The organism is Streptomyces sp. MBT53 (assembly GCF_016654115.1).
Taxonomy (GTDB): domain Bacteria; phylum Actinomycetota; class Actinomycetes; order Streptomycetales; family Streptomycetaceae; genus Streptomyces.
Genome location: NZ_JAEQAZ010000018.1, coordinates 1 through 55807 on the forward strand (window position 1 = coordinate 1; position 55807 = coordinate 55807).

At 70.0% G+C, this 55807-nt stretch carries 54 protein-coding genes and 3 pseudogenes (1 of these 57 cut by a window edge); 21 read left to right on the top strand and 36 right to left on the bottom strand.

The annotated features are described in order from the left end of the window. Window positions 1-91: 91 nt before the first annotated feature. On the bottom strand, window positions 92-2431 hold the full coding sequence (locus JHN45_RS09580; protein ID WP_201048695.1) for an FHA domain-containing protein: 2340 nt from the start codon (window positions 2429-2431) through the stop codon (window positions 92-94). A gap of 72 nt (window positions 2432-2503) precedes the next feature. After that, window positions 2504-2914 carry a hypothetical protein gene (locus JHN45_RS09585; protein ID WP_200709653.1) on the bottom strand — a complete coding sequence of 137 codons (411 nt, stop codon included), beginning with the start codon at window positions 2912-2914 and terminating at the stop codon, window positions 2504-2506. A 370-nt stretch (window positions 2915-3284) separates the two neighbouring features. Here JHN45_RS09585 and JHN45_RS09590 point away from each other — a divergent pair, with 370 nt between their 5' ends. Continuing rightward, window positions 3285-3662 carry a nuclear transport factor 2 family protein gene (locus JHN45_RS09590; RefSeq protein WP_200709652.1) on the top strand — a complete coding sequence of 126 codons (378 nt, stop codon included), beginning with the start codon at window positions 3285-3287 and terminating at the stop codon, window positions 3660-3662. A gap of 21 nt (window positions 3663-3683) precedes the next feature. Here the strand turns inward: JHN45_RS09590 and JHN45_RS09595 are convergent, their stop codons facing one another. Continuing rightward, window positions 3684-4613: an AraC family transcriptional regulator gene (locus tag JHN45_RS09595; RefSeq protein ID WP_201048696.1), complete on the bottom strand. Its 930-nt coding sequence runs from the start codon at window positions 4611-4613 to the stop codon at window positions 3684-3686. A 104-nt stretch (window positions 4614-4717) separates the two neighbouring features. On the opposite strand from JHN45_RS09595, the gene JHN45_RS09600 reads away from it, so the two are divergent. Beyond that, window positions 4718-5704, top strand: coding sequence for an oxidoreductase (locus JHN45_RS09600; RefSeq protein ID WP_201048697.1), 987 nt, complete (start codon window positions 4718-4720; stop codon window positions 5702-5704). 3 nt (window positions 5705-5707) lie between these two features. Here JHN45_RS09600 and JHN45_RS09605 read toward each other — a convergent pair whose 3' ends face one another. Together JHN45_RS09605 and JHN45_RS09610 are read right to left on the bottom strand one after the other, a co-directional pair. Then, complete coding sequence (locus tag JHN45_RS09605) at window positions 5708-6700, bottom strand: aldo/keto reductase (protein ID WP_201048698.1); 993 nt, start codon at window positions 6698-6700, stop codon at window positions 5708-5710. A gap of 123 nt (window positions 6701-6823) precedes the next feature. Next, entirely contained in the window at window positions 6824-7252 is a 429-nt protein-coding gene (locus JHN45_RS09610; protein ID WP_201048699.1) for a hypothetical protein, read from the bottom strand. A 110-nt stretch (window positions 7253-7362) separates the two neighbouring features. Here JHN45_RS09610 and JHN45_RS09615 point away from each other — a divergent pair, with 110 nt between their 5' ends. The 3 genes from JHN45_RS09615 to JHN45_RS09625 all read left to right on the top strand — a co-directional run bounded on the left by JHN45_RS09615 (window position 7363) and on the right by JHN45_RS09625 (window position 9099). After that, entirely contained in the window at window positions 7363-7572 is a 210-nt protein-coding gene (locus JHN45_RS09615) for a hypothetical protein (protein WP_307783065.1), read from the top strand. Between the two features lie 93 nt (window positions 7573-7665). Next, entirely contained in the window at window positions 7666-8556 is an 891-nt protein-coding gene (locus JHN45_RS09620; RefSeq protein ID WP_200709647.1) for a LysR substrate-binding domain-containing protein, read from the top strand. 27 nt (window positions 8557-8583) lie between these two features. After that, a complete protein-coding gene (locus JHN45_RS09625; protein ID WP_200709646.1) occupies window positions 8584-9099 on the top strand; it encodes a DUF664 domain-containing protein in 516 nt (171 codons plus the stop codon). Here JHN45_RS09625 and JHN45_RS09630 read toward each other — a convergent pair. From JHN45_RS09630 to JHN45_RS09655, 6 genes are all read right to left on the bottom strand, one after another. Continuing rightward, a complete protein-coding gene (locus JHN45_RS09630) occupies window positions 9081-10151 on the bottom strand; it encodes an adenosine deaminase (protein WP_201048700.1) in 1071 nt (356 codons plus the stop codon). The two genes, JHN45_RS09625 and JHN45_RS09630, sit on opposite strands and share 19 nt — an antisense overlap. A gap of 51 nt (window positions 10152-10202) precedes the next feature. Beyond that, on the bottom strand, window positions 10203-10598 hold the full coding sequence (locus JHN45_RS09635; RefSeq protein ID WP_201048701.1) for a VOC family protein: 396 nt from the start codon (window positions 10596-10598) through the stop codon (window positions 10203-10205). 322 nt (window positions 10599-10920) lie between these two features. After that, window positions 10921-11442, bottom strand: coding sequence for a hypothetical protein (locus JHN45_RS09640; protein ID WP_201048702.1), 522 nt, complete (start codon window positions 11440-11442; stop codon window positions 10921-10923). An 851-nt stretch (window positions 11443-12293) separates the two neighbouring features. Continuing rightward, window positions 12294-13289: a pentapeptide repeat-containing protein gene (locus tag JHN45_RS09645; protein ID WP_201048703.1), complete on the bottom strand. Its 996-nt coding sequence runs from the start codon at window positions 13287-13289 to the stop codon at window positions 12294-12296. A gap of 711 nt (window positions 13290-14000) precedes the next feature. After that, on the bottom strand, window positions 14001-14933 hold the full coding sequence (locus JHN45_RS09650; RefSeq protein WP_201048704.1) for a M48 family metalloprotease: 933 nt from the start codon (window positions 14931-14933) through the stop codon (window positions 14001-14003). A 50-nt stretch (window positions 14934-14983) separates the two neighbouring features. After that, on the bottom strand, window positions 14984-15355 hold the full coding sequence (locus JHN45_RS09655; RefSeq protein WP_019069137.1) for a BlaI/MecI/CopY family transcriptional regulator: 372 nt from the start codon (window positions 15353-15355) through the stop codon (window positions 14984-14986). 226 nt (window positions 15356-15581) lie between these two features. On the opposite strand from JHN45_RS09655, the pseudogene JHN45_RS09660 reads away from it, so the two are divergent. Then, a pseudogene (locus JHN45_RS09660) lies at window positions 15582-16292 on the top strand (dienelactone hydrolase family protein). Between the two features lie 113 nt (window positions 16293-16405). Beyond that, a complete protein-coding gene (locus tag JHN45_RS09665) occupies window positions 16406-16864 on the top strand; it encodes a pyridoxamine 5'-phosphate oxidase family protein (RefSeq protein WP_201048705.1) in 459 nt (152 codons plus the stop codon). A 28-nt stretch (window positions 16865-16892) separates the two neighbouring features. Here the strand turns inward: JHN45_RS09665 and JHN45_RS09670 are convergent, their stop codons facing one another. The 10 genes and pseudogenes from JHN45_RS09670 to JHN45_RS09715 form a co-directional block, all read right to left on the bottom strand. After that, a complete protein-coding gene (locus JHN45_RS09670) occupies window positions 16893-17798 on the bottom strand; it encodes an aldo/keto reductase (protein WP_201048706.1) in 906 nt (301 codons plus the stop codon). A gap of 42 nt (window positions 17799-17840) precedes the next feature. Continuing rightward, on the bottom strand, window positions 17841-19205 hold the full coding sequence (locus JHN45_RS09675; RefSeq protein ID WP_201048707.1) for an RICIN domain-containing protein: 1365 nt from the start codon (window positions 19203-19205) through the stop codon (window positions 17841-17843). 134 nt (window positions 19206-19339) lie between these two features. Next, window positions 19340-20395, bottom strand: coding sequence for an NAD-dependent epimerase/dehydratase family protein (locus JHN45_RS09680; protein WP_201048708.1), 1056 nt, complete (start codon window positions 20393-20395; stop codon window positions 19340-19342). A gap of 84 nt (window positions 20396-20479) precedes the next feature. Continuing rightward, complete coding sequence (locus JHN45_RS09685) at window positions 20480-21112, bottom strand: SRPBCC family protein (protein WP_201048709.1); 633 nt, start codon at window positions 21110-21112, stop codon at window positions 20480-20482. Further along, on the bottom strand, window positions 21109-21483 hold the full coding sequence (locus tag JHN45_RS09690; protein WP_201048710.1) for a helix-turn-helix transcriptional regulator: 375 nt from the start codon (window positions 21481-21483) through the stop codon (window positions 21109-21111). The genes JHN45_RS09685 and JHN45_RS09690 overlap by 4 nt, the downstream gene beginning before the upstream one ends. Before the next feature lie 66 nt (window positions 21484-21549). After that, window positions 21550-22881, bottom strand: a pseudogene (locus tag JHN45_RS09695) (aldehyde dehydrogenase family protein); the annotation flags it as partial. A gap of 104 nt (window positions 22882-22985) precedes the next feature. Next, window positions 22986-24182 (bottom strand): RNA polymerase sigma factor, encoded by a 1197-nt coding sequence (locus tag JHN45_RS09700; RefSeq protein WP_201048712.1) that lies wholly within the window; start codon window positions 24180-24182, stop codon window positions 22986-22988. Then, window positions 24182-24538: a YciI family protein gene (locus tag JHN45_RS09705; protein WP_200709633.1), complete on the bottom strand. Its 357-nt coding sequence runs from the start codon at window positions 24536-24538 to the stop codon at window positions 24182-24184. The genes JHN45_RS09700 and JHN45_RS09705 overlap by 1 nt, the downstream gene beginning before the upstream one ends. Before the next feature lie 93 nt (window positions 24539-24631). Continuing rightward, window positions 24632-25045, bottom strand: coding sequence for a DUF6193 family natural product biosynthesis protein (locus JHN45_RS09710; RefSeq protein ID WP_201048713.1), 414 nt, complete (start codon window positions 25043-25045; stop codon window positions 24632-24634). A gap of 23 nt (window positions 25046-25068) precedes the next feature. Next, window positions 25069-25545 carry a MarR family winged helix-turn-helix transcriptional regulator gene (locus JHN45_RS09715; RefSeq protein ID WP_200709632.1) on the bottom strand — a complete coding sequence of 159 codons (477 nt, stop codon included), beginning with the start codon at window positions 25543-25545 and terminating at the stop codon, window positions 25069-25071. 111 nt (window positions 25546-25656) lie between these two features. Between JHN45_RS09715 and JHN45_RS09720 the strand changes: the two genes are divergently transcribed. The 4 genes from JHN45_RS09720 (at window position 25657) to JHN45_RS09735 (ending at window position 31093) form a co-directional block, all read left to right on the top strand. Then, window positions 25657-26739 carry a substrate-binding domain-containing protein gene (locus JHN45_RS09720; protein WP_201048714.1) on the top strand — a complete coding sequence of 361 codons (1083 nt, stop codon included), beginning with the start codon at window positions 25657-25659 and terminating at the stop codon, window positions 26737-26739. A 213-nt stretch (window positions 26740-26952) separates the two neighbouring features. Then, on the top strand, window positions 26953-28650 hold the full coding sequence (locus tag JHN45_RS09725) for a cytosine permease (protein ID WP_201048715.1): 1698 nt from the start codon (window positions 26953-26955) through the stop codon (window positions 28648-28650). Window positions 28651-28742: 92 nt separating this feature from the next. Next, on the top strand, window positions 28743-29771 hold the full coding sequence (locus JHN45_RS09730; protein ID WP_201048716.1) for an acyl-CoA dehydrogenase family protein: 1029 nt from the start codon (window positions 28743-28745) through the stop codon (window positions 29769-29771). An 89-nt stretch (window positions 29772-29860) separates the two neighbouring features. Next, window positions 29861-31093 carry a GNAT family N-acetyltransferase gene (locus JHN45_RS09735; protein WP_201048730.1) on the top strand — a complete coding sequence of 411 codons (1233 nt, stop codon included), beginning with the start codon at window positions 29861-29863 and terminating at the stop codon, window positions 31091-31093. Between the two features lie 7 nt (window positions 31094-31100). On the opposite strand, the gene JHN45_RS09740 is transcribed toward JHN45_RS09735, so the two are convergent. The 5 genes from JHN45_RS09740 to JHN45_RS54655 form a co-directional block, all read right to left on the bottom strand. Beyond that, window positions 31101-32243, bottom strand: coding sequence for an LLM class flavin-dependent oxidoreductase (locus tag JHN45_RS09740; RefSeq protein ID WP_201048717.1), 1143 nt, complete (start codon window positions 32241-32243; stop codon window positions 31101-31103). A 35-nt stretch (window positions 32244-32278) separates the two neighbouring features. After that, window positions 32279-33475 carry an SfnB family sulfur acquisition oxidoreductase gene (locus tag JHN45_RS09745; protein WP_201048718.1) on the bottom strand — a complete coding sequence of 399 codons (1197 nt, stop codon included), beginning with the start codon at window positions 33473-33475 and terminating at the stop codon, window positions 32279-32281. A gap of 5 nt (window positions 33476-33480) precedes the next feature. Further along, window positions 33481-34035, bottom strand: coding sequence for an NADPH-dependent FMN reductase (gene ssuE, locus JHN45_RS09750; protein WP_201048719.1), 555 nt, complete (start codon window positions 34033-34035; stop codon window positions 33481-33483). 30 nt (window positions 34036-34065) lie between these two features. Then, on the bottom strand, window positions 34066-35187 hold the full coding sequence (sfnG, locus tag JHN45_RS09755) for a dimethylsulfone monooxygenase SfnG (protein WP_201048720.1): 1122 nt from the start codon (window positions 35185-35187) through the stop codon (window positions 34066-34068). 118 nt (window positions 35188-35305) lie between these two features. Next, entirely contained in the window at window positions 35306-35389 is an 84-nt protein-coding gene (locus JHN45_RS54655; RefSeq protein ID WP_350966533.1) for a putative leader peptide, read from the bottom strand. 137 nt (window positions 35390-35526) lie between these two features. Here JHN45_RS54655 and JHN45_RS09760 point away from each other — a divergent pair, with 137 nt between their 5' ends. After that, entirely contained in the window at window positions 35527-36438 is a 912-nt protein-coding gene (locus tag JHN45_RS09760; protein WP_200709623.1) for a LysR family transcriptional regulator, read from the top strand. A gap of 18 nt (window positions 36439-36456) precedes the next feature. Here JHN45_RS09760 and JHN45_RS09765 read toward each other — a convergent pair whose 3' ends face one another. After that, window positions 36457-36645: a hypothetical protein gene (locus JHN45_RS09765; RefSeq protein WP_026178612.1), complete on the bottom strand. Its 189-nt coding sequence runs from the start codon at window positions 36643-36645 to the stop codon at window positions 36457-36459. A 180-nt stretch (window positions 36646-36825) separates the two neighbouring features. On the opposite strand from JHN45_RS09765, the gene JHN45_RS09770 reads away from it, so the two are divergent. Then, window positions 36826-38199: a deoxyribodipyrimidine photo-lyase gene (locus tag JHN45_RS09770; RefSeq protein ID WP_201048721.1), complete on the top strand. Its 1374-nt coding sequence runs from the start codon at window positions 36826-36828 to the stop codon at window positions 38197-38199. Here the strand turns inward: JHN45_RS09770 and JHN45_RS09775 are convergent. Next, a complete protein-coding gene (locus JHN45_RS09775; RefSeq protein WP_201048722.1) occupies window positions 38188-39171 on the bottom strand; it encodes a MerR family transcriptional regulator in 984 nt (327 codons plus the stop codon). The genes JHN45_RS09770 and JHN45_RS09775 overlap by 12 nt on opposite strands. A gap of 158 nt (window positions 39172-39329) precedes the next feature. On the opposite strand from JHN45_RS09775, the gene JHN45_RS09780 reads away from it, so the two are divergent. After that, entirely contained in the window at window positions 39330-39932 is a 603-nt protein-coding gene (locus JHN45_RS09780) for a sigma-70 family RNA polymerase sigma factor (protein ID WP_201048723.1), read from the top strand. Between the two features lie 91 nt (window positions 39933-40023). Further along, window positions 40024-40464, top strand: coding sequence for an SPW repeat protein (locus JHN45_RS09785; protein ID WP_200709619.1), 441 nt, complete (start codon window positions 40024-40026; stop codon window positions 40462-40464). 34 nt (window positions 40465-40498) lie between these two features. On the opposite strand, the gene JHN45_RS09790 is transcribed toward JHN45_RS09785, so the two are convergent. Further along, a complete protein-coding gene (locus tag JHN45_RS09790; RefSeq protein WP_200709618.1) occupies window positions 40499-41269 on the bottom strand; it encodes a metalloregulator ArsR/SmtB family transcription factor in 771 nt (256 codons plus the stop codon). 93 nt (window positions 41270-41362) lie between these two features. Continuing rightward, the gene (locus JHN45_RS54340) at window positions 41363-42091 is read right to left on the bottom strand and encodes a phosphotransferase (protein ID WP_201048724.1); all 729 of its coding nucleotides are present in this window, start codon (window positions 42089-42091) and stop codon (window positions 41363-41365) included. A 38-nt stretch (window positions 42092-42129) separates the two neighbouring features. On the opposite strand from JHN45_RS54340, the pseudogene JHN45_RS09800 reads away from it, so the two are divergent. After that, a pseudogene (locus tag JHN45_RS09800) lies at window positions 42130-42581 on the top strand (hypothetical protein). On the opposite strand, the gene JHN45_RS09805 reads toward JHN45_RS09800, so the two are convergent. Continuing rightward, on the bottom strand, window positions 42578-44026 hold the full coding sequence (locus tag JHN45_RS09805; protein ID WP_200709616.1) for an APC family permease: 1449 nt from the start codon (window positions 44024-44026) through the stop codon (window positions 42578-42580). The pseudogene JHN45_RS09800 and the gene JHN45_RS09805 sit on opposite strands and share 4 nt — an antisense overlap. Window positions 44027-44167: 141 nt before the next feature. Between JHN45_RS09805 and JHN45_RS09810 the strand changes: the two genes are divergently transcribed. Together JHN45_RS09810 and JHN45_RS09815 are read left to right on the top strand one after the other, a co-directional pair. Further along, window positions 44168-45352, top strand: a complete 1185-nt coding sequence (locus JHN45_RS09810) for an ROK family protein (RefSeq protein ID WP_201048731.1) — start codon at window positions 44168-44170, stop codon at window positions 45350-45352. A 137-nt stretch (window positions 45353-45489) separates the two neighbouring features. Next, window positions 45490-48201, top strand: a complete 2712-nt coding sequence (locus JHN45_RS09815; protein ID WP_201048732.1) for an exo-beta-D-glucosaminidase — start codon at window positions 45490-45492, stop codon at window positions 48199-48201. A 43-nt stretch (window positions 48202-48244) separates the two neighbouring features. On the opposite strand, the gene JHN45_RS09820 is transcribed toward JHN45_RS09815, so the two are convergent. Next, window positions 48245-49669 carry a hydrolase gene (locus JHN45_RS09820; RefSeq protein WP_200709614.1) on the bottom strand — a complete coding sequence of 475 codons (1425 nt, stop codon included), beginning with the start codon at window positions 49667-49669 and terminating at the stop codon, window positions 48245-48247. 229 nt (window positions 49670-49898) lie between these two features. Here JHN45_RS09820 and JHN45_RS09825 point away from each other — a divergent pair, with 229 nt between their 5' ends. Together JHN45_RS09825 and JHN45_RS09830 are read left to right on the top strand one after the other, a co-directional pair. Next, window positions 49899-50162: a GlsB/YeaQ/YmgE family stress response membrane protein gene (locus JHN45_RS09825; protein ID WP_200709613.1), complete on the top strand. Its 264-nt coding sequence runs from the start codon at window positions 49899-49901 to the stop codon at window positions 50160-50162. Between the two features lie 101 nt (window positions 50163-50263). Continuing rightward, window positions 50264-51145 (top strand): GNAT family N-acetyltransferase, encoded by an 882-nt coding sequence (locus JHN45_RS09830; RefSeq protein WP_200709612.1) that lies wholly within the window; start codon window positions 50264-50266, stop codon window positions 51143-51145. A gap of 16 nt (window positions 51146-51161) precedes the next feature. On the opposite strand, the gene JHN45_RS09835 is transcribed toward JHN45_RS09830, so the two are convergent. From JHN45_RS09835 to JHN45_RS09845, 3 genes are all read right to left on the bottom strand, one after another. After that, the gene (locus JHN45_RS09835; protein WP_200709611.1) at window positions 51162-52091 is read right to left on the bottom strand and encodes an NAD(P)-dependent oxidoreductase; all 930 of its coding nucleotides are present in this window, start codon (window positions 52089-52091) and stop codon (window positions 51162-51164) included. A 57-nt stretch (window positions 52092-52148) separates the two neighbouring features. Further along, complete coding sequence (locus tag JHN45_RS09840; protein WP_200709610.1) at window positions 52149-52925, bottom strand: GNAT family N-acetyltransferase; 777 nt, start codon at window positions 52923-52925, stop codon at window positions 52149-52151. A gap of 130 nt (window positions 52926-53055) precedes the next feature. Further along, the gene (locus JHN45_RS09845) at window positions 53056-53958 is read right to left on the bottom strand and encodes an SDR family oxidoreductase (RefSeq protein WP_200709609.1); all 903 of its coding nucleotides are present in this window, start codon (window positions 53956-53958) and stop codon (window positions 53056-53058) included. Window positions 53959-54136: 178 nt separating this feature from the next. Here JHN45_RS09845 and JHN45_RS09850 point away from each other — a divergent pair, with 178 nt between their 5' ends. Further along, on the top strand, window positions 54137-55069 hold the full coding sequence (locus JHN45_RS09850; protein WP_200709608.1) for a LysR family transcriptional regulator: 933 nt from the start codon (window positions 54137-54139) through the stop codon (window positions 55067-55069). 154 nt (window positions 55070-55223) lie between these two features. Here JHN45_RS09850 and JHN45_RS54345 read toward each other — a convergent pair whose 3' ends face one another. After that, window positions 55224-55807, bottom strand: partial view of a chaplin gene (locus JHN45_RS54345; RefSeq protein WP_200709607.1) — the 3' portion only. Its footprint extends 67 nt past the window's final position; the window shows 584 of its 651 coding nt (coding positions 68-651); its start codon lies off the right edge, out of view; it ends in the stop codon at window positions 55224-55226.

Genomic DNA, 55807 nt, shown 5'->3' on the forward strand with positions numbered 1-55807 from the left:
CTGCGGGGTCCGGGGCCTCCCAGGCGGGCATCCCGTGTTCGGGGACGACATGCGTGGGCCGGAAGCCGGGGGTGGTCGTCATCGGGGCGCCCTATTTCCGCATCACGGCGGGTTCGTGCCGGCGCAGCAGCCGGGACACCAGGAAGCCGAAGAGCAGCGACAGCACGACCAGCATGCCCATGTTGAGCAGCCAGGCCCCGGCCGAGTGCCGGAACAGCGGATCGCCGGTCAGTTCGCCCGGGACGATGCGGGACAGTCCGATGGTGCCGGCCATGCCGCCGAGCGCCCACCGCGAGGGCACGAGCCAGGAGAGCTGTTCCAGGCCGGGTACGCCGTGCAGTTTCAACAGGGCGCCGCAGAACACCACTTGGACGATGGCGAGCAGCACGAGCAGCGGCATCGTCACCTCCTCCTTGCGCACCGTCGCGGAGACCAGCAGGCCCAGCATCATCGCCGTGAAAGCCAACAGGGCGACGGCCACGGTGATCTCGATCAGGGGTGGCATCAACACCCCTTTTCCGCGCGGTGCGTTGAGGTCGACGCCGAACAGACCGACCAGGGTGAGAACGACGGCCTGGGCCACGGTGATCGCGCCCAGTACGACGACCTTGGAGAGCAGGTACGCCGATCTGGACAGGCCGACGGCTCTCTCGCGCCGGTAGATCGCGCGTTCCTTCACGAGTTCGCGCACGGCGTTGGCCGCGCCGGTCAGCACCCCGCCGACGCAGAGGATGAGCAGCGCGTTCATCGCCGTCTCCTGCGTCAGCTTGCTCCCGGCCAGCGCGCGGGCCATCGCGCCCATCACGAACGGCAGCGCGATCATGATGGCCAGGAAGGTCCGGTCGGCGGCAAGGGCGGCGGCGTAACGCCTTACCAGCGTGCCGAGTTGGGCGCTACGGCTGCGGGGCCGGGGCGGCGGGGCCACGGCGACCGGGCCGGAGCCGAGCAGGTGGGGCTGCGCGGTGGAGTTGCGGATGTACTGGCGTTGGAAGGGGGATTCCCTGAACTCCCCTGCCCAGTCCCGGTCCTGATCGCGTTCGAAGGACTCGAAGGCCTCCGGCCAGTGCTCGAAGCCGAAGAACGCGAGGGCGTCTCCGGGCGGCCCGTAGTAGGCGACCTTGCCGCCGGGCGCGAGCACCAGGAGGCGGTCGCAGACGTCGAGACTGAGGACGCTGTGCGTGACGACGATGACGGTGCGGCCGTCGTCCGCGAGGCCGCGCAGCATGTGCATCACCGAGCGGTCCATACCGGGGTCGAGGCCGGAGGTCGGTTCGTCGAGGAAGAGCAGCGACGGCTTGGTCAGCAGTTCAAGCGCCACGCTGACCCGCTTGCGCTGGCCGCCGGAGAGGCTGTGCACGGGCTGCTCGGCCCGCTGCTGGAGGCCCAGTTCACCGACGACCTCCTCGACCCGGGCCTGCCGCTCGGCCTTCGCCGTGTCCTGGGGGAAGCGCAGTTCGGCCGCGTAGGACAGGGCGCTGTGGACGGTCAGCTGGGCGTGCAGGATGTCGTCCTGCGGGACGAGGCCGATGCGCTGGCGCAGTTCGGCGTAGTCGCGGTAGAGGTCGCGGCCGTCGTAGAGGACGGTGCCGCGGTCGGCGGGGCGCTGGCCGGTGAGGGCGTTGAGCAGGGTGGACTTGCCGGCGCCGCTGGGGCCGACGACGGCGAGCAGGCACTTCTCGCCGACCGGGAACGACACCTGGTCGAGCAGGACCTTGCGGCCGTGGTCGACGGCGACCGTGAGGTCCTGGACGTCGAGGCAGACCTCGCCGGTGTCGACGTACTCCTGCAGTTGGTCGCCGACGAGGCAGAACGCGGAGTGTCCGATGCCGACGATGTCGCCCGGGCCCATGGGGGCGCGGGTGACGGGCTGGCCGTTGAGGTAGGTGCCGTTGTGGCTGCCGAGGTCGACGATCTCGTACGTCCCGTCCGGCATGGCCCGCAGTTCGGCGTGGCGGCGGGAGACGATCAGGTCGTCGACGACGAGGTCGTTCTCGGCGGCCCGGCCGATGCGGACCGTCCGGGCGGGCAGCGGCCGTACGGTGGTCGGCTGCCGGAAGGTGCCGGTGAAGGCGGGCATGGACACGGCCGAGGGGCGTTCCGGAGCCGGGGCCGGGCGGTCGGCCAGGGTCACGCACGGGCCGTCGGCCGCGCTGCCGAAGCGGATCACGCTGCCGGGGCCGACGCCCCACTGCTGGACGCGGCGGCCGTCGGCGTAGGTGCCGTTCGTGCTGTGTTCGTCCTCCAGCGTCCAGTGGTCGGCGTCGGGCCGCAGTACCGCGTGGTGCCAGGAGACCCGGGCGTCGTCGATGACGATGTCGCTCAGCGGGTCGCGGCCCACGTGGTAGTCGCGGCTGGGGGTCATGACCGTGGAGCCCGACTCCGTCTCCAGGAGGAGTTCGGGCGCGGTCGGCGCCATCGGCCGCTCTGACATGCCCCGAATTCTACCGATTGGTTCACCCATGCGCCCGGCCAGCGGTCAGGGCTGCGCGACGGGCGACACGTGTCAGGCGACAGGGACGACGAGTGCGGGAACGGTCCGCTGCATACGGAGGGCGTCCACCGATTCGGCGAGCAGCTCGTACTCGGTGGTCTCGTCGCTGATGGCGATCTGCACCAGCCGGCCGGCCGCCAACTCGTAGGCGACCTGCTCCTGATGGCCGACGTCACGGGCCCAGGTGCGTAACGCCTTGGGCACATCCGGCGCCGTGTCGGCGACCGGCACCAGTGCCCCCCGGGGGAAGCGCGGGTTCTCCGGCTGCGGGTCGAGCCGGTCGGCCATCCACACCGCGCGGTCCCGTAACCACCACAGAGCGAGCGCCAGCGTGGGGGCGCGGTAGGTGCCCAGGGGCACACCGACGCGCTGTCCGTCGCAGGTACCGTACGCGGTGACATGGCACAGGAATTCGTCGTGCACGTTCACTCCCCCGTCGCGTGTCTCGATTGCCGGTCGGGCCTCGCTTTCGATGCGGCTCTGGCTGGCGGCTCGGGTGGCTCAGGTGGTGCGCACGATGGCGGATTCGCATCGTGAAGTTGTGCTCTAGCAGACGAGTATGTTCACTCCTGAAACACTGTCACCACGACTTTTTAGCCAGTCTCTTGGCATATTCACAGCCTCTTATGGCCGAAAAGCTTCGGGATCCCTTTTGTGGCGATCTCCGACGGCCATTACCCGAGGGGTAATCGACCTTCCGCGCGGCCCCCGGCATGGTGGAACCACCGGGTCGACACGCACCGAGATCCGGTCCCTGACCAGTACGAACGACCTCGACGGAGGCTGATTCACCATGTCCGAGAACACCGCCCGATACGAGAATGCCGTCGCCCGCTACTTCGAGGCCTGGAACGCGGGCTCCCCGGAGGCACTGGCGAAGGCGGTTGCCGCCGCCTGGTCCGTCGAGGGTACTTATACCGACCCATTGGCGACAGTCACCGGCCACACGGAGATCGCCGGACTGATCGCCGGGGCGCACGCTCAGTTCCCGGGGTTCGCCTTCCGTCCCCTCGGGGCAGTCGACGGACACCACGACACCGCCCGCTTCTCCTGGGAGTTGGTGAGCGAGGCCGACGGCTCGGCACCCGTCGCCGGCTTCGACGTGATCACCCTGGACGCGGACGGCCGCATCCGCTCCGTGCTCGGTTTCCTCGACCGGGTGCCCGCCTGACCGTACGGCTCGGAGAGCGGCTCAGTTCCTCGCCAGGGCTTCTTCCCGGTACCGCCTCGGTGCCACCCCGACCGCGCGCTTGAAGGCGTTGCTGAAGGCGCTCTCGGAGGTGTAACCGACGGACCGGGCCAGGGCGCCGACCGGGGCGGCGTCCTGGCGGAGGGCCCGGGCGGCCAGGTTCATGCGCCAGTTCAGCAGATACGTCAGGGGCGGCACTCCGGCCGCTTCCTTGAACCGTACGGCGAACGTGGTGCGGGACATCGCCGCCGCCCGGGCCAACTCCTCCAGCTGCCAGGGGTGGGCCGGGTCGCCGTGCATCAACCGCAGGGCGGGGGCCAGCCGTTCGTCGGCGAGGGCGCGCAGCCAGCCGGGCGGCAGCCCGTCCGACTCGGCCAGACACACCCGCAGCACCTGCACGAACATCAGCTGGGCGAGCTGCGCGGACACGAACTCGACGCCCGCCCTACGCGTCCGCATCTCGGCCGCCAACTGCCCGATGAGCCACCGCAGTACACCCGCCTCGGGCGAGTCGGCCCGCACGTGGACCAGCTCCGGAAGCGCCCGGCGCAGCAGGTCGCCGCGGTCGCGGCTCAGGTCGATGTGCCCGGAGACGCAGGCGACGTCCACCGCCTCACCCTGCCCGAGGCGGCCCATCCGCGTCTCCGGGTCCATGACGACGTCGTCGGAGTCGGTCGGCTCGACACCGGGCCGGCTGCACAGCGTGTACGGCTGCCCGCCGTCGGAGATCACGACGTCCCCCTCGGCGAGCCGCAACGGCTCACCGCCGTCGTCCCGGACCAGCAAGCAGCTGCCCTGAAGCACGGCGTTGACCTTCAGCCGGTCGCGTCCGCGCAGCTGGATGGCCCAGTCGCCGCCGGCCGTGAACCCGCCGGAGAACACACTGCGGGCATCGGCGACGGCGAGGGCGTCGGACAGGGGATCCAGGGTCATTCTCGAACTATCACGCAAGTAATGCGGATTCTCAAGTATTCATCGTACGGAACGGTCGACCTACGGTGGTCTCACCAGCTCAAGCTGACAAGGAGAGCGCAGACATGACCACCACCGCACAGCAGCCCCTGAACTCCGGCTTCGGCGCCGCGTCCACCGCCGAGGAGGTGATCAAGGGCATCGACCTCACCGGCAAGGTCGCGATCGTCACGGGCGGCTACTCCGGCATCGGCCTGGAGACCGCCCGCGTGCTGCGCGCCGCCGGCGCCGAGATCGTCGTACCGGCGAGGGACGTGGAGCGGGCCCGGACGGCGCTCAAGGCCGTGCCCGGAGCCGAGGTCGAGTATCTGGACCTGCTGGACCCGGCGTCCATCGACACCTTCGCGGAGAAGTTCCTCGCCTCCGGGCGTCCGCTGCACCTCCTGGTGAACAACGCCGGGATCATGGCGACCCCGCTGGCCCGGGACACGCGCGGCTACGAGGCGCAGTTCGCCATCAACCACCTGGGCCACTTCCAGCTGACCACCCGGCTGTGGCCGGCGCTGGTCGCGGCGAAGGGCGCGCGGGTCGTCGTCCTGTCCTCGCGGGGCATCCGCTTCGCCGGTGTCGACTTCGACGACCTGAACTTCGAGCACCGGACCTACGAGCCGTTCCTCGCCTACGGCCAGTCGAAGACGGCAAACGCCCTCTTCGCCGTCGAGGTGGACCGGCGCGGCAAGGAGCACGGTATTCGTGCCTTCGCCGTGCACCCGGGCCTGATCATCGACACCGGCCTGGTCAAGCACATCGACCCGGCGATGCTGCAGGCCGCGGGCGCGCTCGACAGCGCGGGCGAGCCGATCCGCGACCCGGAGCGGCAGATGAAGACCGTGCAGCAGGGCGCGGCCACCACCGTCTGGGCCGCGACCAGCCCGCGGCTCGACGGCCTCGGCGGGGTCTACTGCGAGAACGTCGACATCACCCCGCTGATGACCCCCGAGAACGAGGCCGCCTGGGCCACCGGGGACACGATCCCGGGGGTGCTCCTCCGTGCCGTGGACCCGGAGGCGGCGGCCCGTCTCTGGGAGGTCAGCGAGCGGCTCATCGCCTAGCCGTTACGGCCTGACGATCGCGTCGATGCGGGCCAGTTCCTCGGCGTCGAAGTCCAGGTTGCGGGTGGCCGCGACGCTGTCCTCGATCTGCTGCGGGCTGCTCGCACCGACCAGGGCCGAGGTGACCCGCCCGCCGCGCAGCACCCAGGCCAGGGCCAGCTGCGCGAGGGTCTGACCGCGGCCCTTGGCGACGTCGTCGAGGGCGCGCAACTGCCCCACCAGATCCTCGGTGACCGCGTCCGAGTTCAGGAACGGGCTGTCGCTCGCCGCCCGGGAACCCTCCGGGATGCCGTCGAGGTAGCGGGAGCTGAGCAGCCCCTGCTCCAGCGGGGAGAAGACGATGGAGCCGACCTGGAGTTCGTCGAGGGCATCGAGCAGGCCCTCGTCCTCGGGGCGCCGGTCGAGCATCGAGTAGCGCGGCTGGTGGATGAGCAGCGGGGTGCCCAGCTCGCCGAGGATGCGGGCGGCCTCCCGGGTCTGCTCGGCCGAGTAGTTGGAGATGCCGACGTAGAGCGCCTTGCCCTGCTGGACCGCCGAGTGCAGGGCGCCCATCGTCTCATCGAGGGGAGTCTCGGGGTCGGGGCGGTGCGAGTAGAAGACGTCGACGTAGTCCAGGCCCATGCGCGTGAGGCTCTGGTCGAGCGAGGACAGCAGGTACTTGCGCGAACCCCACTCGCCGTAGGGGCCGGGCCACATCAGATAGCCGGCCTTGGTGGAGATCACCAGCTCGTCGCGGTACGACCCGAAGTCCGCCTTCAGCGCCTCGCCGAGGGCGGACTCGGCGGCGCCGGGCGGCGGGCCGTAGTTGTTCGCCAGGTCGAAGTGGGTGACGCCGAGGTCGAAGGCACGGCGCAGGATGGCGCGCTGGGTGTCGACCGGGCGGTCGGGCCCGAAGTTGTGCCACAGGCCGAGCGAGATCGCGGGGAGCTTCAGACCGCTGCGGCCGGTGCGCCGGTAGGGCAGGTCCGCGTAGCGGTCGGGGTGTGCGGTGTACAACGCGACTCCAGAGGGGTTGGCACGGTTTCCTGAGAACCGTGTCCACTCTTTCGTGACCTGGGGGCATTGGTCCAACAGAGGAATCCGATGGAACTCAGCGATGAGGTCGCTCAATCGCTGGATTCACGGGCCGTGGAGCGCCCCCACCTGCCAGAGCCGAGCGGTGCCGTCGTCGCTGGACGTGGCGAGCAGGTGTCCTCGGGGGCTGAAGGCCGTATGGGTGATCGCGTCCGTGTGACCGGAGAGCCGCTCACCGTCCGGTCGGCCCGTGACCGGGTCCCACAACCTCACGGTCCGGTCCAGGCCGGCCGTGGCCAGCCCACCGAACGGCGAGAAGACGATGCCCCAGATCGGCGCGGTGTGCCCGGTGAGCGGCTCGCCGAGCGGCTGCCCCCGAGCGGAGTCCCAGACACGTGCCGTGCCGTCGTCGGCCCCCGTGGCCAGTAGTCGTCCGTCGTGACTGAAGGCCACGCAGGCCACCGCGGCCAAGTGCCCGGTCAGTGCCTCCCCGACGGGTTCTCCGGTGAAGGGCTTCCACCGTCGTACGGTCATGTCCGCGCTGGCCGTGGCGCCCCGGGTTTCCCCACGTCTGTCCGGCACCGTGTTCGATGCGGACGCGTCGCACCACCTACTCCAGGTCCGTGATGCGGAGGAACCAAGCCGTGTCCGACCACACTTTCCTGATCATGACCGCCGGTGCTCTCGTCCTCGTGGTCGCCGCCCTGGTGGGAGCGGGGACCGGCTACCTCGCGCGACGGGACCGGGCCACGTACCCCACCGCGGTGGCCCGAGCAGCGATCGCCTTCGCCGCGACCCTCACGCTCGCCGCGAACGTCACGGCCGCCCTGGCTTCCTTGGCCGGACCGCGGTGATCACCCGGCTCCGAGGCATCGGCCGCCGGGCCGCGCGGTCCACACCTCTACCATTGCGGAGTAAGGCCACACGGTCCCGCGGGAGAAGGTCTGATGGAACTGCGCCACCTCCAGCACTTCGTCGCGGTCGCCGAGGACCAGCACTTCACCCGGGCCGCCGAACGGCTCCTGGTGTCCCAGTCGGGCCTGTCCGCGTCGATCCGGGCGCTGGAGCGGGAGCTGCAGACCCCGCTGTTCGTGCGGACGACCAGGAGGGTGACCCTCACGCCGGCCGGCCGGGCGCTGTTGACCGAGGCGGAACGGATCCTCGCGCAGGTCCGGTCGGCACACGAGGCGGTGGCCGCGGTGCAGGGCGTGCTGCGCGGCACCCTCTCCCTGGGCACCGAGCAGTGCATCGCCGGGGTGCATGTGGCGGGGCTGCTCGCCGCGTTCCGGCGTCGGCACCCGGACGTGGAGATCCGGCTGCGCCAGGCGGGTTCCGGTGCGCTGGCGGAGGAGGTCGCGGCCGGGCGCCTCGACCTGGCCTTCGCCTACCGGACCCAGGCGGACACCGACCAGCTGCGCTCGGTGTCCCTCACCAGCGAGCCGATGACCGTGCTGTGCCATCCCAGCCACCGGCTGGCCCGGATCGGCGCGGCGGTGACTCCGGACGACCTCGGCGGCGAGGTCTTCGTCGACTTCCACCCGGACTGGGCCTCGCGCCGCACGACAGACGCCGTCTTCGCCGCGGCGGGCGTACGGCGGACGGTCGCGCTGGAGGTCAACGACGTGCACAGCCTGCTCGATCTGATCGACGAGAACCTCGGGATCGCCGTGGTCCCCCAGCACTTCCGCCACAAGCGCGAGCCCCTCACCGCGCTCCCCCTCAAGGGAACGGGCGAGGAGGTGTACGAGACGGTGGCCCTGCTTCCGCCCCCGCAGGCCACCAGTCCGGCGGCCCGCGCCCTGATGACCCTGCTGGAAACCGGGACTCCGGCCGCATGAGGGACGGCGATGCGCGATGGTGGTCGTATGCATGCCAACGACATCCTCATTGACGCCTTCGGCCGCGTCCAGGAAGAAGTCCATGCCGCCCTCGACGGCCTGACACCGGACCAGCTGCACGCGCGCGTGGCCGCCGACGCCAACTCCATCGCCTGGCTGATCTGGCACCTCACCCGCATCCAGGACGACCATGTCGCCGACGCCGGCGGCCTCGACCAGGTGTGGCTCACGCAGGGCTGGGAGAAGCGCTTCGGCCTCGACCTGCCGCCCCGGGACCACGGATACGGCCACACCTCCGAGCAGGTCGCCAAGGTGCGCGTCGAGTCGGCCGGACAGCTGACCGGGTACTACGACGCCGTGCACGACCAGACCCTGGAGTATCTGCGCGGGCTGGTCCCCGAGGACTACGAGCGGATCGTGGACGAGCGCTGGGACCCGCCGGTCAGTCTGGGCGTACGGCTGGTCAGCGTCCTGTCCGACGACCTGGAGCACGTCGGACAGGCGCAGTATGTGCGGGGGCTGCTTCAGAGCGCGGAGGCGTAGCCCGGCAGGACGACGTCCTCGATGAGGGCCTTGCGCTCGTCGTACGGGATGAACGCGCTCTTGAGGGCGTTCACCGTGACCGTGCGCAGGTCCTCGACCGTCCAGCCCGCCTCCTCGACCAGGAGGGACATCTCGCGGGTCATCGTCGTACCGGACACGAGTCGGTTGTCGGTGTTCAGGGTGACGCGGAAACCGAGGTCCTTCAGGGCGGTGATGGGGTGTTCGGCGATCGAAGTGGCCGCGCCCGTCTGGAGGTTGGAGGTCGGGCACATCTCCAGGGCGATACGGCGGTCCCGCACCCAGCCGGCCAGGCGGCCGAGCTTGCCGTCGACGATGTCCTCGGTGATGCGGACGCCGTGCCCGATGCGCTGGGCGCCGCACACCTGGAGCGCCTGGTGGATGCTGGGCAGGCCGTGCGCCTCACCGGCGTGGATGGTGAACGGGACGCTCTCGCGGCGCAGGTGCTCGAAGGCGGCGAGGTGGTCGGCGGGCGGGAAGCCGTCCTCGGCACCCGCGATGTCGAAGCCGACGACACCGGCGTCCCGGAAGGCCACCGCGAGATCGGCCGCCTCGGCGACCCGGTCGAACATCCGCATCCCGCACAGCAGCGTCCGCACCTGGACCGGCGTCCCCGCCGCCGCGGCCTTGGCCATACCGGCCGCGAGCCCCTCCTGCACGGTCTCGACGACCTCGCCCATCGCGAGCCCGCCGTTGGTGTTCAGCTCGGGGGCGTAGCGCACCTCGCCGTAGACGACGCCGTCGGCGGCGAGGTCGAGGACGTACTCCTCGGCGGCGCGCAGCAGGCCTTCGCGGTTCTGCAGCACGGCGAGGGTGTGCTCGAAGGTGGCGATGTAGCGCACCAGGTCACCGGAGTTGGCGGCGTCGAAGTACCAGGCGGCGAGTTCGTCCGGGTCGGTGGTGGGCAGGGTGTGCCCGACCGTCTCCGCGAGTTCCACCACGGTGGCGGGGCGCAGGCCGCCGTCGAGGTGGTCGTGCAGCACGGCCTTGGGGAGCCGGCGGAGGGCGTCGGCGTCTATGCGCGTAGATGACATGTGCGGTCGTTCCTCGGTCGTTCGGTGAGCGGGGTCGGGCGGTACGGGGATTCAGGCGGCGGGCTGGAGCAGGTCCCAGCGGTTGCCGTACAGGTCCTGGAAGACGGCGACGGAACCGTACGGCTCGTGGCGCGGCTCCTCCAGGAAGGTCACGCCCGCGGCGAGCATCCGGGCGTGGTCGCGGGCGAAGTCGTCGGTGTGCAGGAAGAACCCGACACGCCCGCCGGTCTGGTCACCGATCCGGCCGCGCTGGTCCTCACCCTTGGCACGGGCGAGCAGCAGACCGGTACCGGATCCGTCGCCGCCGGGCGGTGCCACGACGACCCAGCGGGAGCCGTCGGGCCGGGGCGCGTCCTCGACGAGGCGGAAGCCCAGGGCTTCGGTGTAGAAGCGGATCGCCTCGTCGTAGTCGTCGACGACGAGGGTGACCAGGGCGATACGGCTCATCGGGGGGCTCTCCGTGTCGGTTCCGTTCGATGGGATTGACGGATGAGGTTATACGTAAAACGTCGTCGGCGCCAGTCGACTTCGGAGAGGCCCTGGAGGGCTCGCGGGCGGGCCGACCGCCCCCGAAACCAACCTCTTCACATGGCTGAAAACTCTGTAAAGCGACTGCACCTGGCAGACCCAGAAGGGCCAAAGCCGGTCCAGGTGGGTCCGCCCGCCTACCGAGGAGACAGCGGGCGAGTCGCCCTCATGACCCATTTGGCCCTTCTGGACTGGGGGCTGACGTTCACACTCAGCCCGGAGAAAATGCAGCCGACGAAGGTCAACGCCAACGACGTTGACTCATCGGATGCAATGGATCACGCAAGGCGGCAATTTCTGGTCGAAATTGAATGATCAGGTTTTCCCGAAGGAGGCGAGAGAAGGATCGACGGAGCTCACGAGACCGATCATTGAGTGGCTCTCCATAGCGGAGTCGTCGCACATACGTGGCCTTGAGCTGGTACTCCTGGGGGTTGTACACATCGATCAGCCAACGATGAAGATCATCCGAAGCCAGGAGCACCAAGCGCCGATACGCGTCATCTCGCGCCCTGACGCGGACATTGAGCTCGTCAAGGTTGCCCTCCCAACCATCCTGCTCAATATACGAGAGCCAATCAAGCCAAGCATTCACAGCCAGGAGGAACCCCTCAAGCGTGGCCAGTTTTCGATCTTCCGCTTTTTCAATCAGGTTGGCGCGCAGCCTCAAGATCTCCACACGGCGAGTTGCTATGGAAGCAACGAAGGCGCCTAACAGCGCTGCACTGGCACCAACCAATGCCGCCACGACTGACGGGTTCATGCCACCTCGCTCAGGTGCCTGGCCGACCTGACGACCCTCGTCTCGACAGTTCATCTACCTTACTTTTCTTCGCCTGTCACGTAGTGCGGCAAAGTTGGCGGACTCCACCACGGAGCCAGACTTCGAGACCCAGGGCAGGGTCCATTTAACGTCTCTGGTGCGAGCCTGGAACCCAGGCGCAGCCTCACAGTCGCGCTCACTTTGAACCTGATCTCACAGGTCGAGGCGATATCTTCTGCAATTCCAGAAGCGATGCGAGTGGCCCCAGAGTGCCTCCAAAACCGACATGGGGCCAGTTGCGATCAGTGACCGTGCCGTGGGCGCTATCGGCGGCGACACGGCAAAGGTACTCAACCCATTCGACGCACGCTGCCGCATACATCGTCGATTAGGCACGGGATTTGGCAGGCTGCGTCCCTAGCACCCAAAGGCGTGTGTCCCAGGCGCGCAGCAAAGGGGCGCGGCGACCACATCGCCGTCGGTTCTGTCTGCGCACAGCGGACAGGTGCCGACCTGGCCACCCTGATACGAGGCAAGGTCACTCACGGCCGGACTGAGGACATATGGGCCTGGACCCGCTGGGCCGAGACAAGTCGTCGATGACTCCATCGACCGCCCAGGCCACAGGTTCCTCGCCGGGTCCGTTCGGGCCGTCGTGGCGGGCGTAATAGGTCGATGGCGAACCCAGTGGTTGACGTAAGGGGCACAGGGTCAAAGTGGGTCGCCAAAGGCTATTTCGGCTGTGGTCAGGACCGATTGGCCAGCAGAAACCAGTACGGAATAATTCGCCTGCGCGGATTCCATGTCGCGACTGGGTCTTCGGCACCCAAAAGGTTAAATCAGCCGGACCGCTACACGGAGGCGGGAGTCGGGGCAGGGTCTCTGTCCTGCACCTCATCTCCCTGAATACGGAAGACCGCTTCCCGCACTCGGACCGAGCGGGTCCGAATCGTTTCGTAGAGATGCGCAGGCCAATCTGTCTCCAACGACCAATGCGCTCCCACAAGCTCAGTGCTCGTCAAGTCAGCATCCGTAAGGTCGGCCCCACGAAGATTGGCGGCTGTAAGGTCAGCGCCTGTGAGATCGGCCCCACGAAGATTGGCATTGGTGAAATCAGTCCCGTTCAGGCGTGCGCGGCGTAGATCAGCATAGCTCAGGGACGCATGAGGGAGGTCTGCACGAGATAGATCGGCATCGGTGAGGTCAGCGCGAGTCAGACAAGCGCGAGCCAAATAGGCGCGCGTCAATTCAGCGCGCGGCAGGCTGGCGCCCGTCAGGTCGGCGTCAACCAGGTGCGCTCCGCTCAGATCGACTTCATTCAACTTGGCGTGGCGCAAGGTGGCCTCAGTCAGGTCGGCGCCGTTAAGAGCAGCCCGGAATAGGTTGGCACCCGTCAAGTTGGCGCGAAAGAGGTTGGCGCCAGTCAATTTGGTGCGAATCAGGAAGGCGCCAGTCAGATTGGCATCTTTCAGGCTGGCACGAGTCAAGTCAGCGAAAAATAGGTGAGCGCCAGTCAGGTCGGCATTTGTTAGATCGGCGCGGAACATATTGGTGCCGATCAGATCGGCATCGGTCAGGTCAGCGAAGAAGAGATGAGCCTCCTTCAGATTGGCGAGAGTCAATTGAGACCCGATCAGGTTGACGTCAGCGAGATCGGCACGTGTGAGGTCGGCGCGGCGTAGCGGTGTCGTGGGTTCCGGGTCCAGAACAGGGGTAAAGGCCAAAGCTGCGTGCAGCCACGAGAGGAATCCTTTTCGTGGAATTGCCCGTTTGGTAGATCCAGCAAATGGTGGTTCAGCGCGGGCGAGATAGCCGAGGACGTGTGCCGCGAAAGAATCAGCGCGCATCCAGGGACCCGCTTTCTGATTCAGTAGTCGCGGGCTCGACTACTGGCATGGCTGAGCTACCTGCGTCGGCGCGAGTATGAGGCCGCACGGCTCCTCCAGGCGACTCGGCAACTGGCTCTGCTGCGACTCCGGCGATACCTCGACGCGCTAACTGCTCCAGGATTTTTGGTGCTGCGATGCCGACGGCAGCGAAACCGACCGCCCCGGAAACCTGCCCGGATTGAGCGAACGTCGCCCCAAGTCCCGCGCCGATCCCGAGGCGGATCATGGCCGATACCAGGTAGGGAGCCAACTTGAGCCGGCCACGCCTCTTCCAGGGAAACCCCTTGGCGTCGTAGATGGCAACGTAGAGATCCCATCCCTCAATCAGGGACGCACCCAGCAAGCTCCACAGGCACGCCTCCCAGATCCCCACACGGCCCCCTCGCTTTGTACGCAGCATGCGTGGTGCTTCAGACTGCCAGGGAGCAACGCTCGTCGGGACCCAGTTTGCGGACTCAGCCTTCGTTTAGACGTTGGGGCAGGCATGGGGTCCAGGCGTAAAAGATCACTTAGCCTGATGCCGGTCTCACGAAGCCCCCGACAACAGTCCCACGTGGGGGAGCTGCCAGTCCCGTGCAGCGACTGACATAAAAGGTGCATCCACTGAGGTGTTATGCGGATCCCCCACTTGAAATGCCGACACCACCACCTGCATCGTCTGCCCCCCGTTCACCCGGCCTCCTCCCCCTGCGCCACCTCCACCCGATGGTGGACGTCGATCATCGAGGTGGCGGAGGCGGCGAAGGAGAGAGCGGCGCAGGCGATCAGCAGGGCGGCGAGTCCGCAGGCCGCGGTGCGGTGGGTGACGCGCGGGGCCGCGAGGAGGGCCTTCACGCGCTGTGGGACCGGGCCGGTCGTGGCGCCGGGGACGAAGTCCGGGCGCCGGGAGCGGGCCGACTGTCCGGCGAGGGCCGCGCGGGCGATGGCGCGGGCGATCAGGCGCCGGTCGCCCACGGCGGTGGCGGCGGCCTCGTCGGCCGCGCGTTCGGCAGCGAGCCGGATCGCGTCGCGGACCGGGCCGAGCGCGGGGTGGCAGCGGGCGGCGAGTTCGACGGCGACGAGGAAGTAGTGGTGGCCGCCCGCGTTGTGCGCCCGCTCGTGCGCGAACAGCGCCTCGCGCTCGGCGGCGTCGAGGCTGCGCAGCATCCCGGTGGTGACGACGATGCGGTGCGGTCGCCCGGGCAGGGCGTAGGCGTCCGGGTGCGGGGAGTCGAGCACGCAGAGGTCACCCGCGAGGGGCCCGTGCCCGGCCTGCGTGCGGGCGGCGCGGAAGGCACGGGACTGGTGCAGCGCCCACCGGGTCAGCGACCAGGCGCACACGGCCAGGGCACCGGCGGAGAGCACGGCCGCCGGCGGGACGAGACCGCCGTAGGAGGTGCGCAGTGGGTGGATCAGTTCGCCGAGGGACGCGAACAGCGGGAGTCGGAGCAGGCCGGTCAGGACGAACGCGCCGAGGGCGGCGAGGGTGCAGCCGGCCGCGATCACCGCGGAGCCGGTGAGCAGCCACAGCGCGGTGACCGGCGCGAGCCGCTCCAGGGCGCGCCGGGCCATGGGCCGCAGCGCGAACGGCAGCACGAGCGGGAGGAGCAGCAGGGCGATCATCGGTCACCGGATTTCATCGCACCCAGGATTCCACGTCCCACCGTGCCCCACTACTGCTCACCGGATTCGAGGAGGTCGCGCAGGACGCGTTCGTCGTCGGGGCTGAGCTGGGCGACGAAGCGGGCGAGGACGGTCTCCCGGTCGCCGTCGCGGTCGAGTTCGGTGTGCATACGGCGGGCGGTGAGGCCCTGCGCGTCCTGGACGGGGAAGTAGGCGTAGCCGCGGCCCTGGCGCAGGCGGTCGACGACGCCCTTGTCGTGCAGCCGGGTCAGGATGGTCGTCACCGTGGTGCGGGCCAGGCCCGTACCGAGGCTCAGCTGCACCTCTCCGGGGGTCTGCGGGTCGCCGGCGGCCCAGAGGGCGGCCATGACGGTGGCCTCCAGCTCACCCGCCGGTCGGCGTTCGTCCTTCGCGTCGGCCATGGGAACGATCCTCACCCCGTCCTCGTCTGCGGTCCGGCAGACCGTCTACAGAATTGTAGTCGGCAAGGTGCCGTATCGTCACGGCACCCGTGTGCCCGTTCCCGCGTGCCCCTCGCGGAAGGGGTCGGAGCGACCTCCCGGTCCGGGCGTGACAGGCTGGTGATCGTGTCGAGGCCGCCCCGGCACTCCCCCCTCATCGAGCATCGCCGCACAGGAGTTGAGCGCCATGTCCTCCGAGCTGCCGAAGTCGACCGGAGCCCCGGCCCGCCAGAACGTCACCTTTCCCAGCGCCGGGGGCACCGCCCACGGCTGTCTCGCGCTGCCGCCGTCCGGGACCGGGCCGGGCGTCATCGTCATCCAGGAGTGATGGGGCCTGACCGACCACATCGCGAACGTGGCCGACCGGCTCGCGCAGGAGGGCTTCGTCGCGTTCGCCCCCGACCTGTACGGCGGGAACGTGGCCCACGACAGCGACGAGGCCCTGCGGATGATGCCGGCCCTCCCGGTCGCCCGCGGTGTCGAACTGCTCTCCGGCGCGGTCGACCACCTCCTGTCCCTGCCCGAAGTCACTTCGGACACGGTCGGCGCGGTCGGCTTCTGCATGGGCGGCGGCTTCGTCCTGTACCTGGCCGCGGCCGACCCGCGGGTCAGCGCGGCGGTGCCGTTCTACGGCGTGATCCAGGGCGAGTTCCCCGACTTCTCCGGGCTGAAGGCTCAAATCCTCGGCCACTACGGCGAGTTGGACGAGAGCATCCCCACGAAGAGCCTCGACGCCCTGCGCGAGACCGTCGAGCGCCAGTCCGGCATCACCGCGGACCTGCGCCTCTACCCGGCGAACCACGCCTTCTTCAACGACGGCCGCCCGGTCTACGACGCCGACTCCGCGACCCGCGCCTGGGCAAGCACGGTGCCCTTCCTCCACGCCCAACTGGGCTGACCCCAGGGCGACTTCCCGCACTCCTCAGTGCAGTGACACCACAGCGCCTCGGTCCAAGGTCCTACGCCCCCGGCCCGAGGCGCCGCGTGAACACCGCAGGTAGCGTCCTGGGCATGAAGATCACCGAGCCGCCCCGCGACCCCGAGCAGCGCAGACGTGACGTACTGGCGCGGCTGGAGCGGGAGTTGGACATCTGGGTGGCCTCGGCGGACACCGACGGGCTGCCCTGTCTGGTCCCGCTGTGGTTCGTCTGGGACAGGGAGGCCGTCTGGCTGTGCACCCGGCCCACGAACCCCACGGGCCGCAATCTGAGCGACGGGCGGCGGACCCGGCTGGCCTTCGCGGACACCCGGGACGTCGTGCTCATCGACGGCGAGGCCACGGACTTCACCGCCGAGGACGTCCCGGCCGCCGCTGCCGACGCCTTCCACGCGAAGTACGGCTGGGATCCCCGGAAGGACCGTGCGCCCTACTCCTTCTTCCAGGTACGGCCACGGGCCGTCCAGGCCTGGCACGAGGTGCGCGAGCTGCCCCGACGCCATCTGATGCGGGACGGAGTCTGGCTGGTGTGAGCCCCGAGACCTCGGCTCCGAATCCGGCTCAACCGGCGCTGCTGTGCAGCTCGTTGAGCCCGGCCAGCTCCTCGCCGGTGAGGCGGATCGCGCCGGCCGCCACGTTCTCGGCGAGGTGGTCGGGGTTGCCCGTGCCGGGGATGGCGAGGACGTGCGGGCCCTGGGCCAGGGTCCAGGCCAGGCGGATCTGGGCGGGGCTGGTGTCATGGGCGTCCGCGACGGCCAGCACCTCGTCGTCGTGGGCGGTGGTCGCGCTTCTCGCACCGCCCGCGCCCGCGATGGCGAAGAACGGCACGAACGCGATGCCCTGTTCGCCGCAGATCCGCAGCATGTCGTCGGTCTCGGCCTGGTAGGAGTCGAGCGCGAACCGGTTCTGCACGCTCACCACCGGGGCGATCTCCTGCGCCTCGGCGAGGTGCCCGGGCTCGACGTCGGAGAGCGCGAGGTGCCGGACCAGGCCCTCCTCCTGGAGTTCGGCGAGCGCGCCGAAGTGCTCGGCGATGGAGTCCTGGCCCATCCGGCGCAGATAGACCACGTCCAGCTGGTCGCGCCCGAGCTGGCGCAGGTTCTCCTCGACATGCCCGCGCAGGTCGTCGGGGCGTGCCGAACTGCTCCATTCCCCCGAGTAGTTGCGGAAGGGCCCGACCTTCGTGGCGATCACCAGGTCGTCCGGGTAGGGGGCGAGCGCGGTGTTGATGAGTTCGTTGGCCGACCGCAGCGTCGAGAAGTAGAAGGCGGCCGTGTCGATGTGGTTCACACCGAGCTCAACCGCCTTGCGCAGCACGGCGATCGAGCGGTCTCGGTCGCTCGGCGTGCCGAGGTTGAAGGCGGCGCTGCCCGTCAGCCGCATCGCACCGAAGCCGAGGCGGTTGACGGTCAGGTCGCCGAGCTTCCAGGTGCCCGCGGCTGCGGCGGTGATCTTCGCTGAGGTCATCAGCGGAGTTTCGCACACACGCGCGCCACGGCCACCCGCACTTTACGGATACGTGTAGGTGTTCAGGCTGTCGACGGCCGAGGCGGGGTTGCCGAGGTCGTAGCGGTCCACGGCGAGGAAGTTGGGCTTCTTGCGGGCGGCCGGCTGGCAGAACCGCTGGGCCCGGTCGAGGACCTTGGTGTTGTCGGTCCCTGCCGTCCCGGCGATGGCGGCGTCACGGAAGTGGTTCATGACGAACAGCGGCCGGAACCCCGAATACGTCTGGGTGAGCGGCACGTTGAGGTCATTGCCGTACCAGCGGCTGTAGCAGGACCAGTCGGAGGAGCCGGCACCTGAGCCCATGGACCAGTAGTTCTCGACGGTCCACTCGCGCTGGTACATCACACCGAAGCTGTCCCGGGTCAGTCCGGCGGACTGGTCGGAGGCACGGCTGTGGTCGGTGAAGATCAGCAGGCGGTGGTTGGCGGCGATCAGGTCGGCCATCTTCGGCCAGCCGTTCTGCTGCACACCGGTCTGGTCGGGGCGGTACAGCACGTCGTACAGGCCGTTGACGCGGGCGAGTTCGCTGCGCAGGACGGTCGGGTCGACGTAGTCCTCCAGGAAGACGGTGACGAACTGGTCGGTGTGCGTCTTGAGGAAGTCCACGATGCGCTGGAGGTCGACGTTGAGGGCGACCGGGCTGCTGACCAGGGTGCAGCTGTCGTGGCAGAGGATCGCGCCGTCGGGGGTCTGGTGGATGTCGAGCATGAACCCCCGTACGCCGTCGGAGAGTTGCTGGTTGATGCCGCGGGCCTGGTTGGGGAAGAGGTTCACGAAGGGCGGGGCGAAGCCGCCGTCGACCCCGTTGGCGTAGGCGTTGTGCGCGGTGAGGAACGTGACCTGGTCCAGGGTGCGTTGGTCCTGGGCGGGGATCGGCTTGGTGGGTGAGCTGATCGGGGTCAGGTACCAGGAGGCGAGGCTGCCGGAGGAGCCGATGGCCAGCTGGGCCGGGTAGTTGGCGCCGGAGGGCTTGGCGGCCACGGTCAAGTAGCTTGTCGTGCCCGGGACTTGGAGCGTGTACTGGTCACCGCCGGTCGCGGTGATCTGCCAGGCGGCGTCGGCGCTCGTGCAGGCGACGGTCTTCGCCTGGGCGCCCGATCGGCCGAGGCAGCTGCCGGCCGTGTCGGTGCTCTCCAGGACGTACGAGGATCCGCTCGCCTTGAGGTTCCACTGCTGGTGGTCCTCGTTGCCCTTGGGGTTGTGCTGCTCCACCGCTCCCCCCTTGTCGGCCGCGTTGAGGCCGGTGGTGGCGCTCTGGACGTAGTAGGTGCCGGGGGCCGGGACCGCGTCGGCGGCGCCGGCCGGTGGAGAGACGAGCGTCGCGGCCAGCGCCGCGGTGATGGCGAACAGGGCGTGGGGGGTTCGCATGGGTGCCCTTCGGTTGAGTGTGGTCAGGCTCATGACACCAGAAAGGTGATCGGGCCACACCCAAGCGTCTTTGGTCTCGACCAGTCAAGAGGCAGGAACGGTCCGCGGAATGAACGGCGAAGGACCGGGAACGGTCAGCGCGTTTTCCTCAACTCCCGCCACGCCACGTAGTGATCGACGAGGGTCTCCTCCAACGGCCGGTAGTGGATGCCCAGTTCCTCCACCCCGCGCCGGTTGTCGACCGCGAACCTGATCCCGAGGTGCTTGCGGATGTAGTCCTGGGTGAGCCCGAACGCGGGCCCCAGGATGCGCACCGGCCAGTGCGGGAGGCCGTGCGCGGGCAGCCGGTAGTTGCGCGGGAAGCGCTGCCGCAGGGCGCGTGACATGTCGAGGAAGGACGCCATCCGGGTCGCGGCGACGATGTAACGGCCGTGCGCGTCGGGGCGTTCGGCCGCCGCGATGTGCGCGCTCGCGACGTCCCGCACGTCGGCGACGGTGAAGCTGAAGTCGGGTGCCCCGTAGAAGAAGTAGCCCTTGAAGAGTTCGTCGAGGAGGAACAGGCTGCCGGAGTCGGAGGCCGGGGTCACTGAAGGGCCCAGGATCAGGCCGGGGTTGACGGAGACCATGCGCCAGCGGTCCTGTGCGTGTGCCGCGTCCCAGGCGGCGCGTTCGGCGACGGTCTTGGCGTAGTGGTACGGGTTGTTCTCGACCGTGCTGGTGGTGTTGACGTAGTCCTCGGAGAGGATCTCGTCCTTCATCTCCCGTACGTCGGCGTAGTCCCCGAAGATCGCGCCGACCGTCGAGGTGAACACCAACTTCTCGACGGTGGGCGTGCGTTCGATGCCGGCGAGGACGTTCCGGGTGCCGGTGAGCGCGGGGTCGACGACGTCCCGCCGGCCGTCCTTGATCTTCTCCGGCATGAGGAACGGCGACGCCACGTGGAACACGACCCGGCAGCCGTCCATCGCCGCGTCGAAGGAGCCCTCGGCCAGCAGATCGGCCTCGAACAGCTCCAGGGTGCCCGGGAATTGGGCCGCCATCGCCCGCAGCGGCGCGACCTTCGCCTCATTGCCGAGGGACCGCACGGTGGTGTGCACCCGGTAGCCGCGCTCCAGCAGTTGCCGGACCAGATGGCTGCCGACGAATCCGCTGCCGCCGGTCACCAACACCGTCTCGCCGCCGACACTCATCCCTGGCTCCGATCACCCGTGGCATCCAGCGCGCACGCTACAACGGTGATCGGTCCCGGGTCAGCGGTTCGGCCGGTACGACTCTCAACTCCCGCTTCCCGTATAGGCGGCCGTGGTCCGGTCGGCGGACGCGCGGGCCACCGCCTCGTCCTCGCCGCTCGCGACGTTGGCCGCGTACCAGGCCTCGCTGCTCAAGGTGACGAAGCGGCGGCCCTCCTCGGACGCCAGCCAGGCCATGGCGTCCTCGGGCTTCACGGGACTGGTGCCCGACAGGTTGCCGTCGAGCCCCAGGAGGATCGAGTCCCAGCCGACGCCCACCGCGCCGGGTCCGAACTCGGCCCACTTGGTGTCGTCGACATGGGCGATGTGCTCCAACTCGAAGTGCGTCCCGTCGCTCTCGGGCGTCAACCGCAGCTCGATCCAGCTGACTTCACCGCCGAACTCCCAGGTGGCGAAGAAGCTGTTGGGCGGGTCGCAGCGCTCGACGGTGCCGCCCGCGTTGCCCTGCAACTGGTACTTGCCACCCACCCGCAGTTCGCCGGTGACCGGCAGGAACCAGCGCGGGATGCGCTCGGGGTCGGTGCAGGCGTCCCAGACGTCGGCGACCGGTGAGTCGTAGGACTGGGCGATGGTGATCACTCGGGCCTCGCCCGCCTGGAAGTCGCGGCGGCCGACGCGGCGGCTCACGGAGTTGATCTGGTGGGTCACGTCGATCATGGGGTGCTCCTCGACTCGTCGGGGCTGTCGTCACCGGCCTCGCGGAGCCGGCGCTCACGCTTGCCCCGGGCCAACTCGGTTGCCAGGGCGTCCAGATGCGGGGTCCAGTAGCGGCGGAACCGGTCGAGCCAGGCGTCGATGTCCCGCAGCGGCTCGGAGTTCACCGCGTACAGGCGGCGGGTGCCGTCCGGCCGTACCGTCGCGAATCCGTTCTCCCGCAGCACCTTCAGATGCTGGGAGACCGCGGGCTGCGATATCCCGAACTCCCGCCGGACGGCATCACTGACCGTCCCGGCGGGCTGCTCGCCCTCGGCGAGCAGCTCCAGGATGCGGCGGCGCACGGGGTCTCCGAGCACATCGAAAGCGTGCATGAGCACCAAAGTATCACCAGTCGCTTATATAAGCGACCGGTGATACTTGGGGAGGGAGGTGGTGGGTCAGGCCAGCGGCTTCTCCAGCAGGGCCTTGCGGTGGCTGAACGTCTCGATGGAGTAGCGGCCGTGGTAGTTGCCCATGCCGCTCTCCCCGACGCCGCCGAACGGCAGGTCGGAGACGGTGAGATGGGCCAGCGGGAGGCCGTAGCCGACGGCGCCGGAGGAGGTCTCGGCGGCGATCCGGGCGCGGGTGTCGTCGGAGTCGGTGAACACGTACAGGGCGAGGGGCTTGTCGCGGTCGTTGATGAAGTCGATCGCCGCGTCGATCCCCGGGACGGTGACGATCGGCAGGATCGGGCCGAAGATCTCCTCCGCCATGACGGGCGCCTTCGGGTCCACGTCGGCCAGCACGGTCGGCGCGATGTACTTGTCGCCGCGGTCGCTGCGCCCGCCGACGACGACCCGGCCGGAGTCGAGCAGTCCGGCGAGCCGGTCGAAGTGCCGCTCGTTGACGATCCGGCCGTACTCGCCGGAGGTCTGCGGGTCGGCGCCGTAGACCTTCTCGACAGCGGTCACCAGCAGGGGTTCGAGCGCGGCGGCGGTCTCCGGGTCGGTCAGGACGTAGTCGGGGGCGACGCAGGTCTGGCCGGCGTTGAGGAACTTGCCACGCGCCAACCGGTCGGCGACGACGGCGAGATCGGCGTCGCGGTCGACGAACGCCGGTGATTTGCCGCCGAGTTCGAGGGCGACCGGGGTCAAGTGCTCGGCGGCGGCGCGCAGGACGATGCGGCCGACGGCGCCGTTGCCGGTGTAGAAGATGTGGTCGAAGTGCTCGGCGAGCAGGGCCGTGGTCTCGGGGATGCCCCCCTCGACGACGGCGACCGCGTCGGTGTCGAGGTAGGCGGGCAGCAGCCGGGCGACGGCGGCGGAGGTCGCAGGCGCCATCTCGCTGGGCTTGACGACGACCGCGTTGCCCGAGGCCAGCGCGCCGACGACCGGGGTCAGCAGGAGCTGGACCGGGTAGTTCCAGGGGGCGATCACGAGGACGACGCCGAGCGGGTCGTACTGCGTCCAGGCGGTCGCGTCCGTGCCGAGGTGGGCCGGTACGGGGGCCGACTCCGGGCGCAGCCACTCTTCGAGGTGGTCGAGGGTGTGGTCGATCTCGCGGATCGTGAAGCCGATCTCGGTGCGCTGGGCCTCGGCGGCGCTCTTGCCGAGGTCGACATGGAGGGCGGCGGCGAGGTCGTCGCCGTGCTCCGTGAGCAGGTCGCGCAGGCGGTGGAGCTGCGCGGTGCGCCACTCGACGGGCTTGGTGCGGCCGGTGCGGAAGGTGGCACGCAGTCGGGCCACGATGTCGGCGGGCTGCTCGGGACTGGGCTGGTTCACGGTGCCTCGCTGCTGGTGCGTGGGAGCTCTCTACGGACAGGTGTATATAGCAACCATTCATACACCGGGAAAAATTCCGGTGGGACCATGGTCGCCCCCCCACGTGAGGGCTGTCACATCCGCACGAGCTCCCGGCAACGGCGTTCCAGGTACCCGCGCTCCGCCGCGCTCTCCGTGCGGGCGAGGGCAGCCTCGTACGCCGCCACCGCCTCCGTATGCCGGCCCAGGCGGCGCAACAGATCGGCGCGCACCGCGTGCAGCACGTGGTAGTCGTCGAGGTCCAGCGCGTCCACGAGGTCCAGGGCCTTGCGCGGCCCGTCGACCTCGGCGACGGCGACGGCCCGGTTGAGGGCCACGACCGGGCTCGGTGCTACGGCCATGAGCTGGTCGTAGAGCTGGAGGATCTGTCCCCAGTCGGTCGCGTCCGCCGTCGACGCGTCGCTGTGCACGGCGTTGATCGCGGCCTGGATCTGGTAGGGACCGGGGTTGTTCAGTCGCAGGCACCGCCGGACGAGTGACTGGCCGTCGGCGATCAGCTCGCGGTCCCACCGGTCGCGGTCCTGCTCGGGCAGCGGCACCAGCTCGCCGTTCGTGCCCTCGCGGGCGGTCCGGCGGGACTCGATGAGCAGCATCAGGGCGAGGAGGCCGGTGACCTCGGGCTCGTCCGGCATCAGCTCGGAGAGGAGGCAGCCGAGGCGCAGGGCTTCGGCGCACAGTTCGGGCGAGTCGGTGTAGCCCTCGTTGAAGATCAGGTAGACGACGGCCAGCACGCCCTTGAGCCGGTCGGGGAGGTCGGCGTCGCGGGGCACCCGGTACGGGATTCTCGCGTCGCGGATCTTGGCCTTGGCGCGGACGAGGCGCTGGGCCATCGTCGGTTCCGGCACCAGGAAGGCGCGGGCGATCCGGGCGGTGGTGAGCCCGCCGAGCAGTCGCAGGGTGAGCGCGACCTGTGCCTGGGTGGCGAGCGCGGGGTGGCAGCAGGTGAAGATCAGGCGGAGCCGGTCGTCGCGCACGGGTCCCTCCTCGGCGGGCGCGTCGGACGCGTACAGCAGGGCGGCCTCGCTGTGCCGGGCCTCCCTGGAGGACTCGCGGCGCAGCCGGTCGATCGCGCGGTTGCGGGCGGTGGTGATGATCCACCCGGCCGGACTCGGCGGCACACCGGTCTCCGGCCACTTCTGTACGGCCGTGGTGAACGCGTCCTGGACCGCTTCCTCGGCGAGGTCGATGTCGCCGAGGAAGCGGACCAGGACCGAGACCGCGCGCCCGTACTCGGTACGGAAGACGGCCTCGATGTCGGTGTCGAACGCCATCAGTCCTCGGACGTGTTCATGAAGGGGCGCACCTCCACGGGCAGGGTGGTGGCCCAGGTCGCCCGCTTCCCCCACTCCAGGGCCGCGTCCAGGTCGGCCACCTTGATCAGGCAGAGCCCGCCCAGATACTCCTTGCCCTCGGCGTACGGGCCGTCGGTGATCAGGACGTCACCGTCCTTGGGGCGCAGCACGGTGGCCGTCTCCGGGCCGTGCAGTCCACCGGCGAAGACCCAGGCACCAGCAGCCTGGAGTTCGTCGTGGAAGACGTCCAGCTTGCGGCGGATCTCCGCCATCTCCTCGGGCGAGGGCATCTGTCCGTCGGTCGGCGTGATCACACTGAGCAGGTAGTGCTGCATGGTGTCCTCCATGGCGCAGGGGGGTTCTCGGAATCCCTTGGGGGATCTCTCACCTCCTACACGAACGCGATGCTCCCGGATCGACACCGCGCCTCAGCTTGAGTTCGGCCCTTCGCTCGTCCGATGTCGCCGGGTTGCCTGTTCGTAGGCCACGAGTGCTTCGTGATCCCCGAAAAGGGCAGGGCCGCAGTCCGCCGGAAGGTGCTGAACCACCAGGGCAATGGCCTCGTCCGCCGTGGCGGCCGGGCCCACAACCTGGTTCCGGAGCGGGCCGGCGACAAAGTAGGTGCCGCCGCGGGCGGGATGAACGTAGGGCACATCCCAGGTCCACGGATAGTCCGTGCAGCGGCTGAAGTGCAGCTCGCCCATGCTCACCCAGGGAAACAAGGTCCGCAGACGGGGTTCACCGCAAGCCGCTTCCACCAGCTCGGGCCGCACGCGCCCATCGTCACGCACTGCCTGCCAGCGTGCTTCTATCGCCGCTTCGACCGCCGCATCGTCGTTCATGCCCCTACCCTGCCCGAACCTGCTCAGGACACCGGCAGGATTTTCTCCGCGGGTCCGTCGACAGGCCCTTCCACGGGGTCCTGGTCAAGCACCGCCGTCAGCCGGGCAAGCAGTCGTACGAGGTCGCCGTGGTCGTCGATCGCGTCGAGCAGGCGGGTCTGGTCGGTGAGGAGGCGGTGCGCGGCGCGCTGGTGGAGGGTGCGGCCGCGGGCGGTGAGGTGGAGCAGGACGCGGCGGCGGTCGGCGCTGTCGGGGCGGCGGTAAACGAGGTTGTCGGCGACCATACGGTCCACCAGCTTGGTCAGGCTGGGTGCGGGCATCAGGGCCTGGTCGGCGATCTCGGTCATCGGATGTCCCTTGCCGTCCGCGATGATCGACAGGACCCGCCACTGCTCGACCGAGCAGTCCTCCTCGGCCAGTACGGCGGCCATGCGCAGGCCCAGTCGCCGCTCGGCGTGACTCAGCAGGTGGGCGAGGCCCGGCGACGGTACGGACGACATTGCCGCTGTCCTTCCGGTAGGTCTACTGTGCGCTTCAGATTACGAGCCTCTGCGAGGGCGCCGGGGCCGGGCCCGGTTTCCGTGCCCTCATGCCCTCACGGAGGTGGTCTGGTGCGTTCCCTGCCGCCCGGGCGGATCAGCGGCCCGGTCAGGACTCTGGTCGTGGCGCTGGTCGTGCCCCTGCGGGGTCCGGCGGGAGTCTTCGGTCCGTCCTGCGAACTGGCCGCGCAGCTTGCCGTGGAGGAACTCAACGCCACGGGCGGGGTGTTGGGCCGCGAGGTCCGGCTGATCGTGGTGGACGGCGGCGCCCCGGCGGAGCAAGTGGCCGCCGAGGTCGAGGTGTTGGTGTCGATGCGCGCGGTCGACGCGGTGGTCGGCTGGCACACCTCGGCGGTCCGCAAGGCGCTGGTGCCGCGCATCGCGGGCCGGGTGCCGTACGTCTACACCGCGCAGTACGAGGGCGGCGAGCGCACGCCCGGCGTGTTCCTGACCGGCGAGACCGATGCGGCCCAACTCATGCCCGCGATGCGCCTGTTGGCGGAGGAGACGGGCGCGCGACGCTGGTGCACGGTGGGCAACGACTACGTGTGGCCGCGCGTCACCGCACGGGCCGCGCGCCGCTACGCCCGGGAGTGCGGCGGCCGGGTCCGCGACGAGATCTTCGTCCCGCTGGGCACCTACGAGTTCGGCCCGGTCCTGCGCCGCGTCGAGCGCTGCGAGGCGGACGCCGTACTGATGCTGCTCGTCGGGGACGACGCGGCACGCTTCAACAGGGCCTTCGCCGCCCATGGGTTGCACCAGCGCTGTCTGCGGCTGAGCACCCACATGGACGAGAACATCCTGCTGGCCACCGGCGCGGAGGCCACCGAGGGACTGTGGGCGGCGGCCGGCTACTTCGAGACCCTCGCCACCGCCGAAAGCCTTGATTTCAGCGGGCGTTACGCGGCCCGCTTCGGCGTGGAGGCACCCGTCGTGGGCAGCCTCGGCGAGTCGTGCTTCGAAGGCGTACGGCTGCTGGCGGCACTGGCGGAGCGGGCGCGGTCGCTCGATGTGGGCGCCATGTGCGCGCTCGGCGGCACGGTTTCGTACGAGGGCCCGAGAGGCGTACTGCGCCTGCACGGCAATCACCTCCGCCAACGGCTGTATCTGGCGCGGGCGGACGCCTTCGACTTCGACATCGTCGCCCAACTCTGACCTCCCCCACCTGCCAGGACCGAGGCTACCTTCCCGCAGGAATAGTTTCCACAGGAAGTATCAATTAAATCTACGCGCGTCGCCAAAAGAATTTTGAAAGGTCTCTCATTTAAAGCGTCCGAAACGGCCGGGAAACAATTCGGCGTGACTCTTCCGTCCAACTCCCCCGGGCCGTCCGGGAGATGACCCACACCCGTGGAAGAGGGAAGTGTCGTGACGGAGATCGTCGACAAAGAGGCGCCGGCAACGGCTGCCGGACGGACCTACAACGACTGGGCGCAGAACGACACGCTGGAGGACTACTCGCTGCGCTACGCGCCGAAGTCCTTCCGGCGCTGGACGCCGTACGTGGTGGCCACCACCGCGCTCGGCGGCATCGCGTACCTCGCCGACTTCGCCATCGGCGGCTCGATCGCGATCTCGAACGGCTTCTCCAGCGCCATGGTGGCGATCCTGGCGGCGGCGGTGACGATCTTCCTCACCGGCATCCCGATCTCGTACTACTCGGCCAAGTACTCGATCGACATGGACCTGTTGACCCGGGGCGCGGGCTTCGGCTACCTCGGCTCGACCCTCACGTCGGTGATCTACGCCAGCTTCACCTTCATCTTCTTCGCCCTAGAGGGCTCGATCATGGCGCAGGCCCTGGACCTGGGCCTCCACATCCCCCTGGCCGTCGGCTACTTGATCTGCTCGCTGATCATCCTGCCGCTGGTGATCTACGGCATGACCGCGCTCTCCAAGATGCAGGTGTGGACGCAGCCGGTGTGGCTGGTGCTGATGGTCGCGCCGTTCGTGTCCATCGCGATCCAGGAGCCGGGCAAGTTCTCGCAGTTCACGCACTTCGCGGGCAACTCCCCCACCGGGTCCAGCATCAGCATGCTCGGGGTCGGTGCGGGCGCCGGTGTGGCGCTGTCGCTGATCGCGCAGATCGGTGAGCAGGTCGACTATCTGCGCTTCATGCCCGACAAGACCCCGCAGAACGCCAAGAAGTGGTGGGGCGCGGTGCTCTCCGCCGGTCCCGGCTGGGTGATCCTCGGTGCGGCGAAGCAGATGGGCGGCGCGTTCCTGGCCTTCTACATCGCCGGCAGCGTCGGTCTGGCCAAGGCCAACGAGCCCATCCAGCAGTACGTGCACGGCTTCAAGACCTTCGCCGCCCCGGTCGCCCTGGGCCTGGCCACGTTCTTCGTGATCCTCTCCCAGATAAAGATCAACTCGACGAACGCGTACTCCGGTTCGCTGTCCTGGTCGAACTTCTTCTCCCGCCTGACACACCGTCACCCGGGCCGCGTGGTCTACATCTTCCTCAACGTCGGCATCGCCCTGGCCCTGATGGAGGGCGGCGTCTTCGGCTTCCTCAACACGGTCCTCGGCTTCTACTCCAACGTGGCGATCGCCTGGATCGGCGCGGTAGTTGCCGACCTCGTCATCAACAAGCCGCTCAAACTAAGCCCGTCCTACATCGAGTTCAAGCGCGCCCACCTCTACAACTTCAACCCGGTCGGCTTCGGCTCGATGCTCATCGCCTCGGCCGTCTCCATCGCCGCGTACTTCGAGGCGTTCGGCGACTACGGCAAGGCGTACTCCCCCTTCATCGCCCTGTTCCTGGCGATGGTCCTCTCGCCCCTGTTCGCGTACCTCACCAAGGGCAAGTACTACATCGCCCGTCTCGACGACCTGGAGGAGCCGCTGCTGGGCCCCGACGGGCTGCCTTCGGCCGTGGAGCTGACCTGCACGGTCTGCGCGACGGCCTTCGAGCGCCCCGACGTGGCCAACTGCCCCTTCCACTCCGGCCCGATCTGCTCCCTCTGCTGCAGCCTGGACAAGGACTGCCACGACTCCTGCAAGACCGGCCCCGGCGCCACCGGCCCGGTCGACCTCGCGATGCCCGCCGTACGCTCGGCCGACTGACCCACCGCGTCCCCGACGCTCCGGCCCGCGTCCCGCGACACGGGCCGGAGCGTCGCGCGTGAGCGGCCCCGCCGATCGGGAGAATCACCCCCATGACCTCCCACGATCTCGTCACCCGCGCCCGACGACTGGCGGACGACCTCCTCGCCCCGCGCGCCGAACAGGTGGACCAGGAGGGCGTACCGGCGAGCCACATCGAGGCGATCAAACAGTCCGGCCTGCTGGGCGTCAGCGCCCCCGTGGCCTACGGCGGCTCGGCGGCCCCCGGCGCGGTGGCGCGCGAGACGGCGGAGATCCTGGCCGGGGCGTGCTGTTCCACCTGGTTCGTGCAGACGCAGCACCACACGCCCGTCATGACCTTGGCGAAGAGCGAACTGCCCGTGCGGGAAAGGCTGTTGGGCCCGCTCTCGCGAGGTGAGCTGATGTCCGGGGTGGCGTACGCGCATCTGCGGGCGTATCCCCGGATCCCGGTGCGGGTGTCGCGGGAGCGGGGCGGCTGGCGGTTCGACGGGACGGTGCCCTGGTACACGGGCTGGGGCCTGAACGACGTGATGCTGCTCGCGGGGGTGACGGACGCGGACGAGGCGCTGTTCGCGTTCACCGAGGCGCGGGAGCAACCCGGCCTGCGGTCCTCGACTCCGATGCGGCTGGCGGCACTTACCGCGTCCCGGACGGTGTCGCTGGAGCTGGACGGTCTGTGGCTCCCCCAAGAGGCGGTGGCCCTGCACGTGCCGTACGCACAGTGGGCGGAGGCGGACCGCCCGAAGCCGACGAACGCGGCACCGGCGGTGTTCGGAGTCGCGGCGGCGGCGCTCGCCCTGCTGGACGAGAACACCGCAGCCCCGCTCCGCTCCCGACTCGACGAGGTACGCGAACAGGCCTACGCCCTGGCCGAACACCCGGTGCCGCACGAGCACTTGGCCGAGCGGCTGGCGCTCAGGACACAGGCGTACGAGGTGCTGATGACGGCCACGACGGCGGCCGTGGTTGCCGGGGGCGGCAGATCCCTGTCCTTGACGAGCAGGGCCCAACGCCTCGCGCGCGAAGCCCTGTTCCTGCTGGTTCAGGGCCAGACGGCGGAGTCGAGAGCGGCCCACTTGAAAGTACTGGCCGACGCGTAATTCGCTTGACCCGGTCGCGGAGCGACGCTGCACTGTGGCGGGGCATCACGGGACGTGGTGCCGGTATCCCCGGGGAGGCAGCGACAGTGGTGGAGATCCGTCCCACGACCGACGAGGACCTGGACGTGTTCGTCGACACGCTCCATGCCGCCTTCGGGCTCTTCCCGGAGACCCCGACCGACGGGGGCGGCCTCTGGTGGTCGGCGCTCGAAATGGACCGCTGTCTGCTCGCCACGACGGCGGACGGCCGGACCGTCGGGACCGCCGGCGCGCACTCCTTTGAGCTCACGCTGCCCGGCGAGATCGTCGTCCCGGTCGGCGGGGTGACCGCCGTCGGCGTTCTGGCCTCGCACCGGCGTCAGGGTGTGCTCAGCGCGATGATGCGCCATCAGCTCACCGAGCTGCGGTCCCGCGGGGAGGCCCTCTCCGTGCTGCTGGCCTCCGAGGCCCTGATCTACCGCAGGTTCGGCTACGGACCGGCGACCTACACGCAGCGCCTGACGGTGCCGCGCCACCGGGCCGCCCTCACCCCGCCCCGGGCGCGCGACACGGTCGGCGGCTCGGCGTCCGACTCGGCTTCCGGCTCGGTCGAGTTGCTGCCCCGCGCCAAGTGCGGCGACATCCTGGAAGAGGTCTACGACCGCTACCGCCGCGCGCAGCCCGGCGCGCTGTCCCGGCCGCACCGCTGGTGGGCCCTGCGCGCGGGGCAGCCCCCGATCTCGCCGAAGCCGCGCTATGTCGCCGTCCACCGAGACGCCGACGGGGTCCCGGACGGCTACGCCAGCTATGCGCTCGGTGAATCCAAAACCCTGACCGTGGACGAGACCATCGCCACCGATGACGCCGTCTTCACGGCGCTGGCCCGGTTCGTGCTCGGCCACGACCTGGTCGATCAGGTGGTGTTCAGGCACTTCCCGCCCGGCCACCCGCTGCGCTGGCAGCTCACGGACTTCCGCGCCGGAGAGGTGAGCGGCGACACCGACTGGCTCTGGGTACGGCTGCTGGACGTCCCGCGTGCGCTGACCGCGCGCGGCTGGTCGACGGACGGCGAGCTGGTCCTCGCCGTCGACGACCCGTTCCTCGAGGAGCACGGCCGCTACCTGCTCACCGTTCGGGACGGCAAGGCCGACTGCGTCCTCACCGGCAGGGAGCCCGATCTGTCCATGGACATCAGCGACCTGGGCTCGGTCTACCTCGGCGGCACCGCCCCGAGCACGCTCGTGCGAGCCGGTCACATCCGGGCCCACCGCCCGGGCGCGGCCACCCTCGCCGACGCGCTCTTCCGGGCCGATCGCTCCCCGCACTGCCTGCACTGGTTCTGACCACAGGTCAACTGGCGAACGGCACCTGTGCCTCGGCAGGCTTCTGCCCGCCCACCGGGTGCCGCCAGATACCCTCCGCGGCCAGCCTCGGCAACACCCCTTCCCCGAACCAGTACGCCTCCTCCAGGTGCGGATACCCGGACAGCACGAACTCCTCGATGCCCAGGGCCGCGTACTCCTTGATCCGCTCGGCGACCTCTTCGTGGCTGCCGACCAGAGCCGTTCCCGCTCCACCCCGGACCAGTCCGATCCCGGCCCACAGGTTGGGGTGGATCTCCAGCCCGTCCCGGCCGCCCCCGTGCAGGGCCAGCATCCGCTGCTGCCCTTCGGACTCGCTCCGCGCGAGCCCGGCTTGCACGGACTTCACGGTGTCGGGGTCGAACCCTTCGAGCAGCCGGTTCGCCTCGGCCCAGGCCTCCGCCGACGTGTCACGCGTGATCACATGCAGCCGGATGCCGAACCGAAGCGTCCGCCCCTCCTTCGCCGCCAGCCCCCTGATCCACGCGATCTTCTCGGCGACCTGAGCGGGCGGCTCGCCCCAAGTGAGGTACACGTCCACGTACTTCGCGGCGATCTCGCCCGCGATCGGCGACGATCCCCCGAAGTACACCTCGGGCACCGGCTCGGGCAACCGCGCCAACTTCGCGTCCTCGACGCGCAGATGCTCGCCGGACAGGTCCACGGTCTTGCCGTCCCACAACTGCCGGACGATCTCCAGGAATTCGCCGGTACGGCGGTACCGGTCGTCCTTGTCGAGGAAGTCCCCGTAGGCCCGCTGCTCGTGGCTCTCGCCGCCGGTGACGACGTTGAGCAACAGCCGTCCGCCGGACTGCCGTTGGAACGTGGACGCCATCTGCGCGGCGAGCGTCGGCGAGACGAAGCCGGGCCGGAAGGCGACCAGGAACTTCAGGCGTTCCGTGTGCTGGCTGACCATGGCGGTGGTCAGCCACGCGTCCTCGCACCAGGCGCCGGTGGGCGTGAGAGCGCCCACGAATCCCAGATCCTCCGCCGCGCGGGCGATCTGGCTCAGATAGGCGACCGTCGGCGGCCGGTCCCGTCCGGAGGCGGTGGCGGGGGTGCCGTGACCGCCGCCGACGACATGGCGGCTGTCCCCGTTGGTGGGGAGGAACCAGTGGAAGGTGAGGGACACGTGGGGTTCTCCGATCCGGACTGTCCTGAAGGCGGTTAGAGGAGGCCGTGGCGGGGCGGCCTGGTGCCGTTGAGCAGGTACCTGCCGATGTGCTGGATCTTCCAGCGCGCCGGGTCGTGCAGTGTGTGGGTGCGGGCGTCCCGCCAATGGCGGTGCAGGTTCAGCGAGTTGAGGGCCGAGCGGGTGCCCGCCACCTCGAACAGGGCGCCCGCCACCTCCACGGCCGTCTGCGCCGCGTGCACCTTGGCCGCCGCCACCGCGATGGAGGCCTCCGCCGCCGAGTCGTCGGTCAGGTTGGCGCGCGCGGCGTCCACGGCCCGGGCCGCCTGGATCAGCAGGGCCTCGGACGCCCGTACCTGGATGGCGAGTTCACCGAACCGCTGGATCAGCAGCGGGTCTTCGGCGGCGGTGTCCACCCCGCTCTCGAACCACGGGCGGCTCTTCGTCCGTACGAACTCGGCCGCTTCGGCCAGGGCTCCGCCGGCGATTCCGGCGTCGATGGCCGCGTGGAGCAACTGGGCCACGGCGCCATGGAGTTGGGGGCCCTCGAAGGTGAGGTGGTGGGGCAGGACCCGGTCCGCCGGGACGGAGACCGCCTCCAGCCGGACCGTGCCGCTGGCCGTCGTACGCTGGCCCATTCCGTCCCAGTCGTCGACGACCGTGACGCCCTCGGCGTCGCTCGGGACGTACGCGACATGCAGGTTGTCGTCCTCGGTGCGGGCGAGGACGGGGATCCAGTCGGCGAAGAGGGCGCCGGTGGAGTAGTGCTTGACGCCGGTCAACTCGTAGGAGCCGTCGGGCCGGCGTGCCAGCCGGGTGCGGATGTCCTGGACGTGTTTGGTGCCGGCCTCCGACTGGGCGTTGCCGAAGCGGCGGCCCGCAAGGAGTTCGGTGAAGAAGAACTTCCGCTGGTCCGGGGTGCCCTGACGGCGGATCACGTTGACGTAGGCGAAGTGGCTCTGCGGGATCTGGGCGAGGCTTCCGTCTGCGGAGCCGAGCAGGCGGAAGATCTCGGCGAGGGTCCCGGAGCTCACGTCGGCGCCGCCGTACTCGGCGGGCACGGTGACGGCGAGCAGCCCGGAGTCGGAGAGCCGGTCCAACTCGGCGCGCGGGAGCCTGCGTTCGCTGTCGCGGGCGGAGGCTCCGGCGCGGAACTCGTCGGCGAGCGCGGCGGCGAGGACGAGGGCCTCGGCGTCGTCGGCGATCACATGAGCGTTCGGACGGGCGGTCATGGTGGTCAGCTCGCCGCCGCCAGGAGCGGGGTGCGGCCGAGGGCCGCCGAGAACTGGTCCACCACCTGCGTGAGCGCCTCGGTGGTGCCCGGGGCCACGGTGAGCGAGCCGTCCTCGTGGGCGGTGATGTCCTTGTCGAGGGTGAACCAGCCCTGGACTATGTGGGCCGCACCCATGGAGTTCAGGACCGGGCGGAGCGCGTAGTCGATGGCCAGCACATGTGCGGTGGACCCACCGGTGGCGAGCGGCAGCACGGTCTTGCCGGTGAGGGCGTACTGCGGGAGCAGGTCGAGCAGCGCCTTGAGGACTCCGGAGTAGGAGGCCTTGTAGACGGGGGTGCCCACGACGACGCCGTCGGCGCGGGCGAAGAGTTCGGTCGCCTCGACGATCGCCGGGTGGCGGAAGTCCGCGCCGAGCAGGGCCTCGGCGGGGATGGTGCGCACGTCGAGCGGGATCACCTCGTGCCCCTGGGCGATCAGCCGCTTGTCCAGGTGGCGCAGGAGCCGGTTGGTGCGGGAGGAGACGGAGGGGCTGCCGGAGACGGACAGGACGGTGGCCATGGGTCCTCTTTCTGGTCTGCTGCGGGGCGATCAGGCGTGCACGGAGACGGACTCGGCCTCGGCGTCGGGGAGTTGGGCCTCCAGTTCGCGGACCAGGGGCAGTACCCGCTTGCCGAAGTACTCGACCTCCTCGTGGTAGTGCAGGAAGCCCAGCAGGAGAAGGTCGACGCCCAGCTTCCGGTAGGCGACGATCCGTTCGGCGATCTGCTCCGGGGTGCCGATGAGCCCCGTACGGAAGCCGTCGTTGTACTGCACCAGGTCCTCGAACGTGGAGTCCTGCCACATGCCCTTGCCGTCGGCCGAGGACTGCCCGGCCTGCTTCACCGCGGCGCCAAATCCCTCGACGGCCTCGCGATCGGCCTTGGCGACGATCTCGCGGAGCGTGTCGCGGGCCTCGGCCTCGGTGTCGCGGGCGATGAGGAAGCCGTTGAGGCCGAACTTCGGTGCGGTGCGGCCGACTTGGGCCGCCGAGTGGCGTACGTCGGCGATCTGCTCGGTGACGCCGTCGAAGTCCTTGCCGTTGGAGAAGTACCAGTCGGAGACGCGGCCGGCCATCGCGCGGGCGGCGGTGGAGTTGCCGCCCTGGAAGATCTCGGGGTGCGGTCGTTCGGGGGTGTTGAGGGGCTTGGGCTTGAGGGAGAAGTCGCGCAACCGGTAGAAGTCCCCGGCGAGTTCGGTGTGGTCCTCGGTCCAGATCTGGCGCAGGGCCTGGATGAACTCCTCGGAGCGGCGGTAGCGCTCGTCGTGCTCCAGCCAGGGTTCGCCGAGCGCGGTGAACTCGCCCTTGAACCAGCCGGACACGACGTTGACGGCGAAGCGGCCGCCCGACAAGTGGTCGGCGGTGGCGCCGAGTTTGGCGAGAACGCCCGGGTGCCACAGGCCCGGGTGGACGGCGGCGATGACCTTCAGGCGCTGGGTGGCGAGGAGGAGGGCGAGACTGAAGCTGGTCGACTCGTGCTGGAACTCGGCGCCGTAGCTGGCCATGTAGCGGACCTGGCTGAGCGCGTACTCGAAGCCGTTGTTCTCGGCGAGGACGGCGAGTTCGCGGTTGTACTCGTAGCTCCAGTCGGTGCGTTGCTCGATCTTGCTGGTGACGAGTCCCCCGCTGACGTTGGGGACCCAGTAGGCGAATTTCACGGGCGCTGCGGACACAGGGAACTCCTGTTGCGGAATATGTTTCCGGGCACGCCGAATCCGGCCGGAGCGATATCCGGCGAATGTCGGGCGGAGGCGGAAAGAGGGCGGCGGATCGGGAGCGAGAAAGAGGGGATCAGGCCGCGGTGCAACAGGAGGCACTGGAGACGCGCGCGAGGTCGACGTGGCGTCGCCGCGTGAGGTCGAGTCGCATCTTCATGTCGTCGATCGTGGCAGCCGTCCGCGAGGACCGTCAAGGAAAACCCGACCGGTCTCGTATCGCGGACCATTGAATTTCACGAAGGTGTGACAGGGAAACCCTTGAACGGCCCGGGAAATCGGCCGCATTCTGCGGGCATGCGGACCGAACAGCTGGAATACATCGCGGCCGTGACCCGGCTCGGCTCGCTGCGCCGGGCCGCCGAGGAACTGCGCCTGTCGCAGCCCGCGTTGAGCGAGACCGTGCGCAATCTCGAACGCGAACTCGGCGTCGACCTCCTGGAACGCAAAAGGACCGGCGCGACGATGAGCACGGCGGGCCGGGAGCTGCTGCCGAAGATCGTCGATGTGCTGGACGCGGTGGACCGGCTGCGGGCGGCGGCGGGCGAGCGGCACCGGATCAGTCGCATGGTGCGGGTGGGCACGGTGAACGCGGCGACCGTGCCGCTGCTGCTGCCCGTCGTCCGGGAGTTCCGCGCCTCGCATCCGCTCACCCAGGTCGAGGTGGTCGGCGCGCAGCAGACGGACATCCATCGGGCGCTGGCGGAGGGCGGTTTCGATCTCGGGCTGGTCAATCACCTCGACGGAGACGACATGCCGGCCGACTTCGAGTCCACCGAGCTGCTGTCCGGGCTGCCGGTGGTGTGCGTGCGTCCCGACAGCCCGCTGGCGGCCCGGCCTATCGTAAGTGTGGACGACCTACTCACCGAACCGCTGATCGGTATGCGCTCCGGCTATGTGATGCACCGCTATGTCCACCGGCTGCTCCATGGGCGGGGACCCGCCTTCGCCTACTCGACCGACGGCGCCGAGATGGGCAAGCTCATGGTCGCGGAGGGCCTGGGGGTGACGGTCCTGCCCGACTTCAGCGTGATCGGGGACCCGCTGGAGCGGCTCGGCGCGATCACCTACCGGCCGATCGCGGGCGACACCGCCCGGGTGCTGCTGATGCTGCGCCGCCGCCGCGCGGAGTCCGTGCCACAGGCGGCCGGGGATCTGCACGAGGCGTTCGTGCGCCGGGCGCGCGAGCTGGGCGAGACACAGGGCTGAGGCCGGTCCGCTGTGTGGTCAGTCCTCGTCGCCCACCGGGACGACCACGAGGAACGCGTCGGACTTCAGGTCCATGACGACCCGGGCGGGCTGACCCTCGGCGCGGCGCCGGGCCGCGAACTCCTCGGCGGGCCATGATCCGCGCGGGGCTCCCGCCGGAAACCGCTCCAACACCTTCGCGCCCATGTCCGCAGACACCTCCAGCATCGTCCTTCGGCTCCCCACGGGGACCGTCGTACCCATGCGCCTGCCCCCGATCGGCGTGGACATGCACATCACCGCGGCGCCGAGGGGACGTACGCCGGTCGGGTGACAGCCGCATCCGTCGGCGGTGCCCGGCCGGAAGCACCTCACAGCCGCCTTTACCTGTCCCCCGGAGTGCGCACCATGAACGTCTCGGTCGTCCTGTTCACCTCGGACCTGCGTCTGCACGACCACCCCGCGCTGCGGGCCGCCGACGGGGCCCGCCAGGTGGTCCCCCTGTTCGTGCGCGACCGGGCTGTGGCGGACGCCGGGTTCGCCGCGCCCAACCGGCTCGCGTTCCTCGCCGACTGTCTGCGCGATCTCGACGCGGGACTGCGCGAACGAGGCGGCCGGCTGGTGGTCCGGTCCGGTGATGTCGTCGCCGAGGTGTGCAAGGTGGCCGCCGAGACCGACGCGGACGAGGTGCACATGGCGGCCGACGTCAGCGGTTACGCGCAGCGGCGCGAGCAGCGGCTGCGGCGGGCGCTGGAGGCGGAGGGGCGGCGGCTGCACGTCCACGACACGGTGACCACGGCCGTTGCCCCCGGTGCGGTGACCCCCGCCTCCTCGGACCACTTCGCGGTCTTCACGCCGTACTTCCGGCAGTGGTCGGGGGTCCATCTGCGCGCTCCGCTCGCCGCGCCGCGCACCGTGCGGGTCCCGGAGGGTGTCGGTTCCGAGGAACTGCCGTCCCACACCGGCATCGCGAGCCTTTCACCGGGCCTCGCCACCGGCGGGGAGACGGCAGGCCGCAGGGAGTCGAGCCGTTGGCTGCGCGACGGGATCGCCGCGTACGAGGACATCCACGACGACCTCGCCGGGGACGCCACCTCCCGCCTCTCCCCGCACCTGCACTTCGGCACCCTCTCCCCCGTCGAACTCGTCCACCGGGCACGGCGGTCGGCCGGACCGGGCGCCGAGGCGTTCGTACGGCAGCTCGCCTGGCGCGACTTCCACCGCCAGGTGCTGGCGGCCAGGCCCGCGTCCGCGAGCGCCGACTACCGTACGAAGCACGACCGTTGGCGGTCCGAGACCATGGCCCGTGCGGACATCGCGGCCTGGAAGGAGGGCCGTACCGGCTATCCACTGATCGACGCGGCGATGCGCCAACTGCGCCACGAGGGCTGGATGCACAACCGGGGACGGCTGCTGACGGCGAGCTTCCTCACCAAGACGCTCTACGTGGACTGGCGGATCGGCGCCCGGCACTTCCTCGACCTCCTGGTCGACGGTGATGTGGCGAACAACCAGCTCAACTGGCAGTGGATGGCTGGCACCGGCACCGACTCGCGCCCCAACCGCGTGCTCAATCCCGTGACCCAGGCCAAGCGGCACGACCCGGACGGCGTGTACGTCCGCCGCTGGGTTCCCGAACTCGCCGAGCTGGACGGGCCGTTGGTGCACGAGCCGTGGAAACTCAAGGGACTTGAGCGGGTCGCGCTCGGCGACTATCCGGATCCGATCGTCGAACTCGCCGACGGGCTGGCGCGGTTCCGGCGAGGACGGTCAGGTGACTGAGGCCCCGTACGCCGACGACAGAAGGTCCACGGCGTCGGTGAGTGTCGTCGGCCGTACCGCGCCCCGCGCCGAGGTGCCGGACCAGCCGGGACCGGCCAGCACCACCGAGGGCTGTCGTCGCGCGCCCTTCACGCCCCAGCGGAGGTCGGCGATGTGCCGGGCCAGCGGCGGGTTCGCCGTGGAGCGCGCCTGTGCCCACAGGACGACGGCCGCAGGTCCCAGCCTCCGCACCGCCGCGGTGAGCGCCTCGGCGGGTACGGCGGCGCCGAACATCCGGGTGGGCAGGGCGAGTTCACCCAGTGCGGCGTTGAGCGCCTCGATCGGCAGGGTGTGCTGTTCGCCGGGTACGCAGGCCAGGACGACGGGCGGGGCGTCCGGCTGCCGTCCCGGAGCCGGGGTGCGGCGGCGCAGGGCGGTGGAGACCTGCCAGGACAGCAGATGCTCCACCTCGACGTAACGGTCCCCGGACGAGGCCCACTTGCGGCCCACCGCGTGCAGGGTCGGCACCATCACCTCCTGCCAGGAGACGACGACGCCGTACCGGTCGACGACGTCGGCGAGTTGGCGCTCGACGGCCGGTGAGTCGAGCCGGACGGCGGCGCGGGCGAGGCCCCGGCACTCCTGGCGCACATCGCCGAGGGGCAGGGTGCCGGCCGCCCGCGAGCGGCCGGGGGCGCGGGCGGGTCGCTCCGCGTGCGCACCGGCGGCTTCTCGGGCCGCGTGGGCCGCCTCGGCCGGGGGCACGCCCGACGAGGTCAGCCGGCACATCTCCTCCAGCAGTGCCACGTCACGCGGGGTCCAGCGCCGGTGCCGTCCCTCGGCGCGGACGGCGGGCCCGATGCCGTAGCGCTGTTCCCAGGATCTCAGCGTGGTGGGTGCCACGCCCAGTCGGCGGGCCAACGCGCCGGTGGTCAGGGGGAGTTCGGCGGCGGACCGGTTCGGTGCGTCCCGGTCGGCGGGCAACTCGCTCATGCCGTGACTATACGACGCAGAATCGACGCGAGTTGATGGCCTTGATCCCCGGCTCCCAGGATGGACGAACCGGGGCATGTCCCGGCAGACATCCCCCACCGCCGTGGCGCCGAGGACTCGACGCGGGCGGTCGCCGTCCGACGTGAGGAGCCGTCGTCATGGGCCCGCAGCACAGCGCCGCCCCTCCGAGCCCGGTGGCGGAGGCGCGCACCGACGAGGAACTGGCCGGCGGGCTGGTGGCGGGCGACGAGGACTGCCTGGCCGCCGTGTACCACCGCTGGTCGCCCCTCGTGCTCACGCTGGCCTGGCGCTCACTGGGCGATGCCAAGGAGGCCGAGGACGTGACCCAGCAGGTGTTTCTCGGGGTGTGGCGCGGGCGGCTGGGTTTCCGTCCCGAGCGCGGCGCGATCGGCGCCTGGATCGTCGGCATCACGAGGCGCAGGATCGCCGACGCCCTGTCCGCCAGGACCCGCCGACTGCACCTCGTGGCCGCCGCCGGGGCCGCCCTGCCCCTCGCCGATCCCGCCACCCCCGGGGCCGACACCGCCCTCGACCGCGTCCTCGTCCTGCGCGAACTGGCCCGGCTGCCCGCGCCCCAGCAGCGGGTGCTGCGGCTGACGTACTACGAGGACCTCACCCAGACCCAGATCGCACGGCGTACCGGCTGGCCGCTGGGCACGGTCAAGAGCCATGCCCGACGAGGGCTCCACCAGCTGCGTCGCAGCCTCCGGCACGACGAACAGGCTGACCACTACACATAAAGGGTGAATAAGGAGCAGAATGGAGTGAAGCGGCTCTTACCGCACACCGCACCAGACGCGGTCAGGCCAGCCAAGTCAAAGGAGACGAGTCATGGCCAACGTCTCGCACACCAGAGGTGACATAGCGAGCCACCCTGATGTCTCCGAAATGCAGGCGCGCTACGCCCGCATGCTCGGTGGACGCGATGTGGCGCTCGTGGACGGACCGGTGTTCCTGCTCGGTCTGTACTGCGCCGTATCCCCGTGGATACTCCACTACACGACGAGCCAGCCGGCGCTCGTGCCGCACAACCTGATCGTCGGCATCGCGATCGGCCTGCTGGCCCTCGGGTTCACCAGGGCGCCGGAGCGCATGTACGGCCTCAGCTGGGCGATGAGCGCCCTGGGTGTCTGGATGATCGTCTCGCCGTGGATCGTCGGCGACAGCCCCGACAAGGGCGTCATCCTGAACAACGTCATCATCGGCGGGCTGGCCGTGCTCCTGGGCATCGTGTGTGCCGCCACCGCGGCGCGGACCACGCCCAAGCCGTAGACGCAGAGAGACCGGAGAGGAAGCCACGCCCCCTTCAGCGGTCGCCCGGCACCAGCCACGGCGACTGCGGGAGGGGGCTGCCGGTTTCGAGGACCGACTTCAGGTTGGACAGCACGGCCGGCCAGCCGCCGGACACGTCGGACAGCTCGCCCTCGTCGGCGAGGTCCTCGTGGGTGACGGTGAGGCGCACAATGTCCTCGTGTCGCCGGATGTCGTAGGTGACGCGGGAGTATGTGTCCTCCTCGCCCTCGTTCTCCGGCGAGGTCCACGTGGTCACCAGGCGGTTCGGGCGGTCGCTCTCGACGACGGTCCCGACGACGTCGGCGATGCCGGAACCGTCGGTGCGCACGTGCTCCCAGCGCGAACCCTCCCGCCAGTCGGACACATTGCTGTGCCCCCAGTAGGCGGCGGTCAGATCGGCGTCGGTGAGGGCGTCCCAGACCTTCTCGGGCGTGCTCGCGATGTAGGTGACGTAGACGAATGTCGGTTTGTCGGTCATGGCTTCCTCGGCTCGTCGCTTGAGGTCTCCGAGCGCGCGCAGCCGCGGGCGCTCGAACTTGTCGATCCAGCGCTGCTGTATCTCGTGCAGCGGGACCGGATTGAGGTAGTGCAGCTTCTCCCGCCCGCGCCGCACCGTGCTGACCAGGTTGGCGGCCTCCAGGACGGCCAGATGCTGGGTCACCGACTGGCGGGTCATGTCGATCCGCCCGCACAGCTCCCCGAGCGTCTGCCCGTTGTGCTCGTGCAGCCGGTCCAGCAGCCGCCGCCGGGTCTCGTCGGCGAGCGCTTTGAAGACCGCGTCCATACCTGGGTCATGTTCGGATCGCACACTCAACGTTATGCAGGCAGTTACCTGCATGTCAAGACGGGCGTTACGACGGGTCGGGATGTGTTCGTCTCAGCCCAGGAAAGCGCCCAGTTCACGGCGGTGCGCGGACACCCAGTCGTGCGCGGCCCGGATCTCCTCCACGTCACCGCTCGCCAGCAGTTCTGCCATGCCCCGTTCACCGCGCTCGGCACCGGCCTCGATACCGCGCCGGCAGCGGTCCTGCCACCACAGGACGGTGTCGACGAGCCGGCCGCTGTCGTCGAGGCCGTACGCCTCGCAGATCAGCGCGATCCGGCGGGCGGTCTCGCGCACGTCGGTGACGGCCGGGCCGAGGTCCAGGTACTGCCAGCAGACATGGGCGACGTCGTGGACGCGCTCGCCCGGGGCGGCGAGGTCCCAGTCGACGAAGGCCAGCGGGCGCCAAGTGGTGTCGTAGACGGTGTTCTTGGGGGCCAGGTCGTTGTGGCAGACCACGTCCTGATCGCCGGCCGGCGGTGTGCCGTGGGTCAAGTCGTGGAAGGCGCGGACGAGTTGTGCGATCCGGACCAGGGTGTCGTCACTGCGAGCGGCGGACCGCTCGTCGGGGTTCACGGCCGCCCGGCCCTCGATGTACCGGAACACCTCCCGCCCTCGCTCGTCCGTACCGAGAAGGCGCGGCGCCCCGGCCCACCCCCGCCGCTCGAACAGCGCGAGCAACTCGCTGACGTACAGCGCCCGTTCGGAGGGAGTACGGCGTACGGTCGCCCCGACCCGTACGACCTCGTTGACCGCGCCTCCGCCGAGCACCGACTCCTCCACGCTCCCCGCCTTCCCCGAATTCGTTCGACCGCACGAGTATCGCTGGGGACGCTGGCCGTAGGGATCACGCGGAGGTACTGCTCATCGGGGGACGCGCCGGGGCAGGGAAGACGACCGTGGGCTGGGAGGTGTCGGTGCGGCTGCGGGCGGCGGGGGTCGCCCGTGCGGTGATCGACGGGACTTCATGGGGCAGGTGCATCCGGCGCCGGACGGCGATCCGCACCGGGCGGCGATCGGCGAGGCCAACTTGACCGCCGTGCGGATCGTGCGGGTGCTGCTCACCGCTTCCGACGCAACCGCCTCGGAGCGGCTCAACGGACGTGAGATCGGCAGTGAGTTAGAGCACGAGTTGGCCAACAGCGCGTGCCCGTCACGGCTGTTGGACGAGTGGGCGCCCGTGGACACCGTGCGGGAGGTGACCGACGGGCGCTCCGTCGTGGACGTCGCGGGTGAGGTGCCGACCGCGACGGAATGGGTCAACAGCCGTTAGGGAGCGGCGGGTTCGGGCACCGTCTCCGTGAGGTACTCCTCCGTGATCTCCTTCGGGCCGAACGGCCACACCTTCTCGAAGCGGGCCCAGATCACGAACGCGACGCAGCCCAGGGCGAGCCAGGCGAGGGACCACTCGATGGGGTGGCGGCCCGGGGAGTTCTTGTCGGCGTAGCCGTAGATCACGCACCAGCCGACGAAGGCGACGATGCTCGGTACCGGGTAGAGCCACATGCGGTAGGGGCGGCGGAGGGTCGGCTGGCGTTTGCGCAGAACCGTCAGGGCGATGATCTGGGCCAGCGCCTGGACGATGACCATGACCGTGGTGAGGAGTTGGATCAGGGTCGCGAGGTCGGTGTGGCGGCCGATGAGGAAGCCGATCGCCGTGATCACGCCCATGGTGGCCAGGCCGAGCATCGGGAAGCGGTGCTTGGGGTGGAGTTTGGCGTAGGGGCGGAAGAAGACGCGTTCGCGGGCCGCGTCGTAGGGCACCCGGGAGCCGCCGAGGAGGCCGGTGAAGACCGAGGCGAAGGCGGTGATCAGGATCAGGACGGTGACCGTGTCGGCGGCGCCCTTGCCCCAGGTCTTCTCCAGGACCGCCGAGGCGACCGAGGTCGAGGCGATGTCGTTCGGGTTGATCATCCGGTGCCAGTCGATGACGCCCAGGGTGCCGATCTGGAGCAGCAGGTAGATCGCCATGATGCCGACGATCGAGAAGAGGATGGAGCGCGGCAGCGTACGGCCGGGGTCCTTGATCTCGGCGCCCATGTAGGCGGTGGTGTTGTAGCCGAGGTAGTCGTAGATGCCGATGGTGAGGCCGCCCGCGAAGCCGAGCCAGAAGTGGTCGCTGCCCAGGTCGAAGGCGTGCGCGGGGTACGTGAAGGCGAGGTCGGTGCTGAAGTGGGTGGCGGCGGCCAGGATCACCAGGAACACCGAGGCGATCATCACCGTCCACATCACGGCGGTGATGCGGGCGATGTTCTCGATGCCGCGCCAGAGGAGGAGGACCACCAGGGCGATCACGCCGAGGCCGATGAGGTCGCCCGAGGTCTTGCCCAGGTCCGGTGCCAGATAGCCGAGATACTGCACGAAGCCGACCACACCGGTGGACATGATCAGCGGGATGAAGAGCATCGCCGTCCACACGAACAGGAACGGCATCAGCCGGCCCGTGCGGTACTGGAAGGCCTGGCGGAGATAGACGTAGCTGCCGCCGGAGCCGGGCATCGCGGCGCCCATCTCGGCCCAGACGAGCCCGTCGGCGAGGGCGAGGATCGCGCCCGCGACGAAGCCGATGACCGCCTGCGGGCCGCCGAACGCGGCGACCATCAGCGGGATCGTGACGAACGGCCCGATGCCGCACATCTGGCTCATGTTGATGGCGGTGGCCTGGAAGAGGCCGACGCGACGGACGAAGCCGCCTTCTGGGGGCGGACTACCGGACATGGGGGCTCCTGAGGGGGTGCGTGACGCGAGGGAAGCGGGGTGCGGCGTGCGGGCCGGTATCCGGTGGCTGACTGGGCGATAAAGTTAAGGAGCCTTACTAGACTCGTCAAGAGGGTGTCCCCGATGAGTGAGAATGGTGCGATGCCCGCCAGCGACGCCGTAGAGCAGCACGAACAGCCCTGGAGCCGGCAGCGGCTCCGGAGCGCGAACGAGCGGCTGCTGCTCGACCGGCTGCGCACCTCCGGTGCCGCCTCGCGCGCCCAACTCGCCCGCGAGACAGGCCTGTCGAAGCCGACGGTCTCCAGCGCGCTCGCCGCGCTCGCGGAGGCGGGACTGGTCCACGAGGTCGGCACCCGGGCCCCCGAGCGCGGCCGGACCGCCGTGCTCTACGCCCCCGACCCGGCGGCCGGCTACGCGCTCGGGATCGACGTCGGGCGCAGCTGGCTGCGGGTCGCGGTGGCCAACCTGGACGGCGAGGTGGTGGCCCGCGCGGACGTCCGCAACCGGGCCCGCAGCTCGGGCGCCATGGCCGAGCTGGTGGTCGCCACCGCGCACCAGGTCGTCGCCAATTCGGAGGTCGAACCGGCCGCCGTGGTGCACGCCGTGGTGGGCACGCCCGGTGTGTACGACGAGGAACGGCGGCGGGTGCGGTACGCGATGCATCTGCCGGGCTGGGGGCGGGCCGGGCTGTTCGACCGGATGCGGGAGGAGCTGGGCGTCCCGCTGGAGGTGCACAACGACGCCAATCTCGCGGCGCTGGGCGAGTACACGTACGGCGTCGGCGCGGGCAGCCGGCTGTTCGCGTACATCATGATCGGCACCGGTCTCGGCATGGGCGTGGTCAGCGAGGGGCGGCTGTTCACGGGGGCGCACGGCGGGGCCGGGGAGATCGGGTTCCTGCCGTGGCCCGGGCAGCAGAAGCCGGAGACGCTGGAGGACGCCGTGTCCGGGGTGGCCGTCGTCGAGGCGGCCCGCAAGTTCGGCATGAGCGGGCAGCAGCTCACCGCGAAGGCGGTGTTCGACGCGGCCCGGCAGGGAGATCCCGCCGCCGTCAAGGCGGTTGAGCTGGAGGGCGAGCGGATCGCGCACACGGTGGCCGCCGCCGCGGCCGTGCTCGATCCGGACCTGGTCGTCCTGGGCGGCGGGGTGGGGCACAGCGTGGATCTGCTGCTCCGGCCGGTGCGGGAGAACCTGCGCGCGCTCACCCCGCTGCGGCCGAAGATCGTGCCGAGCGCGCTCGGCGAGGACGCGGTACTGCTGGGCGCGGTGGCCACCGCCCTGGGCACGGCACGGGACCTCGTCTTCGAGCGCCGCTCGGCGTCCTGAACACCTTCGTCCACCAGCACCGCCCGCCGTCCTGAACAACTCACCCACGGCCAGCGGTGATTGACACACCCCATCCTCCGGCCTACCTTCTGTCGCAGTTAGTAAAGTTTCCTAACTTGACGAGGCTGGAGTCCCCCGTGTTCCACCGCCCCGCCGTCCCCCCACTGCTCAGAAGCCGTCTCTCCACGGCCGCCGTGGCCCTCGGCCTGCTCGGTACCCTCACCACCAGCGCGTGGGCGGGGGCCCGGGAGCCGTCGCCCACCCGGTCCCCGGCGACCGCCGTAGGCTCGACCGCCGGGGCCGCCACCCCGCTGTCCGGCTACGCGATCCAGTCGTCCGCCAAGGTCACCGACTCCCCCGCGGCCGTCTCCTCCCCCGGCTACCGGGCGACCGGCTGGTACCCGGCCGGCGCGCGCTCGACGGTCCTCGCGGCCCTGATCGCCGACGGCGTGTACGCCGACCCCTTCCACTCGACCAACCAGCAGAAGATCCCGAAGGCCGACTTCCAGGTCCCGTGGTGGTACCGCAGCGACTTCACGGTCACGGACCGCACGGAGCGCACCTACCTCGACTTCAGCGGGGTGATCTCGGCGGCCGACGTCTACGTCAACGGCAAGCGGATCGCCCAGGCCGCCGACGTCAACGGCGCCTACACACACCACGAGTTGGACGTCACCGCGCTCGTGCGCTCCGGCACGAACACGGTCGCCTTCCGCATCCGCCCGAACGACCCGAACAAGAACCTCACCATGGGCTGGATCGACTGGCTCCAGCCGCCGCCCGACCAGAACATGGGCATCGTCCGTGACGTCCTCGTCCGCCGCGGCGGCCCGGTCGCCCTGCGCGACGCACATGTGGTGACCAAACTGGCCGTCCCGTCGCTCGCCACCGCCGACCTGACGGTCAAGGCGCAGGCGCGCAACGACACGAACGCGCCTGTCACGACGACGGTCCGGGGCAGCATCGCCAGCACGGTTTTCGAGAAGGCCGTCTCCCTCGCCGCGCACGAGACAAGGAGCCTCACCTTCGCCGTCCACCTGAACTCCCCGAAGGTGTGGTGGCCGGCGGGCATGGGCGACCAGCCGCTCTACGGCCTCGACCTCACCGCCTCCGTGAACGGCGCCCCCTCCGACACCGCGCACCAGACCTTCGGCATCCGTGACGTCCAGGCCCCGTTGAACTCGGACGGCGACCGCCAGTACCGGATCAACGGCCGCAAGTTGCTGATCAAGGGCGGCGGTTGGTCGCCGGACGAGTTTCTGCGCTGGGACCGGACCTACGTCGAGGACCGGCTGAAGTACGCCCTCGACCTGGGCCTGAACACCATCCGCCTCGAAGGACACATCGAGCCGGACGAGTTCTTCGACCTGGCCGACCGCTACGGCATTCTCACCCTTCCCGGCTGGGAGTGCTGCGACAAGTGGGAGGGCCAGGTCAACGGGGACGAGACCGGCGAGAAGTGGACCGCCGCCGACTATCCGGTCGCCAAGGCGTCGATGGCCGCGGAGGCCGCCCGGCTGCGCGACCACCCGAGCGTGATCTCCTTCCTCATCGGCAGCGACTTCGCCCCCGACGCGAAAATCGAGAAGACCTACCTCGACGCGCTGAAGGCGGCCGGCTGGAAGACCCCGGTGGTCGCCGCCGCCTCCGACAACTCCTCGCCGGTGAGCGGCAGTTCGGGCATGAAGATGACCGGCCCGTACGACTGGATCCCGCCGAACTACTGGTACGCCAAACGCGAGGGCGGCGCCACCGGCTTCAACTCCGAGACCAGCGCGGGCCCCGACATCCCCACCCTCGACACCCTGCGCCGCATGATGACCCCCGCCGAACTCGCCACCCTCTGGAAGGACCCGGGGGCCAAGCAGTACCACCGCTCCCCGTCCCCGGTCTTCAACACCCTCAAGCTCTACGACAACGCCCTCACCGGCCGCTACGGCCCGCCGACGAGCCTCACCGACTACGTCCGCAAGGCCCAGCTCGCCCAGTACGAGAACGTGCGCGCCCAGTTCGAGGCCTACGAGCGCAACGCCACCGACGCCTCGAAGCCGGCGACCGGAGTCGTCTACTGGATGTTCAACAGCGGATGGACGTCCCTGCACTGGCAGTTGATGGACCGTTACCTCGACCAGGGCGGCGCCTACTTCGGCGCGAAGAAGGCGAACGAACCGCTGCACATCCAGTACTCCTACGACAACCGCTCGGTCGTCGTGGTGAACAACCGGAACGCGTCCGCCTCTCGACTCACCGCGCGGGCAACGCTGTTCAACACCGACGGCACGCAGAAGTACGACAAGAAGGTGGCCGGGGTGACGGTCTCCGGCGGCGGCGCGCACAGCACCGCGCTCACCCTGCCCTCGTCGGTGGCGGGGCTGTCGACGACGTACCTGGTGCGGCTGACGCTGACCGACGCGTCCGGCAAGGAGGTGAGCCGGAACGTGTACTGGCTCTCCGCCGAGCCCGACACGCTCGACTGGGCGCACACCGACTGGTACTACACGCCGACGACGAGCTACGCCGACCTCAAGGGGCTCAACTCGATGGCGCAGGTGCCGGTTTCGGCGACGGCGTCGACCTCGGCGGGCGCGGACGGCACCTCGACCACGACGGTCACGGTGCTCAACTCCGGGAAGGGGAAGACGCCTTCGCTCCTCACCGACGTCCATCTCGTGGACTCGGCGGGCAAGCCGGTGCTGCCGGTGACGTGGTCCGACAACGAAGTGAGCCTGTGGCCCGGGGAGTCGAGGACGCTGACGGTGACCTACCGGACGTCCGAGCTGCACGGTTCGGCGCCCCGGGTGCGGGTCTCCGGGTGGAACACGCCGGAGCGGACCTTCCCGGCGGCGTGAACACCTGTGGGGCCCGGCCGCCGCCGGGCCCCACAGGTCGTCTTCAGCTGACGTTGAGCGCGGTGTCGTCGAGGACGAAGGACGTCTGGAGGGTGGACCCTTCGACGCCGCTGAACTTGATGGTGGCGGTGGTGCCGGCCAGCGAGGAGACGTCGAAGGACTTCAGGACGTATCCGGAGGCCGCGTTGAGGTTGGAGTACGTGGCCAGGGTGGTGGATCCGGCGGTGACCGTCAGTTTGTCGTAGGCGGTGCTGGTGGTGGTCTCCGCGGTGTCCACGTGCAGATAGAAGCTGAGGGTCGCGGAGCAGCCGGACGGGATGGTCACCGACTGGGAAAGTGTGTCGGTGTGGGCCGTTCCGTAACCGTCGAGCCAGGCCTTGTAGGAGCCGGTGCGGGCGGCCTCGCTGGTGGAGCTGGTGATGACGCCGCTGCTGGCGGTCCAGGTGGTGTTGCCGGACTCGAAGCCCGGGTTGCCGAGCAGCTGGGCGGCGGTGCAGGTGCCGCCTCCTCCGCCACCGCCGCCGGTGCTGCCGTCGCCGGCCAGCCACGCGGTGGCGTTGAGGGCGAGGGCCGCGTTGGTGGCGCCGGTGTCGTTCCAGCCGTCGTAGAGCGTGTTGCCGGACTGGCCGGTGCCGTCGTCGATGGGCGAGCTGTCGCCCCAGAAGGCGACGCGGCCGCTGCCGAAGGTGCTGGTCGCGAAGAACGCGCCGGTGTTGCCGGAGTAACCGCTGCGGTACACAAGGCCCTTGACGTTCGCGTTGTCGGCGGGCTTCAGCGTGGCCGTCGTGCCGTCGGCGATCAGGCTCTTGGTGACCGTGCCGAAGGCGCCGTTCAGGACCGCGTTGCTGCTGTCGCTGATCGCGGCGGGGTAGCCGGAGCTGATGTCGAGGGTGTCGATGGAGAAGCCGAACGGGTCGGTCGAGTCGACGCTGTTGTTGGTCATCAGGTCGTTGAGGATCTCGACCGCGTCCTCACCGTCGCTGTTGCGGTCGGCGCCGGTGTGGTCGGAGATCATGAAGAGGCCGCCGCCGTTCTGGACGAACGTCATGATCGCGGTCTTCTCGGCCGTCGTGAACAGCGTGTTGGGCTCGGGCAGGACCAGCGTGTCGAAGTTCGACAGGTCGGTCGTCGACGAACCGCCGTACGTGAGCGCGCTGGTGGCCGTCTTCAGGCTGTAACTGCCGGTCTTCTGCAGGGCGACGCCCCATGAGGAGAGCGCCCCGGTCCAGTCCGTCTCCGAGGACGGGGAGGAGTCCTGGGCCAGCGGGTCGGGCTTGCTGGTGGAGATGATCCAGTCCGCGTTGCCCGCCTCCTCGGCGTGGCCGTCGTCGAACAGGATGCGGTGCGTGGTGGCCGCGTGCGCGGGCGTGGCCGTGGTGGTGACCTGGAGGGCCGCCCCCGTGACGAAAAGTCCCAGGCCGGCGAGGGCGGTGGTGAGTCTGCGGCGGGATCTTCTGGATCCAAGCATCCGGCGAACCTCCGTGAGGGGATGGGAAAGGTGCGGTGCGGGCGCCTGATCTGCGCGCGTAGAACGGTAGTTGGGGAGTTCTACACGCGTTGAACGATTGAAAGGTACATGGCATGAAGGGGTGGTGAACAGAAAGTCGCGGCAATAACAGCCGACAGAACTCGTCGGAGTGGCTCAGCCCGCAGCGGGCACAAGGTGAGAGCGAGGACATCGACAAAGAGGGGCGGAGATGGAGATCTCGGGCATCATCAGTGCCATCATCATCGGCATCATCATTGGCGTGCTGGGACGGCTCGTCGTTCCGGGCCGCCAGCACATCGGCATCGTGCTGACGATCGTGGTCGGCATCGTGGCCGCGCTGCTCGGCGCGGCGATCGCCTCGGGCCTGGGGGTCGCCGACACGAAGGGCATCGACTGGATCGAGTGGCTCATCCAGATCGGCCTGGCGGCCGTCGGCATCGCCGCGCTGGACCGGACGCGGGTGCGCCGCTGAGCGGGGGACGGGAAATGCGTTGCGGGTGAGACCCGGCGGCGGCAGGCTACTGCGAGCCCGCCGCCCGGTCCCGCGCTTCGCGCATTCCTCCCGGAGATCCCTTGTCATCACGCGTCATCCCGCTCGTCGATCCGGAGTCCGGCCCGTCGATCCGCCGTCTTGTCTGGCTCGCCCAGGACGCCGACGGCGTACCCGTCGGGTCGGCTTCACTGCGCCTGTTCCTCAAGGAGGGTCAGGCGCATCTCGGTGAACTGGAGCTCTCCGTCCACGCCGCCGAACGCCGACAGGGCATCGGCACGCGCCTGTTGGAGGCCGCGACGGCCGCCGCCCGCGCGGAGGGCCGCCGCTCGATCGTCACCCAGGCCCAACAGGGCTCGCCCGCCGACGAGTTCCTGCCGGCCCGCGGCTTCCGTCCGGTGCTGACCCTGACATACGCCCGGCTGTCACTCGCCGACGCGGATCTCACCGCGATCGGCACACATGCCCAACGCCCGCACTCCGGCTATGAGTTGACGGAGTGGAACGGCACGGTTCCTGCTGAACTCGCCCGCTCCTACGCCGAGTCGCGCAGCGCGATGGACGACATGCCGATGCAGGACACCGACTACGGCACCGTCGTATGGGATGTCGAGCGACTGGTCGCGGCGGCGGAGGCGGTCGCGCGCCGCGGGGAGCTGCTGCACACCGTCGCCGCCGTGGACACGACCGACGGCCGCATCGTCGGTTTCTCCGAACTGGTCGTACCGGGCGACGGACGCGGCGACGCGCAGCACTACGGCACGGCCGTACTGCCCGCCCATCGTGGCCGCGGTCTCGCCCGCTGGATGAAGGCCGCCTCGATCCACCGGGCGCGCCAACTCCACCCGCTGCTGGCCGGGTTGCTCACGGACACGGCGGACGACAACGCACCCATGCGGGCGGTGAACGACGCGCTCGGCTATGTGCCGACGCATCGGGCGGTGGAGTACCAGCTCGACCTGTAGGCCTTGCCTTCACTGATCAGCGTGCGGCGCGCAGCGCGGCAAGGCCGTCCTGACCGGACGGGTACGCGGGCGTCCAGCCCAGTTCGCGTTCGGCCTTCGCGCTCGAGACGCGCTGGCTGCTCGTCATCATCGTGCGCGCGTAGCCCATCGGACGGACCGCCCACAGCGGCAGCGCGATCGGCTTCGGCAGCCCGAACTCCCTTGCCACGCACAGCACATGGGCGCGGAAACCGAGCGGGGTGCGGTCGGTGATGTTGTACGCCTGCCCCGGGCGCCCGCGTTCGACGGCGGCGGCCACCGCGCGGGCCGCGTCGGTGAGTTCCACCCAGGGCAGGACCCGGCCGTGGTCGTCGGGAGCCGGCAGTTGCCGCTTGCGCAGCATGGGGAGGATCGCGTCGGTGCCGCCGGGGCCGTAGAAGAGGCCGAAGCGCAGGGCGATGCCCTCCAAGTCCGTTGCTGTGAAGGTGAGTTGTTCCTTGGTTCGCATGCCCTCGATGTGCTTCTCCAGCTCCGGCGTGGTGCCGCGCGGGCCGAAGGGGTCGTCCTCGGTGAGCGGGTGGGGGCCGAAGTCCCCGTAGCCGTAGCCGAAGACCATCGACTCGGCGATGAACCGGCGGGCCCCGGTGGCCCGGGCGGCCTCTACGAGGTGGGCGGTGCCTTCGATGCGGAGGGCGTTGGTGGCGTGCATGTCGCGGTGGCGCAAGGGCGCCTTGCGCAGGGCGGTCGCGGCGTGGACGACCGTGTCGAAGTGGTGGCCGTCGACCGCGCGGAGCAGTCCGTCGCGATCCATGAGGTCGGCGCTGATGCCGTTGCCGGGTCCCCGGCCGAGGCCGGTGACCCGGTGTCCGGCGTCGGTGAGGGCCTTGGTGATGTGGCGGCCGAGCACGCCGCTCGCACCGGCGAGGAGGATGCTCTGCCCGCTCTGATTGCTCGGATTCGTCGTCATGCCGATGCGACGGATCAGGTCGGCGCGGATGTGACATCGCCCCGCTGAGCTGCGGTTCTACGGCTTGTACACGTACGGCGTGGTCGTGGTGAGCGGGGTGAGGCCGAGGCGTTCGAGGATGGGGCGGCTCTGGTCGGAGGCGTCGACCTGTACGTAGCGGTAGCCGAGGTCGGCCGCGATGCGGATGCGGTGGGCGACCAGGGCGCGGTAGATGCCGCGGCCCCGCCAGCTCTCCACCGTGCCACCACCCCACAGGCCGGCGAACGGCGTGCCGGGGACGAGCTCCATCCGCGCCGCGCTCACCGGTTCGTCCCCGGCGAGGGCGACGACGGCGACGACCGTGTCCGGGGCCGCGGCGAGCTGGGCGAGCAGGCTGGAGCGCAGCCGGGAGCTGTCCGTGCCGAAGGCCTTCTCGTGGACGTCCGCGACGAGGTCGACGGTCGCACGGTCGGTGGCGGGCAACAGGCTGATGCCGTCGGGCAGTTCGGTGTCGAGTGCGAGTTCGGCGATCTCGCCGATCATCAGGGTCTCCCGCGGTTCGGGAGTGAACCCGGCCGCCGTCAGCCGCTGTCCGAGATCCGTCGGCAGGTCATGACCGTAGAGCTTCCACTCGAACTCGCGGCCGAGTCCGGTGAAGTACGCGACCTGTTCGGCGATCGCCGCGTCGGCGTCGCTCTCGTCCAGGTCCGTCCAGAGGATGCCGTTCCAGCCGTCCGCGTCGGCGACCCGGCGCACCACTCTCCCGGTCCGCTCCACCCGGGTACCGGGTCCGTTGGGTTGGGCGCGTTCGCGCAGGTCGCGGTCGTGGAGGGCGAGCACCTCGGCATGATCCATGCGTCCACTTCAACATCCGGAGGCGAACCCGGCAACGGAATTATGCGCGTAGGGCATGGCGCCGCTGCCGGGGCCCTCTTTCCTACTCCGCGTCGTCGAAGGAGTCCTACTCCGCGTCGTCGAAGGAGTCCTACTCCGCGTCGTCGAAGTAGTGGCCCGCTTCGAGGTCGGCCAGCAAGCCCACCTCCACCGGCTGCCACCCCGTCTGCTTCTGCGTCAGCGTGCTCGACGCCGGGCAGTCCAGCGAGGCGATGAGGCCCAGGAAACCGAAGTGCTCGACGGCTTCCTCGGGCGTCATGCTTCCCGTCGGGACGTCGAGACGGGCGGCGATGACCTCCGCGAGCTCCCGGAGCGGCAGCCCCTCGTCGCCGACCGCGTGGTACCGCGCGCCCGCCGGGGCCGACTCCAGGGCCCATCGGTACAGCCGGGCCGCGTCGAGGCGATGCACGGCGGGCCACCGGTTGGTGCCGTCGCCGACGTACGCCGACAGGCCCTTCTCGCGGGCGACGGCGATCAGCCCCGCGACGAATCCCTTGTCGCCCCTGCCGTGCACGGACCGGGGCAGCCGGACGACCGAGGACCGTACCCCGCGCTCCGCGAGCGCGACCGCCGCGATCTCGGACGGCTGTCGGATCGCCGCGAACGACTCCGGGTCGACCGTGTCCTCCTCCGTCGCCACGCGCCCCTGGTCGAGCCCGGGGGTGCCCGAGGTCACCACGAAGGGCTTGTCGGTGCCCGCGAGCGTCTCGCCGATCGCCTCGATCGCGCGCAGGTCGGTGGCGCAGTTGGCGGCGAAGGCGGAGAAGTCGTGGATGAACGCGAGATGGCAGACCCCGTCCGCCACCTCGGCGCCGCGGCGCAGGCTGTCGAGGTCGTCGAGCGAACCCCGGTGCACGGCGGCGCCCGCGGCCGTCAGCGCCTCGGCGGACGCGTCGGAGCGGGCCAGACCGGTGACCGTGTGCCCTGCGTCGAGCAGTTCACGGACCACGGCGGAGCCGATGAATCCGGTCGCGCCGGTGACGAATACACGCATGCTGCGTTCCTTCGATGGGTGGGTGTGGAACTGGGTCGTGCTGTGCTTCCATCGTGGTCGGGGCACGGGTTCCGGGTCCAAAGCCTGTTACGCATGAGGCAATGCGGATCAGGCATCACTGCTGGTCAGCGACCATTTTCGGCGAGATGTTCAGCGCGTGGCACAGTACGCTTGGGGCATGACGGACCTGCCTCCCGCACCCGATCTCGAACTGCGTCTCGTGCGGTACTTCATCGCCGTCGCCGAGCAGCGTCACTTCGGGCGCGCCGCCGAGGCCCTGCACATCACCCAGCCGTCCCTGAGCCGTCAAGTCCGGCGCCTGGAGGAGCAGTTGGGTGCCCGGCTGCTGGACCGCACCCCGCAGGGCACTCGGCTCACGGAGGCCGGGGAGGTCTTTCTGCCGCGCGCCAAGGGGCTGTTGCGCGCCACCGCCCAGGCCGCCGCCGAGACCCGCGCCGCCGCGGAACCCAGCCGTCTCACCGTCGGGTACATGGCCAACCTGTTCGTGACCCCGGCGGTGCGCGAGGTCCGGCGCCGGCATCCGGACGCCGATGTGCACGTCGTACATCTGGCCTACGACGATGTCCGCGCGGCCCTGCTCGAACGGCGAGTGGACGTGGTGGTGGCCCGACTGCCGTTCTCCACCGACGAGTTGGAGGTCACGGTCCTCTACGACGAGCCGCGCGTGCTGCTCGTGCCGCTCGATCACCGACTGGCCGGCAAGGAGTCGGTGACCGTGGACGACATCGCCGACGAGCCCGTGCCGCAGGTCCCCGGGGCGGATCCGGCGTGGGCTGCCTTCTGGCGTATCGATCCCCGGCCCGACGGCCGTCCGGCGCCCGGCGGTCCGGTCGTGCGGGCGCTGGCGGACAAGTTCGAGTTCGTCGCCGACGGACGGGCCGTGGCCATCGCGGCCGGTGTCCGCCCCGGGCAGACGATCCGCCCCGACATCGTCGCGATTCCGCTGCACGGAGTCGAGCCGAGTCATGTCGCCCTCGCGACCCGGGCCGGCGAGCACAACCGACTGCTGTCAGCGTTCCGGAAGGCGGCCCAGGCACTCCTCAGGGCTCCTTCTGATGCCGAGGAACACCCCGACGGGGCCCACCAGTAACGGCATTTGGTGCACTGTCTGTTCGCGCGCACCCTTGTGATGGGGAGGGCGTCCCGCGCGGCGAACTCCCCGATCCATCAAGGCAGTTCGAACGGCGGAGGCCCCACCGGTCGCCTGCCCGGTGGGGCCTTCCGTCCTGGCGCGGGTGCCCGGGTCAGCGGCCCGCACCGGGGCGGAAGCGCCGGTACAGGGCGGCGCCGCCCAGGAGGAGGGCCGCGCTCGCGGCGGCGGCCGGGACCAGGTCGTCCGTGCCCGTGTGGGCCAGTGAGGCCGCGGCGGCGGGCGGGGCGGGGTGCCCCAGCACCTCCGTAACGGGCGCCGGATGCGGCTTCGGCGGCGCGGGAGTCGGTGCCGGTGGCACGGGCGTCGGCCGCGCCGGGTGGTGAGGGTGGTCACCGGAGGTGTTCTCCGACCGGTTGCCCACGACGGGATTGCCGACGCCCACGACATTCACGGAATTGCCGGTGACATTCACCGGGAGATGGATCGGGAGCCGCACTCCGTTTCCGGACAGCACCCCGGGCGAGTCCTTTCCGCCGCCTTGTGCCGAGGCTCCTCCGCGTGGCCCGGTGGGCTTCTTCGCACCGCCGCCCTCATTGGCGCAACTGTTGCCCGCGGCGGGATTGAGCAGCCCCACCACGTTCACGGTGTTCCCGCACACGTTCACCGGTACGTGCACCGGGAGCTGGATCGTGTTGCCGGAGACCACACCCGGCGAACCGGCCGCCGAGCCGTCCG

Coding starts and splice junctions, on each gene's coding strand:
- JHN45_RS09580 (WP_201048695.1), bottom strand. CDS start 2,431: ATGTCAGAGCGGCCGATGGCGCCGACCGCGCCCGAACTCCTCCTGGAG.
- JHN45_RS09590 (WP_200709652.1), top strand. CDS start 3,285: ATGTCCGAGAACACCGCCCGATACGAGAATGCCGTCGCCCGCTACTTC.
- JHN45_RS09595 (WP_201048696.1), bottom strand. CDS start 4,613: ATGACCCTGGATCCCCTGTCCGACGCCCTCGCCGTCGCCGATGCCCGC.
- JHN45_RS09600 (WP_201048697.1), top strand. CDS start 4,718: ATGACCACCACCGCACAGCAGCCCCTGAACTCCGGCTTCGGCGCCGCG.
- JHN45_RS09610 (WP_201048699.1), bottom strand. CDS start 7,252: ATGACCGTACGACGGTGGAAGCCCTTCACCGGAGAACCCGTCGGGGAG.
- JHN45_RS09620 (WP_200709647.1), top strand. CDS start 7,666: ATGGAACTGCGCCACCTCCAGCACTTCGTCGCGGTCGCCGAGGACCAG.
- JHN45_RS09625 (WP_200709646.1), top strand. CDS start 8,584: ATGCATGCCAACGACATCCTCATTGACGCCTTCGGCCGCGTCCAGGAA.
- JHN45_RS09630 (WP_201048700.1), bottom strand. CDS start 10,151: ATGTCATCTACGCGCATAGACGCCGACGCCCTCCGCCGGCTCCCCAAG.
- JHN45_RS09635 (WP_201048701.1), bottom strand. CDS start 10,598: ATGAGCCGTATCGCCCTGGTCACCCTCGTCGTCGACGACTACGACGAG.
- JHN45_RS09640 (WP_201048702.1), bottom strand. CDS start 11,442: ATGAACCCGTCAGTCGTGGCGGCATTGGTTGGTGCCAGTGCAGCGCTG.
- JHN45_RS09645 (WP_201048703.1), bottom strand. CDS start 13,289: ATGCGCGCTGATTCTTTCGCGGCACACGTCCTCGGCTATCTCGCCCGC.
- JHN45_RS09650 (WP_201048704.1), bottom strand. CDS start 14,933: ATGATCGCCCTGCTGCTCCTCCCGCTCGTGCTGCCGTTCGCGCTGCGG.
- JHN45_RS09655 (WP_019069137.1), bottom strand. CDS start 15,355: ATGGCCGACGCGAAGGACGAACGCCGACCGGCGGGTGAGCTGGAGGCC.
- JHN45_RS09665 (WP_201048705.1), top strand. CDS start 16,406: ATGAAGATCACCGAGCCGCCCCGCGACCCCGAGCAGCGCAGACGTGAC.
- JHN45_RS09670 (WP_201048706.1), bottom strand. CDS start 17,798: ATGACCTCAGCGAAGATCACCGCCGCAGCCGCGGGCACCTGGAAGCTC.
- JHN45_RS09675 (WP_201048707.1), bottom strand. CDS start 19,205: ATGCGAACCCCCCACGCCCTGTTCGCCATCACCGCGGCGCTGGCCGCG.
- JHN45_RS09680 (WP_201048708.1), bottom strand. CDS start 20,395: ATGAGTGTCGGCGGCGAGACGGTGTTGGTGACCGGCGGCAGCGGATTC.
- JHN45_RS09685 (WP_201048709.1), bottom strand. CDS start 21,112: ATGATCGACGTGACCCACCAGATCAACTCCGTGAGCCGCCGCGTCGGC.
- JHN45_RS09690 (WP_201048710.1), bottom strand. CDS start 21,483: ATGCACGCTTTCGATGTGCTCGGAGACCCCGTGCGCCGCCGCATCCTG.
- JHN45_RS09700 (WP_201048712.1), bottom strand. CDS start 24,182: ATGGCGTTCGACACCGACATCGAGGCCGTCTTCCGTACCGAGTACGGG.
- JHN45_RS09705 (WP_200709633.1), bottom strand. CDS start 24,538: ATGCAGCACTACCTGCTCAGTGTGATCACGCCGACCGACGGACAGATG.
- JHN45_RS09710 (WP_201048713.1), bottom strand. CDS start 25,045: ATGAACGACGATGCGGCGGTCGAAGCGGCGATAGAAGCACGCTGGCAG.
- JHN45_RS09715 (WP_200709632.1), bottom strand. CDS start 25,545: ATGTCGTCCGTACCGTCGCCGGGCCTCGCCCACCTGCTGAGTCACGCC.
- JHN45_RS09730 (WP_201048716.1), top strand. CDS start 28,743: ATGACCTCCCACGATCTCGTCACCCGCGCCCGACGACTGGCGGACGAC.
- JHN45_RS09745 (WP_201048718.1), bottom strand. CDS start 33,475: ATGACCGCCCGTCCGAACGCTCATGTGATCGCCGACGACGCCGAGGCC.
- ssuE (WP_201048719.1), bottom strand. CDS start 34,035: ATGGCCACCGTCCTGTCCGTCTCCGGCAGCCCCTCCGTCTCCTCCCGC.
- JHN45_RS54655 (WP_350966533.1), bottom strand. CDS start 35,389: ATGAAGATGCGACTCGACCTCACGCGGCGACGCCACGTCGACCTCGCG.
- JHN45_RS09760 (WP_200709623.1), top strand. CDS start 35,527: ATGCGGACCGAACAGCTGGAATACATCGCGGCCGTGACCCGGCTCGGC.
- JHN45_RS09765 (WP_026178612.1), bottom strand. CDS start 36,645: ATGCTGGAGGTGTCTGCGGACATGGGCGCGAAGGTGTTGGAGCGGTTT.
- JHN45_RS09770 (WP_201048721.1), top strand. CDS start 36,826: ATGAACGTCTCGGTCGTCCTGTTCACCTCGGACCTGCGTCTGCACGAC.
- JHN45_RS09775 (WP_201048722.1), bottom strand. CDS start 39,171: ATGAGCGAGTTGCCCGCCGACCGGGACGCACCGAACCGGTCCGCCGCC.
- JHN45_RS09780 (WP_201048723.1), top strand. CDS start 39,330: ATGGGCCCGCAGCACAGCGCCGCCCCTCCGAGCCCGGTGGCGGAGGCG.
- JHN45_RS09785 (WP_200709619.1), top strand. CDS start 40,024: ATGGCCAACGTCTCGCACACCAGAGGTGACATAGCGAGCCACCCTGAT.
- JHN45_RS09790 (WP_200709618.1), bottom strand. CDS start 41,269: ATGGACGCGGTCTTCAAAGCGCTCGCCGACGAGACCCGGCGGCGGCTG.
- JHN45_RS09805 (WP_200709616.1), bottom strand. CDS start 44,026: ATGTCCGGTAGTCCGCCCCCAGAAGGCGGCTTCGTCCGTCGCGTCGGC.
- JHN45_RS09810 (WP_201048731.1), top strand. CDS start 44,168: ATGCCCGCCAGCGACGCCGTAGAGCAGCACGAACAGCCCTGGAGCCGG.
- JHN45_RS09820 (WP_200709614.1), bottom strand. CDS start 49,669: ATGCTTGGATCCAGAAGATCCCGCCGCAGACTCACCACCGCCCTCGCC.
- JHN45_RS09825 (WP_200709613.1), top strand. CDS start 49,899: ATGGAGATCTCGGGCATCATCAGTGCCATCATCATCGGCATCATCATT.
- JHN45_RS09835 (WP_200709611.1), bottom strand. CDS start 52,091: ATGACGACGAATCCGAGCAATCAGAGCGGGCAGAGCATCCTCCTCGCC.
- JHN45_RS09840 (WP_200709610.1), bottom strand. CDS start 52,925: ATGGATCATGCCGAGGTGCTCGCCCTCCACGACCGCGACCTGCGCGAA.
- JHN45_RS09845 (WP_200709609.1), bottom strand. CDS start 53,958: ATGCGTGTATTCGTCACCGGCGCGACCGGATTCATCGGCTCCGCCGTG.
- JHN45_RS09850 (WP_200709608.1), top strand. CDS start 54,137: ATGACGGACCTGCCTCCCGCACCCGATCTCGAACTGCGTCTCGTGCGG.